At 62.8% G+C, this 54850-nt stretch carries 57 protein-coding genes and 2 tRNA genes (1 of these 59 only partly in view); 31 read left to right on the forward strand and 28 right to left on the reverse strand.

Annotation, left to right across the window (positions count from 1 at the left end):
- Positions 1–292, forward strand: partial view of a methyltransferase domain-containing protein gene (locus AAC029_RS11125; protein WP_339747589.1) — the 3' end only. 626 nt of this gene lie to the left of the window's left edge; only the last 292 of its 918 coding nucleotides appear in the window; the start codon falls outside the window, past its left edge; the stop codon is at positions 290–292.
- Here AAC029_RS11125 and AAC029_RS11130 read toward each other — a convergent pair.
- Genes AAC029_RS11130 through AAC029_RS11140 form a run of 3 tightly spaced genes read right to left on the reverse strand, consistent with a single transcriptional unit; the run spans position 289 to position 1903 of the window.
- On the reverse strand, positions 289–447 hold the full coding sequence (locus AAC029_RS11130; RefSeq protein ID WP_339747592.1) for a Flp family type IVb pilin: 159 nt from the start codon (positions 445–447) through the stop codon (positions 289–291). The two genes, AAC029_RS11125 and AAC029_RS11130, sit on opposite strands and share 4 nt — an antisense overlap.
- Positions 447–863: an 8-oxo-dGTP diphosphatase MutT gene (gene mutT, locus AAC029_RS11135; RefSeq protein WP_339747594.1), complete on the reverse strand. Its 417-nt coding sequence runs from the start codon at positions 861–863 to the stop codon at positions 447–449. The genes AAC029_RS11130 and mutT overlap by 1 nt, the downstream gene beginning before the upstream one ends.
- Before the next feature lie 50 nt (positions 864–913).
- Positions 914–1903 carry a peptidylprolyl isomerase gene (locus tag AAC029_RS11140; RefSeq protein WP_339747597.1) on the reverse strand — a complete coding sequence of 330 codons (990 nt, stop codon included), beginning with the start codon at positions 1901–1903 and terminating at the stop codon, positions 914–916.
- Between the two features lie 184 nt (positions 1904–2087).
- Between AAC029_RS11140 and secA the strand changes: the two genes are divergently transcribed.
- The 4 genes from secA to AAC029_RS11160 all read left to right on the forward strand — a co-directional run bounded on the left by secA (position 2088) and on the right by AAC029_RS11160 (position 8920).
- The gene (secA, locus tag AAC029_RS11145; RefSeq protein WP_339747599.1) at positions 2088–4958 is read left to right on the forward strand and encodes a preprotein translocase subunit SecA; all 2871 of its coding nucleotides are present in this window, start codon (positions 2088–2090) and stop codon (positions 4956–4958) included.
- Entirely contained in the window at positions 4924–5415 is a 492-nt protein-coding gene (locus AAC029_RS11150; protein ID WP_339747601.1) for a GNAT family N-acetyltransferase, read from the forward strand. Before secA ends, AAC029_RS11150 begins: the two co-directional genes overlap by 35 nt.
- Positions 5416–5654: 239 nt before the next feature.
- Entirely contained in the window at positions 5655–7796 is a 2142-nt protein-coding gene (locus AAC029_RS11155; RefSeq protein ID WP_339747603.1) for a TonB-dependent receptor, read from the forward strand.
- A gap of 32 nt (positions 7797–7828) precedes the next feature.
- Positions 7829–8920, forward strand: a complete 1092-nt coding sequence (locus tag AAC029_RS11160; RefSeq protein WP_339747605.1) for a PepSY-associated TM helix domain-containing protein — start codon at positions 7829–7831, stop codon at positions 8918–8920.
- Positions 8921–8954: 34 nt separating this feature from the next.
- Here AAC029_RS11160 and AAC029_RS11165 read toward each other — a convergent pair whose 3' ends face one another.
- The 5 genes from AAC029_RS11165 to AAC029_RS11185 form a co-directional block, all read right to left on the reverse strand.
- Entirely contained in the window at positions 8955–9938 is a 984-nt protein-coding gene (locus tag AAC029_RS11165; RefSeq protein WP_339747607.1) for an acetyl-CoA carboxylase carboxyltransferase subunit alpha, read from the reverse strand.
- A 117-nt stretch (positions 9939–10055) separates the two neighbouring features.
- Positions 10056–11648: a serine hydrolase domain-containing protein gene (locus AAC029_RS11170; RefSeq protein ID WP_339747609.1), complete on the reverse strand. Its 1593-nt coding sequence runs from the start codon at positions 11646–11648 to the stop codon at positions 10056–10058.
- A gap of 102 nt (positions 11649–11750) precedes the next feature.
- Positions 11751–12683: a site-specific tyrosine recombinase XerD gene (locus AAC029_RS11175; RefSeq protein WP_339747611.1), complete on the reverse strand. Its 933-nt coding sequence runs from the start codon at positions 12681–12683 to the stop codon at positions 11751–11753.
- Positions 12680–14299 carry a hypothetical protein gene (locus tag AAC029_RS11180; RefSeq protein WP_339747613.1) on the reverse strand — a complete coding sequence of 540 codons (1620 nt, stop codon included), beginning with the start codon at positions 14297–14299 and terminating at the stop codon, positions 12680–12682. Before AAC029_RS11180 ends, AAC029_RS11175 begins: the two co-directional genes overlap by 4 nt.
- Positions 14268–14408 (reverse strand): hypothetical protein, encoded by a 141-nt coding sequence (locus tag AAC029_RS11185; protein WP_339747615.1) that lies wholly within the window; start codon positions 14406–14408, stop codon positions 14268–14270. Before AAC029_RS11185 ends, AAC029_RS11180 begins: the two co-directional genes overlap by 32 nt.
- A gap of 26 nt (positions 14409–14434) precedes the next feature.
- Between AAC029_RS11185 and AAC029_RS11190 the strand changes: the two genes are divergently transcribed.
- Genes AAC029_RS11190 through AAC029_RS11200 form a run of 3 tightly spaced genes read left to right on the forward strand, consistent with a single transcriptional unit; the run spans position 14435 to position 17423 of the window.
- Entirely contained in the window at positions 14435–15055 is a 621-nt protein-coding gene (locus AAC029_RS11190) for a shikimate kinase (RefSeq protein ID WP_339747618.1), read from the forward strand.
- Positions 15052–16155 (forward strand): 3-dehydroquinate synthase, encoded by a 1104-nt coding sequence (gene aroB, locus AAC029_RS11195; protein ID WP_339747620.1) that lies wholly within the window; start codon positions 15052–15054, stop codon positions 16153–16155. The genes AAC029_RS11190 and aroB overlap by 4 nt, the downstream gene beginning before the upstream one ends.
- Complete coding sequence (locus AAC029_RS11200) at positions 16152–17423, forward strand: HlyC/CorC family transporter (RefSeq protein WP_339747622.1); 1272 nt, start codon at positions 16152–16154, stop codon at positions 17421–17423. Before aroB ends, AAC029_RS11200 begins: the two co-directional genes overlap by 4 nt.
- Before the next feature lie 10 nt (positions 17424–17433).
- On the opposite strand, the gene AAC029_RS11205 is transcribed toward AAC029_RS11200, so the two are convergent.
- Complete coding sequence (locus AAC029_RS11205; protein WP_339747625.1) at positions 17434–17703, reverse strand: BolA family protein; 270 nt, start codon at positions 17701–17703, stop codon at positions 17434–17436.
- A gap of 66 nt (positions 17704–17769) precedes the next feature.
- Here AAC029_RS11205 and AAC029_RS11210 point away from each other — a divergent pair, with 66 nt between their 5' ends.
- The 7 genes from AAC029_RS11210 (at position 17770) to AAC029_RS11240 (ending at position 23708) form a co-directional block, all read left to right on the forward strand.
- Positions 17770–18384 (forward strand): J domain-containing protein, encoded by a 615-nt coding sequence (locus AAC029_RS11210; RefSeq protein ID WP_339747628.1) that lies wholly within the window; start codon positions 17770–17772, stop codon positions 18382–18384.
- Positions 18385–18390: 6 nt separating this feature from the next.
- Entirely contained in the window at positions 18391–18885 is a 495-nt protein-coding gene (locus tag AAC029_RS11215) for a GNAT family N-acetyltransferase (protein WP_339747631.1), read from the forward strand.
- A gap of 181 nt (positions 18886–19066) precedes the next feature.
- Positions 19067–20056, forward strand: coding sequence for a cobaltochelatase subunit CobS (gene cobS / locus AAC029_RS11220; RefSeq protein ID WP_339747634.1), 990 nt, complete (start codon positions 19067–19069; stop codon positions 20054–20056).
- Between the two features lie 218 nt (positions 20057–20274).
- Entirely contained in the window at positions 20275–20661 is a 387-nt protein-coding gene (locus AAC029_RS11225) for a mercuric transporter MerT family protein (protein WP_339747637.1), read from the forward strand.
- 28 nt (positions 20662–20689) lie between these two features.
- A complete protein-coding gene (locus AAC029_RS11230) occupies positions 20690–21043 on the forward strand; it encodes a cation transporter (RefSeq protein WP_339747640.1) in 354 nt (117 codons plus the stop codon).
- A gap of 72 nt (positions 21044–21115) precedes the next feature.
- Complete coding sequence (gene merA / locus AAC029_RS11235; protein ID WP_339747643.1) at positions 21116–22546, forward strand: mercury(II) reductase; 1431 nt, start codon at positions 21116–21118, stop codon at positions 22544–22546.
- A 142-nt stretch (positions 22547–22688) separates the two neighbouring features.
- Positions 22689–23708: a hypothetical protein gene (locus AAC029_RS11240; protein ID WP_339747646.1), complete on the forward strand. Its 1020-nt coding sequence runs from the start codon at positions 22689–22691 to the stop codon at positions 23706–23708.
- On the opposite strand, the gene AAC029_RS11245 is transcribed toward AAC029_RS11240, so the two are convergent.
- The 3 genes from AAC029_RS11245 to AAC029_RS11255 all read right to left on the reverse strand — a co-directional run bounded on the left by AAC029_RS11245 (position 23705) and on the right by AAC029_RS11255 (position 24881).
- Positions 23705–24202 (reverse strand): GNAT family N-acetyltransferase, encoded by a 498-nt coding sequence (locus tag AAC029_RS11245; RefSeq protein WP_339747649.1) that lies wholly within the window; start codon positions 24200–24202, stop codon positions 23705–23707. The two genes, AAC029_RS11240 and AAC029_RS11245, sit on opposite strands and share 4 nt — an antisense overlap.
- Positions 24199–24483 carry a DUF1778 domain-containing protein gene (locus tag AAC029_RS11250; RefSeq protein WP_339747652.1) on the reverse strand — a complete coding sequence of 95 codons (285 nt, stop codon included), beginning with the start codon at positions 24481–24483 and terminating at the stop codon, positions 24199–24201. The genes AAC029_RS11245 and AAC029_RS11250 overlap by 4 nt, the downstream gene beginning before the upstream one ends.
- 152 nt (positions 24484–24635) lie before the next feature.
- The gene (locus tag AAC029_RS11255) at positions 24636–24881 is read right to left on the reverse strand and encodes a hypothetical protein (RefSeq protein ID WP_339747655.1); all 246 of its coding nucleotides are present in this window, start codon (positions 24879–24881) and stop codon (positions 24636–24638) included.
- 171 nt (positions 24882–25052) lie between these two features.
- Here AAC029_RS11255 and cobT point away from each other — a divergent pair, with 171 nt between their 5' ends.
- Both cobT and AAC029_RS11265 read left to right on the forward strand, forming a co-directional pair.
- On the forward strand, positions 25053–26966 hold the full coding sequence (cobT, locus tag AAC029_RS11260) for a cobaltochelatase subunit CobT (protein ID WP_339747658.1): 1914 nt from the start codon (positions 25053–25055) through the stop codon (positions 26964–26966).
- Positions 26967–26979: 13 nt separating this feature from the next.
- Positions 26980–27966 carry an esterase-like activity of phytase family protein gene (locus AAC029_RS11265; protein ID WP_339747661.1) on the forward strand — a complete coding sequence of 329 codons (987 nt, stop codon included), beginning with the start codon at positions 26980–26982 and terminating at the stop codon, positions 27964–27966.
- On the opposite strand, the gene AAC029_RS11270 is transcribed toward AAC029_RS11265, so the two are convergent.
- The gene (locus AAC029_RS11270) at positions 27963–29726 is read right to left on the reverse strand and encodes an amidohydrolase (RefSeq protein ID WP_339747664.1); all 1764 of its coding nucleotides are present in this window, start codon (positions 29724–29726) and stop codon (positions 27963–27965) included. The two genes, AAC029_RS11265 and AAC029_RS11270, sit on opposite strands and share 4 nt — an antisense overlap.
- Before the next feature lie 103 nt (positions 29727–29829).
- Entirely contained in the window at positions 29830–30135 is a 306-nt protein-coding gene (rpmB, locus tag AAC029_RS11275; RefSeq protein WP_339747667.1) for a 50S ribosomal protein L28, read from the reverse strand.
- Between the two features lie 185 nt (positions 30136–30320).
- On the opposite strand from rpmB, the gene AAC029_RS11280 reads away from it, so the two are divergent.
- The 6 genes from AAC029_RS11280 (at position 30321) to AAC029_RS11305 (ending at position 35757) form a co-directional block, all read left to right on the forward strand.
- Positions 30321–31142, forward strand: a complete 822-nt coding sequence (locus tag AAC029_RS11280) for a DUF3108 domain-containing protein (protein WP_339747670.1) — start codon at positions 30321–30323, stop codon at positions 31140–31142.
- A 68-nt stretch (positions 31143–31210) separates the two neighbouring features.
- Positions 31211–33826: a DEAD/DEAH box helicase gene (locus tag AAC029_RS11285; RefSeq protein ID WP_339747673.1), complete on the forward strand. Its 2616-nt coding sequence runs from the start codon at positions 31211–31213 to the stop codon at positions 33824–33826.
- Complete coding sequence (locus AAC029_RS11290) at positions 33823–34152, forward strand: RNA-binding S4 domain-containing protein (protein ID WP_339747676.1); 330 nt, start codon at positions 33823–33825, stop codon at positions 34150–34152. The genes AAC029_RS11285 and AAC029_RS11290 overlap by 4 nt, the downstream gene beginning before the upstream one ends.
- Positions 34153–34166: 14 nt before the next feature.
- Positions 34167–34616 carry a TerB family tellurite resistance protein gene (locus AAC029_RS11295; RefSeq protein WP_339747679.1) on the forward strand — a complete coding sequence of 150 codons (450 nt, stop codon included), beginning with the start codon at positions 34167–34169 and terminating at the stop codon, positions 34614–34616.
- 62 nt (positions 34617–34678) lie between these two features.
- Complete coding sequence (fdxA, locus tag AAC029_RS11300) at positions 34679–35020, forward strand: ferredoxin FdxA (RefSeq protein ID WP_339747682.1); 342 nt, start codon at positions 34679–34681, stop codon at positions 35018–35020.
- A 218-nt stretch (positions 35021–35238) separates the two neighbouring features.
- A complete protein-coding gene (locus AAC029_RS11305; protein WP_091766538.1) occupies positions 35239–35757 on the forward strand; it encodes a CarD family transcriptional regulator in 519 nt (172 codons plus the stop codon).
- Positions 35758–35936: 179 nt separating this feature from the next.
- Here AAC029_RS11305 and AAC029_RS11310 read toward each other — a convergent pair whose 3' ends face one another.
- A complete protein-coding gene (locus tag AAC029_RS11310; protein ID WP_339747684.1) occupies positions 35937–36812 on the reverse strand; it encodes a thermonuclease family protein in 876 nt (291 codons plus the stop codon).
- 189 nt (positions 36813–37001) lie between these two features.
- On the opposite strand from AAC029_RS11310, the gene AAC029_RS11315 reads away from it, so the two are divergent.
- From AAC029_RS11315 to AAC029_RS11330, 4 genes are all read left to right on the forward strand, one after another.
- Positions 37002–37559, forward strand: coding sequence for a methyl-accepting chemotaxis protein (locus AAC029_RS11315; protein WP_339747687.1), 558 nt, complete (start codon positions 37002–37004; stop codon positions 37557–37559).
- 135 nt (positions 37560–37694) lie between these two features.
- Positions 37695–37771, forward strand: a tRNA-Arg gene (locus AAC029_RS11320).
- 685 nt (positions 37772–38456) lie between these two features.
- Positions 38457–39506, forward strand: coding sequence for a glycosyltransferase family 2 protein (locus tag AAC029_RS11325; protein ID WP_339747690.1), 1050 nt, complete (start codon positions 38457–38459; stop codon positions 39504–39506).
- 11 nt (positions 39507–39517) lie between these two features.
- Positions 39518–41023, forward strand: a complete 1506-nt coding sequence (locus tag AAC029_RS11330; RefSeq protein ID WP_339747693.1) for a glycosyltransferase family 39 protein — start codon at positions 39518–39520, stop codon at positions 41021–41023.
- Positions 41024–41050: 27 nt separating this feature from the next.
- On the opposite strand, the gene AAC029_RS11335 is transcribed toward AAC029_RS11330, so the two are convergent.
- Positions 41051–41653, reverse strand: coding sequence for a helix-turn-helix transcriptional regulator (locus tag AAC029_RS11335; RefSeq protein WP_339747696.1), 603 nt, complete (start codon positions 41651–41653; stop codon positions 41051–41053).
- Positions 41654–41869: 216 nt separating this feature from the next.
- Between AAC029_RS11335 and AAC029_RS11340 the strand changes: the two genes are divergently transcribed.
- Positions 41870–42721, forward strand: coding sequence for a DUF3108 domain-containing protein (locus tag AAC029_RS11340; protein WP_339747699.1), 852 nt, complete (start codon positions 41870–41872; stop codon positions 42719–42721).
- 232 nt (positions 42722–42953) lie between these two features.
- On the opposite strand, the gene AAC029_RS11345 is transcribed toward AAC029_RS11340, so the two are convergent.
- From AAC029_RS11345 to AAC029_RS11400, 12 genes are all read right to left on the reverse strand, one after another.
- Positions 42954–43205, reverse strand: coding sequence for a helix-turn-helix domain-containing protein (locus AAC029_RS11345; protein ID WP_339747702.1), 252 nt, complete (start codon positions 43203–43205; stop codon positions 42954–42956).
- A 180-nt stretch (positions 43206–43385) separates the two neighbouring features.
- The gene (locus tag AAC029_RS11350; protein ID WP_339747705.1) at positions 43386–44432 is read right to left on the reverse strand and encodes an NAD(P)-dependent alcohol dehydrogenase; all 1047 of its coding nucleotides are present in this window, start codon (positions 44430–44432) and stop codon (positions 43386–43388) included.
- A 75-nt stretch (positions 44433–44507) separates the two neighbouring features.
- Positions 44508–45290, reverse strand: coding sequence for a peptidoglycan editing factor PgeF (gene pgeF, locus AAC029_RS11355; protein WP_339747708.1), 783 nt, complete (start codon positions 45288–45290; stop codon positions 44508–44510).
- On the reverse strand, positions 45287–46723 hold the full coding sequence (locus AAC029_RS11360) for a YdiU family protein (RefSeq protein WP_339747711.1): 1437 nt from the start codon (positions 46721–46723) through the stop codon (positions 45287–45289). The genes pgeF and AAC029_RS11360 overlap by 4 nt, the downstream gene beginning before the upstream one ends.
- Before the next feature lie 55 nt (positions 46724–46778).
- Positions 46779–47702, reverse strand: a complete 924-nt coding sequence (locus tag AAC029_RS11365) for an alpha/beta hydrolase (protein WP_339747714.1) — start codon at positions 47700–47702, stop codon at positions 46779–46781.
- Between the two features lie 50 nt (positions 47703–47752).
- Positions 47753–48259, reverse strand: coding sequence for an SRPBCC domain-containing protein (locus AAC029_RS11370; RefSeq protein ID WP_339747717.1), 507 nt, complete (start codon positions 48257–48259; stop codon positions 47753–47755).
- The gene (locus tag AAC029_RS11375; RefSeq protein ID WP_339747720.1) at positions 48252–48623 is read right to left on the reverse strand and encodes a metalloregulator ArsR/SmtB family transcription factor; all 372 of its coding nucleotides are present in this window, start codon (positions 48621–48623) and stop codon (positions 48252–48254) included. The genes AAC029_RS11370 and AAC029_RS11375 overlap by 8 nt, the downstream gene beginning before the upstream one ends.
- A gap of 120 nt (positions 48624–48743) precedes the next feature.
- Positions 48744–48968 carry a hypothetical protein gene (locus AAC029_RS11380; RefSeq protein ID WP_339747723.1) on the reverse strand — a complete coding sequence of 75 codons (225 nt, stop codon included), beginning with the start codon at positions 48966–48968 and terminating at the stop codon, positions 48744–48746.
- A gap of 134 nt (positions 48969–49102) precedes the next feature.
- Positions 49103–49696 (reverse strand): DUF924 family protein, encoded by a 594-nt coding sequence (locus AAC029_RS11385; protein WP_339747726.1) that lies wholly within the window; start codon positions 49694–49696, stop codon positions 49103–49105.
- Positions 49693–51486 (reverse strand): long-chain-acyl-CoA synthetase, encoded by a 1794-nt coding sequence (locus AAC029_RS11390; protein WP_339747729.1) that lies wholly within the window; start codon positions 51484–51486, stop codon positions 49693–49695. The genes AAC029_RS11385 and AAC029_RS11390 overlap by 4 nt, the downstream gene beginning before the upstream one ends.
- Positions 51487–51619: 133 nt before the next feature.
- Positions 51620–52501: a DUF417 family protein gene (locus AAC029_RS11395; protein WP_339747732.1), complete on the reverse strand. Its 882-nt coding sequence runs from the start codon at positions 52499–52501 to the stop codon at positions 51620–51622.
- A 252-nt stretch (positions 52502–52753) separates the two neighbouring features.
- Positions 52754–52838: transfer RNA gene (locus AAC029_RS11400), tRNA-Leu, on the reverse strand.
- A gap of 126 nt (positions 52839–52964) precedes the next feature.
- Here AAC029_RS11400 and AAC029_RS11405 point away from each other — a divergent pair.
- From AAC029_RS11405 to AAC029_RS11415, 3 genes are read left to right on the forward strand one after another with little or no spacing between them, the layout of a single operon-like run.
- On the forward strand, positions 52965–53582 hold the full coding sequence (locus tag AAC029_RS11405) for an exopolysaccharide biosynthesis protein (RefSeq protein ID WP_339747735.1): 618 nt from the start codon (positions 52965–52967) through the stop codon (positions 53580–53582).
- A 60-nt stretch (positions 53583–53642) separates the two neighbouring features.
- Entirely contained in the window at positions 53643–54170 is a 528-nt protein-coding gene (locus AAC029_RS11410; protein WP_339747738.1) for a disulfide bond formation protein B, read from the forward strand.
- Positions 54170–54772, forward strand: coding sequence for a demethoxyubiquinone hydroxylase family protein (locus AAC029_RS11415; protein WP_339747741.1), 603 nt, complete (start codon positions 54170–54172; stop codon positions 54770–54772). The genes AAC029_RS11410 and AAC029_RS11415 overlap by 1 nt, the downstream gene beginning before the upstream one ends.
- Positions 54773–54850 lie beyond the last annotated feature (78 nt).

Genomic DNA, 54850 nt, shown 5'->3' on the forward strand with positions numbered 1-54850 from the left:
TGCCTTCGCCCTGATGGCCGATCTGCGCGGCATGGGCGAGACCAGCATTCTCGCCGACCGTCCGCGCACTCCGGCGACACGGGCGCTGTTCGTGCGGATGGCGGAGATTTATGCGGCGCGTTTTTCCGATCCGGACGGGCGCATCCGCGCCAGCTTCGAGATCGTCCACGCCGCCGGCTGGGCCCCGCATCCCGATCAGCCGGTCGCGAAACGGCCCGGTTCGGCAACCGTCAGACTGGCCGATGCGCTGGGTGTGACGGAAAAATCTGCGGGTGAGAAAGCCGGGCGCTAGAGCGCGCCGGTGACATCCTGGTACAGCCGGGTCATGGCGGGGCCGAACGTCGCCCACAGGCCAAGAATGACCGTCGCCATCGCCGCGGCAATCATACCGTACTCGATGGCGGTGGCACCGCTTTGGTCACGAACGAAATGGTTCAGCATCGACATCACAGGCGATCCCTCAACTCGGAGGCCAGCGAAATATCCGCGGCCGGCATGCGATAATCGCGCAGCTTTTCCTTGCGCACCCAAGCGAGCTGCTGACCTTCATTGGGCTGGGGAAATCCGTCCCAGGTGCGGCACAGAAAAAGCGGCATCACGAGGTGGAAGTCCGGATAGGGGTGCGAGACGAAGGCAAAAGGGTCCAGACACCGTTCGCACGGTTCGACACTCAGCTCTTCACGCAATTCGCGAACCACAGCCTGCTCCGGTGTCTCGCCCGGCTCGATCTTGCCACCGGGGAATTCCCAAAGACCCGCCATCGGCTTTCCCTCGGGTCGCTTGGCGATCAGGATGCGGCCATCCGAATCAAGCAAGGCACAAGCAGCGACATAAAGGACCGGTTTGGGGCCAGATTCAGCCATTATGAACAAACTCCGTTAAGGGCAGGTGCAGGAAAGCGATTAAACAGGCCTTAGCCCGGATCGGCGGCTGGCGCCGCTGGCGGATCGGCCGGCGGCTCTCCCGTTTGCGCGGCTGGACCATCAGGATCGCCAGCAGCGCCGGTCACGTCACCACTTGCAGGTGCCAATGTGAGAGCAGCATCGGGCAACGGTATCCGCTCTATCACAGCCTGCTGACGCAGCCCGTCAATCAGGCTCTCCAGCTGGTCGAAAGTATAAAAGCGCACGATATTGGGCCGTAGCGTCTCAAGCGAAGGTGGCGGTTCGCGCCGGCGATCAACCACCTGCAGGATATGCCAGCCAAACTCGGTCTGGAATGGCTCAGACGTTTCCCCTTCGCCGGTGTTGAACGCCACAGCGCCAAACGCCGGCAGCACGCCCTCACGGGAAAAATAGCCCAAATCGCCGCCCTGCAGCCGCGTGGCCGGGTCCAGGCTCATGCGGACCGCGAGCGCCGAAAAATCGCCGCCAGCATCGACCAAAGCCTTGATCGCCTCAGCCTCCTCACGGGTATCGACCAGAATATGGCGGGCGCGAACTTCCTCGCCGAGCGGGATTAATTGCACCTGCTCCTGATAAATCCGCTCGATCGTTTCCTCATTGACCGCATCGGCGAGGGCCGTCTCGACCAGCACATTGCCCAGAATGCGCTCCTGGGCGAGGGCGAGGCGCCGCTGGGCTTCCTCAGACTGGTCGAGGCCGCGCCGACGCGCTTCCATCGCCAGCAGCCGCTGATCGATCAAATCATTGAGCACCGCCGCGAATGCGTCTGTGCCCGGCGCGGCGGGCGCGGTTTCGCTGCCTTCGACCTGGCTCGCAGCCTCGCGCTCAACATCGGAGCGCCGGATCACGGTGCCATCGACCCGCGCCATCACGGGATCGCGCGCGTCCAATGTCAGCGTCGCTCCGGAGGCGGCAATATCGGCGGCTGTCCGCCGCGGTTCAGGGCCGCATCCGGCAAGCATGGCTAGCACCAAGCCGACTGCAAATAGACGTTTCATCGACACTATCTTCACCTTGCCGGGCCGTGCGGACGCAGAGCCTGCCGCGCGGCTTGATTGACACTGAATGTCCCCATCCTTAAGTCAGCCAGACGTTTAAAAGCAATGCCAGCGCCTGCGCCGGTCCATTGATCTGGCCCTTGCGCACTTGCTAGCCCAACCGTTGTTCGCAAAGCCAGACACCATGCTCTCACTTGCCCGCAAGATATTCGGAACCGAAACCGGTCGCAAACTGCGCCGCATGAAGCCGATTGTCGATCAAATCAACGCACTTGAAGCCGAATACAAGGCGCTCTCTGATGAGGCCCTGAAAGGCAAAACCGCAGAGTTCCGGGCGCGCCTCGAACAGGGCGCCAAGCTCAATGATCTGCTGCCGGAAGCTTTTGCGGCGGTTCGCGAAGCGGCCGACCGGGCGATTGGTCTGCGCCCCTATGACGTCCAGCTGATGGGCGGCATCGTGCTCAATGACAGCGCCATCGCCGAGATGAAGACCGGTGAGGGCAAGACGCTCGTCGCCACCCTGCCCTGCTATCTCAACGCTCTGCCGGGCACCGGCGTGCATGTTGTGACCGTCAATGATTATCTCGCGACGCGGGATTCGGAATGGATGGGCCTGGTTTTCGCGCAATTGGGCATGACGACCGGCGTCATCTCCCACGGCAAGACCGACGCGGAGCGCCGCGCCGCCTATGCGTGCGACGTCACCTATGCGACCAATAACGAACTCGGCTTCGATTATTTGCGCGACAATATGAAATACACGATCGAGGAAATGGTCCAGCGCGGCCATGCCTATGCCCTCGTCGACGAAGTCGATTCAATCCTGATCGACGAAGCGCGTACGCCGCTGATCATCTCGGGCCGCACCGAAGACCGTACCGAATTCTACAAGACGATCGACGCGCTGATCCCGCAATTGGCCGAAGACTGTTATGAGATCGACGAGAAGGCCCGCTCCATCCTGTTGACCGAAGAGGGCAATGAAGAGATCGAGCGCCTGCTGCGTGAGAACGACTTGCTGAAGGAAGGCGATCTGTACGACATCGAGAATGTCTCGATCGTGCATCACGTCAACCAGGCCCTGAAGGCCCACAAGATCTTCCACATCGACAAGGACTACATCGTCAAGGACGCCGAGGTTCTGCTGATCGATGAATTCACCGGCCGCATGATGCAGGGTCGCCGCCTGTCGGACGGGCTGCACCAGGCCATCGAGGCCAAGGAAGGCGCGCATATCCAGCCGGAGAACCAGACTCTGGCCTCCGTCACCTTCCAGAATTATTTCCGCCTCTACAAAAAGCTTGCCGGCATGACCGGTACTGCCGCGACCGAAGCCGACGAATTCTATTCGATTTATGAGTTGGCGGTGGTCGAGATCCCGACCAATCGCCCAATCGCCCGGGCCGATAATGAAGACGAAGTCTTCCGCACGCTGATCGACAAGTATGCGGCGATTGTCGACGATCTGGTTGATTGCCAGGAACGCGGTCAGCCGGTTCTGGTCGGCACCGTGTCGATCGAAAAATCCGAGCAATTGTCAAAAATGCTCAGCGACAAAAAGACCTTCCGCGACACGCTTGGCCATCTCTATCCCAAGGATGATGCCGAGATCGAGGCGTTCAAGAAGTCCGGCCGCCCCGAGGCCCGTCCGCTCAAGGAAATGCTGAAACTGATCCCGCTCAAGCACCATGTGCTCAACGCGCGCTATCACGAACAGGAAGCCCTGATCGTCGCCGAGGCCGGTGTGCCAGGCGCGATCACCATCGCCACCAACATGGCCGGCCGCGGGACTGACATCCAGCTCGGCGGCAATGCCGATATGCGCATGATGCAATGGATGGCCGAACAGGCTGAAAAGGGCGTCGAGCCGGACGAAGCGGCCATCGCGGCCCAGAAAACCGTCATCGCCGCCGACATTGCCGCCAAGCGTGAAATCGCGCTCAAGGCCGGCGGTCTGTATGTGCTCGGCACGGAACGCCATGAAAGCCGCCGCATCGACAATCAGCTGCGCGGACGTACCGGTCGCCAGGGCGATCCGGGCCGGTCGAAATTCTACATTTCCGTACAGGACGATCTGCTGCGCATCTTCGCACCTGAACGCCTCGACGGGATCATGAAAACCCTCGGGCTGAAAGAGGGCGAGGCGATCATGCACCCCTGGATGTCCAAGGCGCTGGAAACCTCGCAGAAAAAGGTCGAGCAGCGCAATTTCGACATCCGCAAGAACGTCCTCAAATATGATGACGTGATGAATGATCAGCGCAAGGCCGTGTTCGAGCAGCGCATCGATTTCATGACCGCAACCGATGTCGCCGACGTCGTCAAGGATATGCGCCACCAGACCGCCGAAGACCTCGTCACCACGCATATCCCGCCGAAAGTCTATGCTGACCAGTGGGATGTTGAGGGCTTGGCCACGGAAGTGCGCGAAGTCTTTGGCCTCGAGCTGCCTGTCGCCGATTGGGCCCAGGAAGAGGGCATCGCCGACGAGGAAATCCTCGAGCGTGTTGTCGACGCCGCAGACCGAGCCTTCGCCGAAAAGGCCGCCAATGGCGGCTCCGAACTGATGCGCCGGATCGAGAAATCCTTCCTGCTGCAGGCGATCGACCAGAATTGGCGCGAGCATCTGCAAAATCTCGACGCGATGCGCTCGATGATCGGTCTGCGCAGTTACGCCCAGCGCGATCCACTCAACGAGTTCAAGACCGAGGCTTTCGCCCTGTTCGAGAAGATGATGGACAGCCTGCGCGTCGAAGTGACCAAGCAGTTGATGCTGATCCGTTTCGAGCGTGCGCCGGCACCGCCGCAAGTGCCGCAGGACGTCACCGCCAGCCATATTGACCCGCGCACCGGCCGCAATGAGATGGGCGAGCCCGACGCGCCCCCCGTCGCATCACGGACGTCGCCGACCCAGCGCCGCACTTCCGAGCCGGTTGATCCCAATCGGCCGGAAACCTGGGGGCGGGTTGCGCGCAACAGCGCCTGCCCTTGTGGGTCGGGCAAGAAATACAAGCAATGCCATGGCGCCATTGCCCCGCGCGACACCCAGGTCTGAGATCCGCCTGCGCCCTGCCCGTTTGGGCGAGGCGCAGGCGCTGTCCGCTCTGTGCCTGCGCTCAAAGGCCCATTGGGGCTATGACGCCGCCTTCATGGCCGCGGTCGGGCCCTATCTTCGCGTGACAGATGACGCGATCCGCGCGGGCCATGCGACCGTAGCCGAAACACCCGATGGCGCGGTGCTGGGGGTCTGTCAAATCGACCCGTCCGGACATGGCGGCTCGCTCGATTTGCTGTTCATTGAGCCAGACGTGATCGGCACCGGAGCCGGGCGAAAGCTGTTTGAGCACGCCAAGTCGCAATTGAAGGCGCTGGGCTTGCCGGTGATGACGATCCTGTCGGACCCTGACGCCGAGCCCGCCTATCTGCACATGGGCGCCCGGCGGGTCGAGATGCGGGCCTCGAAGGTATTTCCGGGGCGGGAGCTGCCTTGGCTTGAGGTCGCGTTGTCATAATTTTCGCAGAATCTGGATTTGCCCTTCTACTACTATGACGACTATTTCACCCTCTGCTTTCCGGCCTGACTGATCTGTGATTTTACCACGACCCGGCATGAACGGGGACAAGCACGGCTCCATGAAATTTGGGTTCAACCGCCCGACTGCAAGTTTATGCGAATAAGTCGCATTGTCGATTGACACCCGCGCCCCGACCATTATGAGAATGCTTCTCATTCATGAAGTAGGGGGATCCGATGATCACGACATTCAGACAGGCCCTGGCCTGTAGCGCCGCGCTTGTCCTCGCGCCGGCCGCAATTTACGCGCAAGACACAACCGAAACGCCTTCCGACCCCATCGACCTGATTGTCGTCACCGGGCATCAGACGCCGTATATCAGACTGTCGGAGACAGCGACCAAGACCGGCCAAGACCTGTTCGACACGCCGCTCAGCGTCTCCATCCTCAACCAGGCTTTCCTCGAGGATTTGCGCTCGGAAACCCTCTCCGACGCCTACCCCTACACACTCGGCCTGAGCCAGTCGGGCACCAATGCCAACAGCTTCTCCTTGCGTGGCCTGCCTTCGGATCTGCAGAATGTGCAGGTTGATGGCCTGCCCGGTCTGGCCTCGCGCTTCGGTTCACCGACCACGGCCAATATCGAGCGCGTCGAGGTGCTCAAAGGCCCCGCCTCGGTACTCTATGGCCTGATGGAGCCGGGCGGTCTGATCAATATCGTGACGCGCCGGCCACAAGCAGAGCGCGCCGACACGCTTAACCTGACCCTGCAGAGCTATGCCTCGGACTCATCATCCTTCGGTACCAATAACGGCGCCACAGCCACTTGGGATTCGACAGGCCCGCTGACCACCGATGAGCGCTGGCTCTATCGTCTGATCGTCAGCGCCGAGCATATCGACTCCTTCCGCGACGGCGTCGGCTACGACAATCTCTACATCTTCCCCTCCCTGTCCTGGCAGATGACGCCCGATGCGCTCGTCACGGTCGGGCTGGAATATGCCAATGAAGAGGGCGACGCCGATGACGGGCTGGTGGCCGTCAATAACGACATCACGCTGACCGCGCCGATCAATGTGCGCTATCAGGAAGACGGTGATTTCGACAATGATGAAGGCCTCGTCGCCTTCGCCCGACTCGATTACGACCTCTCGGCGGATCTGCGGATTCGCGTCAATTACCGCAGCGTCTTCCACGAGGACGAACGCAAGATCTTCGAAAACAATCGCGTCAATGACGCGCCAGATCCGCTCGACGCGACGCTGCGGCGGCGCGACCGGCACCAGCTCAATGGCCGCCAATATCATTTCGTCGACGCCAATCTGGCGTGGAACTTCGACACGGGCCCGGTCGGACACAGCCTGCTGGTCGGTCTCAATGGCGGCTTCGAACAATCCGATTTCGAACGGATCCGCTTCGGCTCGGCGATCACGCCGGATATTTCGGTGTTCGCCCCCCAACATGGCATCGGCACCCCCTCCGCGATCACCGCTGGCAGCGATCGCGTCACCGATTTGTGGAATTACGGCGTCTATCTTCAGGACATGATCGAGATCAGCGAGCCGGTCTCGGTCATGATCGGCGCGCGTTATGACCGCCAGGATGTCGACTTTACCGAACAGGTCAGCGGCTTCTCCGATACCCAGAGCAGCGAAAGCTTCCTGCCCCAGGGCGGGATCGTCTACCGGGCGACGGACCGGCTGTCGCTGTATGCGAGCTATTCCCAATCCTTCAATCCCAACTCCATCGAACGTCGCGCCGCCGACGGCTCCACCTTCGAATCCGAACGCGGCACCCAGCGCGAAATCGGCGTGAAGGCCTCGTTGTGGGACGAACGGGTCAATTTCACCTTCGCCGGGTTTGAGATCGAGAAAACCAATATTCTCGAGCGCGATCTCAATGGCGACTGGGCCCTGATCGGTGCCTTGGAAAGCCGCGGCGTCGAGGCCGAACTCCAGGCCCTGCCGGTGCGCAACTGGCAGTTCCGGCTCGGCTATGCCTATGTCGACTCGATCGTCTCGGAGAGCCCGAGAACGGCGCTCATCGGCGCCCGCAATGCATTCGCGCCGGTGCATGACGCCTTCGCGTGGACCCGCTATAATTACCCGCAATCGGTGATGGGCGGGACCGTCGGGGTCTCGCTCGGCGTCAATTACGAATCCGAACGCGTCACCAATGCGAGCGCGTCGAGCCAGGTCGCCCTGCCCGCCTACACGCGCTTCGACACGGCGGTCTATTTCGAGACCGACCGGTATCGGCTTGCCCTCAATATCGAAAATCTGACCGACGAGACCTACTTCACCGGCGGCACCAATGACACGCGCCTCTACCCGGGCGACCCGCGGCTGATGACGCTCTCGTTGAGGACCGAGTTCTGAGACCGCTACGCCTCATTGCGACACTGAGGACGGTGCATGCCTGGGCCGGCGCCGTCCTCAGCCTCCTGCTCGCCATTCTCGGTCTCAGCGGGGCCTTGCTGGTGTTCGAGGATGACTATCTGCGCGCCAGCTTCCCACCAGCCCGCATCGAAGTGCCCGCCGATCCCGCAACGCTCGGCCAGATCGCCGAACGCGCAGAAGCGACATTCGGAGCCGGGGCGATCCTCTCTATCCGCTTTGCCGATACCGGCTTTGGCCTGACAGAGGTGAGACTGAAATCGGGCGGCGGCGCCTATCTCGATGGCGCCGGTGAACTTGTCGTGCCCTGGGCCGGCAATGGCCGGCCAGAAGTCTGGCTGTTCGACCTGCACCATCACCTGCTGGTCGGCGAAACCGGTGAGATCGTGACCGGCATTGCCGGCCTGGCCGCAGTGTTGTTGACCATCACCGGACTGATCGCCCTTTGGCCCGCACGCCGGATGCAAGGCTTGCGCATCTGGCCACGCACGCCCCAGCGCCGTGAACTCCTCGCCAGCCACCGCAATCTTGGCCTGATGGCGGCCGTGCCGCTGTTGTGGTTCGCCATCTCCGGGGCCGGCATGGTGTTTTCGGAGCAGACGCGCGCTGTCCTGTCGGTTTTGAACGGACCACAAACGAGCGCGGCCACTACCGCCCCCGCCACCCTGGCCGCCGGGCCGGGTGATCTGGACTGGACGACGGCTCTGACGCAGGCGCAGGCGCAATTTCCGCAAGCCCGGATCCGGTTCGCCGTCTGGCCCCGCGGCTCAAGGAGCGAAGCCAGCGTCCGGCTGCGCCAACCAGGCGAATGGCATCCCAATGGACGCAGCTCTGTCAGCTTCGATCCGGCCAGCCAAAGGCTTCTCGCCGTCAGCGATGCCCGCACCGCTCCGCGTAGTGATCAGGTCTATAACGGCTTTTACCCACTCCACGCGGCCCGCATCGGCACCGGCCTCGCCGCGCGGCTTTACGACATGCTCACCGCACTGACAGGCCTGGCGCTCTTCGCTCTGGGCGCGCTGGGTTGCTACGCGTTTTTGGTCAAACGGGTAGGGGCTTTCCGGCGTTTGCGGACCGCTTCGGCGCGAGAGTGGCGCACCCGATAGCCGATTGCCGCTGAAATCGAAACCGTGTGCGAAGCTAGAACGCGCCGCCCGTGGTGCGGCCGATGGCGAGGAAGCGCTCGCGGCGTTTTTGGCGCAATTCCTTGGACGACAGACCGTCCAGCTTGGCCATATTGGCTTCGATGGCATTGCCAACCGCGGCCATGGTTTCCTCAGGATGGCGATGGGCGCCGCCGATTGGCTCGGGGATGATTTCGTCGATAATCTTGAAGGCCAACAGGTCTGGCGCGGTGATTTTCATCGCCACGGCGGCATCCTTGGCCTTGGCCTGATCCTTCCACAGGATCGAGGCGCAGCCTTCCGGCGAGATCACCGAATAGACGGAATGCTCGAGCATCATCACGACATTGGCGCTCGCCAGCGCGACTGCGCCGCCGGAGCCGCCTTCACCGGTAATCACCGAGATCAGCGGCGTGCCGAGCGTCAGGCAGCGTTCGGTCGAGCGGGCAATCGCCTCGGCTTGGCCGCGCTCTTCAGCGCCAAGACCGGGATAAGCGCCGGCCGTATCAACAAAAGTGAGGACGGGGAGTTTGAATTTCTCGGCCAGATCCATGAGGCGGATCGCCTTGCGATAGCCCTCGGGCCGGGCCATGCCGAAATTATGGTGCAGGCGGCTTTCGGTATCATGGCCCTTCTCATGGCCGATCACGACCACGGAGCGGCCACGGAAACGGCCGAGACCACCGACAATCGCCGCGTCTTCAGAGAATCGCCGATCGCCGCACAACTCTTCGAAATCCTCGATCAGCGCCTTACGGTAATCGCGAAAATGCGGCCGTTCGGGATGGCGCGCAACCTGGGTCTTGCGCCACGGATCGAGCTTGCCATACAGGGTAGCCAGCTGTTCGGAGGCCTTCAGGCGCAGTTTCGCTGTCTCTTCGGCCATATCTGGCGCATCGCCGCCGCCCGTGCCGGAGAGCGTTTCGAGCTCTTCGATCTTGGCTTCCAGCTCGGCCAGCGGCCGTTCGAAATCGAGATAGGTACGCGTAGGATCGGACATGCCCGTTGAACGCCTGTGGACGTTTATGAAGGCCGTGAACCTAACCAGCCGCGCCGGGCGTCACAAGTCCGCAATACTGTCAGCAGGCAGCGGCAGGCGCGCGCTCATGGCACACCATCAGTCCCCGGCACGCATCAGGGTGATTGCCCGGATTCCGCTCCGGGTCAGGACGAGCCGCGCGTCGGCGTCGAGCCAGAGATAGGTCGAACTGGCGCGGTCCAGCCAGACGCCTGGGACCACGGGCTCCAGGCGCACGGGCGCTGCAGCGCCGCCGGACAGTTGCAGCCCGTCCTCCGCCGGCTCGATCAGCCAGTCCCGGCCCGGCAGGCTGGGCGATCGCCAACGGCCGGTGAATCCTTCCACCGCACCAGCTCGCGGTTCGATGCGATAGAGTTGCTCAAACGGGCGGCCGAGATAGAAGAAGTTGAGATCGCCCGACAGGCCAACCCTCACCTCAAGATCGGGCAGGTCCGATCTGTAATGCGCGCCGGATTCGACCGGCAGGTATTGACGGGGTTCGCCGCCGGGAACGCCGATCAGAAGCCGGTCGGCGTCAGCAATGACTTGCAACAGAATTGCATCGCCATTGAACGCGCCGGCATAGAGGCCTGCGACGTCCGCCAGCGGCGGTGATGGGGCCGGCAGGGATGCGAAATTCACCTGCTGGGCCGTGACCGCCGCCAGGATATCGAAGCCGATCTGCTCGGCATTCAGGCTGTCGCTATTGGCCAGCACCACGATGCTGACGTCGCCGCCAGGCAGATAACCTATCCAGCTTGAGGCGCCGCGATTGCCGCCGCCATGATGGACCAGAACATCGCCATCGACGGGTGAGACGTGCAGGCCCAGCCCGTAATGCGTATCGGCGCCATTGGGCAGATGGCCGCTTTCGGTTCGCTCGGCTGTGAACTGGCCTAGGCTCTGATCGCGCAATTCGGCCAGCCAGAGCAGCAATTCGGGTGCCGAGGCATAGAGCCCGCCATCGCCGAGAATGTCGGAAAAGACGTAATCGACGGCCTCCGGCGCGTCGGCTGGACCGGAATAGCCGATGGCGCGGCTGTGAAAGCCGTCAGGGTCCGCGACCGGGAACCCGGCCCCGGTCATGCCGAGCGGCGCGAACACATCCTCACCCAGCATTTGCGGCAGGGAGCGACCGTCAATCCGCTGCAGCACATCGGTCAGGAGGACGTAATTGGCATTTGTGTAGGCGAAATTGCTGCCGGGCTCGAAATTAGAGCTGTCCTGTGCCGTGATCAGGGCCGTGACCTCTGCCAGCGTCTCGGTCGGAACATCCACCAGCCTGGACTGAGCCCAATGCTCATAGAAGCCGCTCATATGATGCAGCATCTGCCGGATTGTCGGAACATCGGTGCGGGCAATCGGACCGGTATAGACGTCGACCGGCGCATCGAGATCCAGCACGCCGCGGTCCCGCAGGATCAGGGCCTCAAGCGCGACGAATTGCTTGGTGAGCGATGCGAGATGGAACACCGTGCCGGCCTCAATCGCACGCCCGGAAGCGATATCGGCGAGGCCGCATTGCAGCAGAACCGGCGGTTCCCCGGCCCGCTGCACGGCGAGGCTGAGCCCGGCGCTGGTCGCGGGGTTGGTGACATAGGTGTCGCAAACGGCCTGCAAGCTCCCGGCCAGGTCCGCGCCCGCATCGATCGATTGCGCGTGCACGGGCCCGGAGAGGAGCACCAGGGCCATCAGGCCCGCCAGTGGTTGTCTCGAATGTCGCATATTGCCCCCGATTGTGTGTCGGGGTTCAGCCATAGGCAGGAGCCAGGCCGGGCGCGAGTTAAATTCCGCTCATTTACTTCCCGGACGCGCGAGCGGATGCGCGGTCTCGACCAGGGATTTCAGGCGCTCATCGAGCACATGGGTATAGATCTGCGTCGTCGAGACATCGGCATGGCCAAGCAAGAGCTGGACCGAGCGCAGATCGGCGCCGCGCGCCAGCAAGTGCGTCGCGAACGCATGGCGCAGCACGTGCGGCGACACCCGGGCCGGGTCGAGGCCTGCGGCCAGCGCGACTTCCTGCAGGATCTGGGCGAAGCGTTCGCGGGTCAGATGACCCGATTTCGCCGTGCGTGAGGGAAACAGATAGCGCTGGGCCTTGTGCTGGCCCGATTTGGCAGGCGGCAGATGCGCGGCGCGCACCTCGCGATAGGCCGCCATCGCCTCGAGGGCCGAGGCGGTCAGCGGCACCAGGCGCTCGCGCCCGCCCTTGCCGGTAACGAAAATGCAGCGTTCGGTCTGGATGAAGGCGCTGAGCGGCAGGCTCACCAGTTCTGTGACCCGCAAGCCGCCGGCATAGAGGATTTCCAGCAACGCCCGTGTGCGCAGGCCCGACGGCCCTGGCAAATCGGCGACGGCGCCGAACAGGGCGTCGACATCGGCTTCGCTGAGGATTTTCGGCAGGCTGCGCCCCTGTTTCGGCCCGCGCAGCGGCGTGCAGGGATCATCACTGCGCCGGCCTTCCGAGAGCAGGAAGCGGTAGAAGCGTTTCATCGCGGAGAGCCGCCGCGCCGCTGTCGCTGCCGACAGCCCATCGGATTCAATCCCGGCCAGCACCTGTTCCAGATCGGTGGTCGCGGCCAGGGTCAGCGGGACACCGCGCGCGGCGAGGCGCTGCGAGACATCGGTCAGATCGCGGGCATAGGCGTCGAGTGTGTTGCGGGCGGCGCCGCGCTCGGCGGCCATCATGTCGAGGAAGAGGTCGATCTCCGGACCTGTGTTCACACCGCCCTCGCGACCAGCCGCTCCAGCAACAGATTGAGCGCGGCCCGGCGCAGACCAAGCTGATCGAGCACTGCAGCCGCACGGCTGAGCGTCTCGGCATTGGGCTGGGTGGCGGCCAGAGCCGAAATCGCCAATATCGCTGCTTCAGCCCGGGCATTGGCCCGCGCGGCGGCTTCCATCGCCAGCACTTCGGGCCCGACAGGGATCGCGGATCGCTGCAGCAGGGCCAGGCGCAAGCCCGCCGCTTCACCGGCGCCAAGCCGGTTGAGTGCCAGCATGTCAGGCAAAGCCACGGCGCCATAGGCCTCGAGATGCGCTCCCAGCAGGGCCGAGGTCTGGTCAGTCGCGAGCCGGTCGCGGGCGATGGCAATCGCCAGGTCGAGATTGACCATGCGGCGCGGTGCCGGTGGCACCCAGGCGGAAGGCGCTTCGGTCACGGGATTGTCGAGGAAGGGATCGAGCGGCTTGCCGGTCTCGTCAAACGCCGGGGCTGGCGGCTGTGGCGGACCGTCCATCAGCGCGCCACGCCATTGCGAGGCGGTGCGGACATCGCCGCTCAACAGGGCTGCGAGGGCAAAGCGATAGCCGTCGCTCAGCGTTGTGCGGGTCACTGGCAGGGTGTGAACTTCGCCGCCATAAGCGCGTGCCGCTGCGGCAAAAGCGTGCGCACTCACCGCATCGTCCAGCAGACCGGAAAGCGCGGCCGCAGCCAGTTCGCGATCAACGCCCTGGACCAGCACGGCTTCCAGCGCCGCAGTACGCTCCAGGCCCGGCAGGACCAGCGCAGCAGCCAGAGCCGTCGCGGGATCACTGGCCGGAACCGGGGCCGGCGCGGCACGGCCGTGTACGAAGCGTTGCAGCCAGCCCGGTGCACCGGTCACATCGAGATCATCGACGCCGGCATCGCTGCCGAGCCGATGCGCCATGGCGAGTTTCAGACCCGAATCGATGACGGGCATGGTGGCCGGGCTCTCGCCGTGGAGCGTGATCGCGAACAGCATCGTGTCATAGCCGGCATCGTCGCTGGCATTGCGTGCCAGCTCCGCCGTCAATTCAGCCGCGCTGTCCTGACCATCTAGCGCCAGGCAGAAGGCCCGCGAGCGCAGCCAGTAGGCCTGCTCGCGGCCACGCAGCAGCGCATTCGCCGTATGACAGGCATTGCGCGTATTGCCGCTCGCGAAGGCCAGTTCCGCATGCAGGCGTGAAAGCGGTTCATTCTGGTTCAGATTGGGTGTGCGTTCGAGCAAGTCATAGGCTTCAAACACGCCGCCGGCGGCGAGCAGACGGTCAGCGCGCAGGACAGGCAGCGCCTGATCACCGCGTCCGCCCGCAGGCGGATAGCCGCCGGAGCTGAGCACGGATCGCGCCAACTCTGCCACGGCCGGCGAGGCATAGCCCGCCCCGTCGGCGGTCGGCAGCCGGGTGAGCACCTGGCTGGCCATGTCCAGATCGCTGCCATCCCACAGCGCGATACCCATCGCTGCGTCAGGCAGACCAACCTCAAGCGGATCAAGCGCATCGAGACTTTGAACTTCGATGGGCGCCTGCGCGAGGGCGGAACCGCCCAACAGCAAAGCCAGACCGCTAGCGCGGAAAATTATCGTCCAGTTGGACACGAACTTCCTCCTGCGACGGCTGCATGCCGTTCGCGATAACCATCAACGTGCCGAAGCCCGCTGCAAGAATGCCGGCGACAACCACCAGACCGACCAGAAAACCCCGCATGAATTCACCTTCCTCATGTGCAATTGGTGCGCCACCAGCATGGCAAACATCAGCGAGCCAAGGGTAACCCGGATTGCGGCGATTTCCAGACGCTTTATACCGATGTGATGACCCGCACTGCTTTAGATGATCGCTGCGTCGTACTGATCGGCCTGATGGGCGCCGGCAAGACCACGGTCGGGCGCCGTCTGGCTGCGATCATGGACCGGCCTTTCAACGATGCCGACCATGAGATTGAACGCGCCGCCGGCCGCAGTGTCAGCGAGATTTTCAACGATTTCGGCGAAGCCGCCTTCCGCGAGGGCGAACGCAAAGTCATCGCGCGCCTGCTTGATGAGGCGCCGATGGTGCTGGCACTGGGCGGCGGCTCCTTTGTCGACCCGCAGACCCGCGCCTTGGTGAAGGAGCGCGCGGTCTCGGTCTGGCTGCAGGCCGATATCGAGACCCTGGCCACGCGTGTCGCCCGGCGCGATACGCGGCCGCTTCTGCGCGATGGCGATCCGCTGGAAATTCTCGGAAACCTGCTTGAAACGCGTGAGCCCGCCTATGCCGAAGCCGATATCCGGATCGATGCATCGGCGGGCAATCACCAGGCAACAGCACAGATCATTCTCGCCGCACTGAAGGATTGGGAGGCCGTCCAGTGAGCCCGGTTCTCACAGTGCCGGTTGGCCTCGGGGCTCGCAGCTATGACGTGCTGGTCGGCGAAGGCGCACTCGACACCGCCGCCGAACGCCTGCCCGCCCTGTTTCCGCGCCGGCGCGCCATCCTCGTCACCGACAGCCATGTCGCGCCGCTACACCTGGACCGCGTCACGGCCCTGCTGGCGCGCGCCGGCATTGCCTGCGATCCGATCGTGATGGAGCCGGGCGAGCGCGCCAAGAGTTTTGCCGGACTGGAACAGCTCGTCGATGCCCTGCTGGACCGCAATATCGAACGCTCCGAAGCCATCATCGCTCTGGGCGGCGGCGTGATCGGTGATCTGACCGGCTTTGCCGCGGCGGTCACCAAGCGCGGCGTCGATTTCGTGCAAATCCCGACCACATTGCTGGCCCAGGTCGACAGTTCGGTCGGGGGCAAGACCGGCATCAATACCCGCCAGGGCAAGAATTTCGCCGGCGCCTTCCACCAGCCGCGCCTGGTGATCGCCGACACCAGCCTGCTCGCCACCCTGCCCGAACGCGAACGCCGGGCCGGTTATGCCGAGATCGTCAAGGCCGCGCTGATCGGCGATGCGGCGATGTTCGAACGTCTCGATGCGGCTGGCACCGGCGTGCTGCAGGGCGCACCGCTGGCACAAGCGATTGCCGACGCCGTAGGCTTTAAAGCGCGCATCGTCGCCGAGGACGAGCTGGAGCATGGCCACCGCGCTTTGCTCAATCTCGGCCACACCTTCGCCCATGCCTTCGAAGCGGAAGCGCCCAAGGACGCGATCCGCCATGGCGAGGCTGTCGCGGCGGGGATTGCCCTGGCCTTTCGCTATTCGGTGGCGCGCGGCGAATGCCCAAAGGCCGACGCCGACCGCGTCGAGGCGCATTTGCGCACCGTCGGTCTGCCCTGGAGTGGCGCAAGCCTTGCCCATACCGGCTGGGATGCGAGCCGGCTGGTCGAGCGGATGCGCGATGACAAGAAAAACCAGGCCGGGGAAATCACCTTGATTCTCGCCCGTGGTATTGGCAAAGCATGGATAGACCCTCGGATTGACGCGACACATCTGGTCGCATTTTTGGAGACTTCGCTCTCATGAGCCTCGACTGGAGCCTGATTGGCCCCGCCCTGCTGATTATTGGCCTGCTGATGCTGTCGGCCTTTTTCTCCGGTTCGGAAACCTCACTGACCGCAACCTCGCGTGCGCGCATCCTGCAGCTCGAGCGCGACAAAAACCCGGCCGCCGCGCGGGTCAACCGGCTGATCAGCGATGGCGAAGGCCTGCTCGGCTCACTGCTGCTCGGCAATAATCTGGTCAATATCGCCGCCTCCATGCTCACCGGACAATTATTCGCTCGCATGCTCGGCGGCGAGCACAGCGTCTGGATCGCCACGGCGGTGATGACGGTCGTGGTGCTGGTGTTCGCTGAAGTGATGCCGAAAACCTATGCCCTGTCGAACCCGGAGCGTTTCGCGCTCGCGGTGTCGCGGCCGGTGCTGGTGATCGTTCAGATTTTCGCGCCGATTGTCGGTGCGGTCCAAACGATTGTGCGCGGCGTGTTGCGCCTGCTCGGCGCCCGGGTCGAAGGCCCGGTCCTGTCAGCCCATGACGAATTGCGCGGCGCAATCGCGCTGCATCACGAGGATGGCGGTGTGGTCAAGAATGACCGTGACATGCTCGGCGGCGTGCTCGACCTGCGCGAACTGACCGTCGACGACATCATGGTCCACCGCAAATCCATCCACATGATCGATATCGACCTGCCGGCCTCGGAAATCGCTCAGGACGCGCTGCACAGTCCGCATACGCGCCTGCCGCTCTATCAGGGTGATCCGGACAATATCGTCGGCGTGCTACATGCGCGCGATCTGGCGCGTGCGATGCACGACAATAATGGCGACCCGTCGACGATCAATATTCAGGCGATCCTGCGCGAGCCCTGGTTTGTGCCGGAGACCACCGAAGTGCTCGACCAGCTCAACGCGTTCCGCGAAAAGCGCGAGCATTTCGCCCTCGTCGTCGACGAATATGGCGCGCTGATGGGTCTGGTGACGCTGGAAGATATTCTCGAAGAGATCGTCGGCGCGATCGAGGACGAGCACGACATCACCGTCGAAGGCATCAAGCCGGAGGCCGAAGGCACTTGGCTGGTCGATGGCGTGATCCCGATCCGCGATCTCAATCGGGCCCTCGACTGGCATTTGCCCGACGAGGAGGCCGTCACCCTGGCCGGCCTGGTGATCCACGAGGCCCAGACGATTCCGGAACGCGGCCAGGTGTTTCATTTCCACGGCGTGCGGTTTGAAGTCGCCGAACGGCGCCGCAACCAGATCACCCAATTGCGCGTCAGCGCCAGCCCGGACTGAGGCGGAGCACCTACTCGCCCGGAGCCCGCGCCTTGATCGCCAGCGCATGGATCGGGCCCTTGAGCGGCTCGGCCAGCGCTTCATTGACCAAGCGGTGGCGGGCGACCCGTCCGAGCCCCTCAAACCGGCTGGAGACAATCTCAACGCTGAAATGGCTCTCCCCGCCGGGGCGCGCACCTGCATGACCCGCGTGCAAATGGCTGTCATCGCTGACATTCAGGGTCACCGGTGCCAGCGCCTCGCGCAGGCGGGTTTCGATCTGATCTCTCATCGTCATCATTAATGTCACCTTTTTTGACACCCGTTTCATTGCCGCTTTACCTGCGCATGACCATAATTGGACGCTATGACCGACGCCTTCGAATATACACCGCGGTTCAAAGACATCCGCATCAAGCCGCCCAAGGACAAGCCTTCGGCCGAGGAACGTGTGTGTGAATGGCCCGGTTGCCGCAGCCATGGCAATAGCCGGGCGCCGAAATCGAACGATCAACTCAGCGATTTCTACTGGTTCTGCCAGAGCCACGCCTCGGAATACAACAAGTCGTGGAATTTCTTCGAAGGCATGAGCGAGAGCGCGGCGCAGGCCTATCGCGAATCCTCATCCTATGGTCACCGTCCGACCTGGGGCTGGCGCAATTCGACCAGCTCGCGTCACAAGGCCCAGCGCGCCAGCCGCGATTTCGCCGACGGTTTCAACGACACGATGGGGAATTTCGGCGACAAATCCAGGGCCCATGAAGACGGCCCGCGCGAAAAAACCATGGGCCGGCTGCAATCCAAGGCGCTGGAGACAATGGGCCTCAAGCCCGATGTTGATCCGTCAACGGTTCGCCGCCGCTATGCCGAACTGGTCAAACGCTTCCACCCCGACGCCAATGGCGGCGACCGCTCAAGCGAAGAACAGCTCGGGCGCGTGATTGCGTCCTATCAAATTCTCAAGGGCGTTGGGATGGCGTGATCGCTGATGGATTGTGACCTCACAATTCCCGATCTGCCCCCAGCGACCCGCTTTTCCCGCCTTGGCGATTCTCAAGCCGATTTCGACTTCTCGTTCGAGGTAAAACGGCAGGCCATCGGCCCCTATATCACCGCGAAATGGGGTTGGGACGAGAGCTGGCAGCGGGATTTTCACCGCCAGCGCTTTGCCGCTTTGCCCTTGTTCAAGATCGCCGAAAATAATGCCCCGATCGGTACGATCGCGTTTTATCGCGAGCAAAGCTGGATCCGGATCGGCGAATTCTATCTCGCACCCGATGTCCAGAAACAGGGCCGCGGAACCGCCATCCTGCGCCACTGCCTGGCCATCGCGAAGCTTGAGGCCCGCCCGGTGCGGTTGGAATATCTCAAATGGAACCCGGTCGGCTCGCTTTACCGCCGCGAGGGCTTCGCCGAGATTGGCGAAAACGAGACGCACTTCTTTCTGGAGTGGCGCAACCCTAAAGGGGACAGGTATAATTAACGCGCAGCCTGTCCGGCCTGCCAGCAAAGGCGGCATCGTGCGAGCGCGTTAATTATACCTGTCCCCTTTAGCCCCCCATCTCACACCCTCCCTTGCCGCGCGCGGCGGGCTGGGATAGTCCGGGGGCACGATCCCGTGCGCCTTTGCAGTCCAGACGTCCCCAAACGAAAAGACCGGTTCCATGAGCGATGAATTCCCCGTGCCTGCCCCTGATGCCATTGCCGATAGCAAGGCCCTGTTCGGCTTCGATGCCGGCTTTGACGTGCCGATGTTTTCGCAGCCCGACGCGCATACGCCGAAGATTGATCCGGACTATGTGTTCGATCCGGCGACGACGCGGGCGATCCTGGCAGGCTTTGCCTTCAACCGGCGGGTGATGATCCAGGGCTATCACGGCACCGGCAAGTCGACCCATATCGAACAGGTCGCCGCGCGGCTCAACTGGCCGATGGTGCGGGTCAATCTCGACAGCCATATCTCGCGCATCGACATGGTCGGCAAGGACGCCATCGTGTTGAAGGACGGCAAGCAGGTCACCGAATTCCAGGAGGGCATCCTGCCCTGGGCGCTGCAGCGTCCGATCGCGCTATTGTTCGACGAATATGATGCCGGCCGTCCCGACGTGATGTTCGTGATCCAGCGCGTGCTCGAAGCCTCCGGTTCGCTCACCCTGCTCGACCAGACCAAGGTGATCCGGCCCAACCCGTCCTTCCGCCTGTTCTCGACCACCAATACGATCGGGCTCGGCGATACCACCGGCCTCTATCACGGCACCCAGCAGATCAATCAGGGCCAGATGGACCGCTGGTCTATCGTCTCGACGCTGAACTATCTGCCGACCGCAACCGAGAACGCCATCGTGCTCGCCAAGATGAAGAATCTCGCCAAGACCGAGGCCGGCCGCAAACAGGTCGCCGACATGGTCAAGCTGGCCGATCTGACGCGCGAAGCTTTCGTCAATGGCGACATCTCAACCGTGATGAGCCCGCGCACCGTGCTGACCTGGGCGGAGAACGACGCGATTTTCCACGATCTCGGCCACTCCTTCCGCCTGACCTTCCTCAATAAATGCGACGAGCTGGAACGCCCGACGATTGCGGAAATGTATCAGCGCGTGTTCGGGACGGATCTGGCCGAAGCGCCGGTGAAGGCTGCGAGCGCAGTGGCCTAAGGGCACCTGCCCGGCGCTTCCCGCTCTGACGGGGTGATGTCTTCACTTCGTCTGCGGTGACGCGCCGTTTGAGCCCCAGCGACGCGCCGGCTTCGCGCGCGCAGAATCAGCCATTTTCCAACCTCACAACAGCGTGATGATTCAGGTTCCGATTTGTCTTGCTCCTGTAGTTACTACAGGGCGTAGGTTTAAAAAAACGGAGATGGACCTGAAAGCTGATGGCTGAAATTGATCAAGACACATTGACGAAACCGGGCGACCGGCAATCCGGACGCCTGCTGGCAACCGGTGGTATTCTCGGCGCCGTCCTGGCGTCGTCCTGCTGCATTCTGCCCCTTATCCTGGTGCTCACAGGTGTGAGCGGTGCCTGGATCGGATCGCTCACAGCGCTTGAACCCTACAAGCCCTATTTCATCCTGGTCACCCTCGCGATGATCGGGGTCGGGTTCTGGCATGTTTACTTCAAACCCCAACCAGCCTGTGAACCGGGTTCGGCTTGCGCCCGGCCGGAATCCCGGCTGGTCACAAAAACCGCCCTATGGGCCGGACTGGCGATTGTCCTGCTAGCCGCGACCATCGATCTCTGGGCTCCGCTTTTTTACTAACAACCGAGTTTTCATCAGGAGAAAGACCATGAATAACATCACGAAATCGATATTGGCAGCCAGCCTCGTCGCCGTCGCTGGATTCGGTCTTGCTGCGTATAATTCCGCGCCGGTCGAAGCCAATAGCGTGGCCGCCGCCGAGCAGACCCAAACCGCCACCTTCGCGATCGACGGCATGACCTGCGCGATGTGTCCGATCACGGTGCGCACCGCGATGAGCCGTGTGGACGGTGTCGAGTCGGTCGATATCGACTTTGAGGCCAAGACCGCCACGGTGAATTTCAACCCGGCCGTCACGACGACCGACGCGATTGGTCAAGCCTCCAACGATGCCGGGTATCCGGCCCACGTTTCGGACACGCCAGGTGCCGATCACCCATAAGGGCCAGAAGACCCCTGAAGGCCAGAACACCAGGGCCTGCCCCAATTTGCCTGATAAACGGAGACAATCCCGATGAAAGACAGCACCCGAAACGGCGCCAATGACGCATTTGATATCCTGGTCTTAGGTGCCGGATCGGCCGGGTTTTCGGCCGCGATTACAGCGGCCGAAGGCGGTGCCCGCGTGGCGCTGATCGGACATGGTCTCATCGGTGGAACCTGCGTCAATATTGGCTGTGTCCCGTCGAAAGCCCTGATCCGGGCGATGGAGGCCGTTCATAGCGGGCCCGCCGCCCGGCGTTTTTCCGGCATTTCCGTGACATCCCGTATCGATGACTGGACGGCCGTGCAGGCGCAGAAGGCACAGTTGGTGTCTGGCCTTCGAAACAAGAAATACGAAGCCCTGCTGCCCGAATATGATGGCCTGACCTATATCGAGGCTGCGGGCCCGGCCAAGCTTGTCGAGGGTGGGGTCGCATTTGATGGCCGCACCATCCGTGCCCCGAAAACCATCATCACCACGGGTTCGTCTGCCGCCATGCCGCCCATCCCGGGCATCGAGTCGATCGAGAAACTCGACTCGACCAGCGCACTGGAACTGCAGGACCTGCCTGAATCGCTGCTGGTCATCGGCGGCGGCGTCATTGGATGCGAGCTGGGGCAGATGTTTGCTCGTGCCGGGGTCAAGGTCACGATTTGCTGTCGTACCCAATTGCTGCCCGACGCCGGACCTGAAATCAGCGACGCGCTGAAAGCGTCCTTCGAAGCCGAAGGTCTGACGATCTGCTCCGGGATCAGCTATCAGAGCATTGAGCAGACCGCAGCCGGCATTCAACTGCACTGCCAATCCGAAACAGAACGCCGCCTCATCACCGCCGAGCGTGTGCTCGTGGCAACCGGGCGCAGCCCCAATACCGCCGATCTCGATGCCGGTGCCGTCGGCGTCAAACTCGACGCACGCGGCGGCATAATCGTCGACGGACAGATGCGCACCAGCAATCCGTCCATCTATGCGGCGGGCGATGTCACCGGACGCGACCAGTTTGTCTATATGGCCGCCTACGGTGCCAAGCTGGCGGCCAATCATGCAGCCGGCCGGCCGGTCGACGCCTATGATAATAGCGCCATGCCCTGGGTGGTCTTCTCCGACCCGCAAGTTGCCGGGGTCGGACTGACGGCCGCAGCGGCCCGTGATGCCGGATATGACGTCATGGAATCGATCGCACCACTCAATCAACTGCCCCGCGCCCTGGCGGCGGCCGATACCCGCGGCCTGATCAAACTGATCGCCGACCGAAAGACCGACAAACTGCTCGGCGCACAACTGATGGCGCCCGAAGGTGCCGACACGATCCAGACCATGGTGATGGCGCTCAAATTCGGCATGACCACCAAGCAGCTTGGAGCGATGATCTTCCCCTATCTCACCACGGTGGAAGGTCTCAAACTCGCCGCGCAAGGCTTCAACAAGGATATCGCGAAACTCTCCTGTTGCGCTGGCTAACCCGGCGTGCAGCGGCGGGACGGACCTGGCGGAAGCGCCGCTGAAGCAAGCGAGCGCGGTGGCCCAGGCAGGAGCCACTCCGACCGCTTGACCCCCACGGCGCCAGCCCGGACTATGTCCGGGAAAATCTGGGGGAACGGGCATGATCAAGACAATGGCATTATGTGCGCTGGCAACGACGAGCCTCGCGGCACCGGCACTGGCCTGCCAGCCACCACCACCGCGCGGTTTCGAACAAAACCTCGCCGCCTCGGCCGCGCCGCGCCTCTATGATTACCTGACCCGGTCAGCCTATGTGGAACTGGTCCGGCCCGTGGCATCGCGGCCGACCGAGCGATCGGGCATAGCCATGACGACCTACACAATGCAGGTCGATCAACGCCTGAAGGGCATGGGCGAGGACAGTTACGAGATCGGGGGTGCTGCGGGCGCGATCGCGGTCGAGCCGATCGAAGCGGACGGGACCGATTACGCCGCCGCCCACTCGCAAACCCTGTTCTGGGACGAATTCCCTGTCGGCACGCCAAGCACCGGTTTTCTCGGCCTGCCGACCTGCGCCAATTCCATGGCGCTGATCCTGGAGCAGACCTATCTGGTTTTCCGCACGGCCGAGGGCGGCGTCATCGCCATTGAACCTGTCGGGACCGAGGATCAATTGGTGCAGGGCGTACGCAATCTGATCGCCGAACCCGAAGCCAGGCGCCCGTGGGAAACCGGTTTGCGGGATTATCTCGTGCGTCACCGGCATCTGGACCGCGTCGAGATCACGCAATGCGGTGAGCGCTGGGACGAGATCGAAATCCGCAAGACCGGTGAGTATCAGCCCGGGCGCGGGCTGGTTGGCGAGCCGTCGGCCTGGGTCGAGGACGCTGGCGCGCGGCGCGGACTTACTTATGCGCGGGGCAGTGAGGAGCGCGGTGATTGCGAGGCCGGTCAGACCTTCCTCGTCACCCATGACCGCTACATCGCCAGCTATGGCGCCGGACGCATCCTCAGCTGGAATCTCGAGAGCTCATTTTTTGGTGCCTACCCAATTACCGAGGGGCAGGCCGATTTCACCACGACCTATTCGCAGATCGGCGTCACGGATGGCCGCGCTGTGGGTCTTGGCGAGCTTGAAAGCTGGTTCGCTGACGCACCCGCCATCCGCCCGGTCGATTAGCCGGGAGGCGGGGCCGCGATGCCGCTCAGCCCCAGCATCAGCACCGCCGCATCCATCGGCGAAGGCACAAAACCATGCCGCCGGTAAAACCCGGCCGCCTCATCATCGACGGCATGGACCAAGAGCGCCCTGATGCCCGCGATTTGAGACGCGCGCTGCGTGCGCAGCACCGCATCTTTCAGCAGGCCGCGACCGATGCCCTGTCCTTGCCAGCTTCGGTCCACAGCGAGCCGTGCCAGCAGCATCACCGGGATGGGTGTGGGCATATTGCGATGTAGTGGGCCCGGTGCGGCCAGGTGAGTCACCGCGCCAGTGGCGAGGCTATAATACCCAACCACTTGGCTGCCCTCGCAGACGACATAGGTGCGCGATGCGCCAGTGCTCTCGTTTTTCAGGGCGCGCTGCCGGAGCCAGGCATCCAGCGCCAGCTGGCCGCTATCGAACGCTTCAACGCGATCCCCCGGCTTGAGCGGCTGCGGCGGGCGCAGGCTCATTTTTCCCAAGGGGATTTCGAAGCCAGCAAGGCGTCGGCACCCTGCCCGACCGGTGCGTCAAGCTGGTGCTCGAAAGCTGCAAACTCACTTTCGCTGAGCTGAAACAGCCGCCGGTCGAGCAGGACGTCAGTCGCGGCCTTGCGGGCGCTGTCGAGCATGAATTCGGTGCGCGACTGGCCTTGAGCTGCGGCGGCCCGGTCGATCAACGCTTTCTGGTCAGCCGGTATGCGCAGATTGATGACATCGCGGCCGGGCGGATTGGAGCGGGCGGTGCCGGACATGGGTTTCACTTCTTCATAACGGGGCTTGGCAGCAGGGCCACGACACTACCCCTCCACGACCACAATGTATATACAGATATCAGGAATGGCGATGGACTGGTGTCTCGCATCCCCGAGCTCGCTGTACGAGACGATCTGGTTGCCCCGCTCCGCTAGCCATCGCTCCCCCCGGTGAGCGTCTCAAGCGCCAGCGCAACGCGACGCTCCAGCAGGGGCTTGTCTCCCTGCATGCCTTCACCCTCGGCATCGGCGATTTCAGTCGCGTCGAACGACCAACGACGCAGGATTTCGATCCTCTGCGCATCACTCAGTCCGGCCTGGGCGAGCACGTCTTCAGGGGTTTCGAAGGCCAGGGCCGGGTTGTCCAAGGCCTTGTTGTAATTGAATGGATCGCTCATTTCAGGCTCCTTCGCCATAAGGCGGGTTACGAGGCGGGCACGTGCGTGCCGACCCAAGCCCGGTCCATCATGAGACCACGCACCAGCCCGAACAGCAAACCGGGCGCAAAATGCCGCTCGCTGCCGCCAACAACACTCGCAATTTTCGTAAGACGAATTAGGTTGGGCACCATGAGTCAGCCGCCTCCCGATCCCGACGCCTTCCGGCGTGCGCTTGCCATCACGACGCGGGCGATTGCCGGCGACAAGGAGCTTGATGTCCGCTTCGGCGGCGAGATCGCCGGGCTCAATGGCGGGCGCATGGTATTGCCCAATCCGGGACCGCAGCCGACCACCAAGGCCGCCGCTGCCGTGCGCGGCCGCGCCGATGCGCTGGCGCTGCGGATCGCCCATCATAATGAGGCGGCGCACGCGAAAGCCTTGCCGCCGGGAGCAACGGCCCGGGCGATTTTTCATGCGGCCGAACAGGCGCGCGTCGAGGGGCTGGGTGCGCGTGAGATGCGCGGCATGGCCGCCAATCTCGATGCGGCCCTGATTGACCGTTGCCGTCAGAAGGGCTGGCAAAACGTCACCGAACGCGAAATGGCGCCGATGGAAGAGGCGCTGGCGATGCTGGTGCGCGAACGCATTGGCGGTCATCCCGCCCCCGCCGAGGCCGCCGGCCTGATGACGCTGTGGCGTGACCAATTGGAAGACAAGGCCGGCCGCTCGCTCGACGCGCTCGCGGTCAATGCCCGCGACCAGGCCGCCTTTGCCGACATGCTGCGCTCGGTGATCCGGGATCTCGACCTGTCCGACGAGCTCGGCGGCGATGCCGAAGACAGCGACAATCCCGACGACGAGGATGAAGGCGTCGACCGCGAACAAAAAACCGGTGAAGACCAAGACGAAGACGGACAGTCCGACGACAATCAGGACACACCCGATGCGGCCGGTTCCGCTGGCGATGACGACGAGAATAATGCCGACAGCGACGACGCCGATACGCGCGTCGATTCGATGGATGACGAGGGCGCATCCCAAAAGGCGATGCGGCCCAACTGGCGCCCCGGCGATGATGGCGACGCCAAGACCTACAAGGTGTTCACGCGCGAATTCGATGAGGTCATCCACGCCGTCGACCTGTGCGACGCCGACGAATTGAACCGCTTGCGCAAATATCTCGATGGCACGCTGAAAGGTCTCGACCAAGTCGTCGGCCGCCTCGCCAACCGGCTGCAGCGCCGCTTGATGGCCAAACAGGAACGGGCCTGGAAATTCGATCTCGAGGAAGGCGTTCTCGACGGCGCGCGGCTGGCCCGCGTGATCGCGGATCCCACCTTGCCCCTGTCCTACAAGGCCGAAAGCGAGACGCAATTCCGCGATACCATCGTCACCCTGCTGATCGACAATTCCGGATCAATGCGCGGTCGGCCGATCATGGTCGCGGCCGCTTGCGCCGATATTCTCGCGCGCACGCTGGAGCGGTGCGGCGTCAAAACCGAAGTGCTCGGCTTTACGACCAAGGCCTGGAAGGGCGGAAAGTCAAAGGAGAAATGGCTCGCCGAGGGCAAGCTGCCACAGCCGGGCCGGCTCAATGATCTGCGCCATATCATCTACAAGGCCGCCGACACGCCCTGGCGGCGTGCCCGGGTCAATCTGGGCTTGATGATGCGCGAAGGCCTGCTCAAGGAAAACATCGATGGCGAGGCCCTGCTCTGGGCCTGGAAACGCCTCGCTGCCCGCAGCGAGCAACGCCGCATTCTGATGGTGATCAGCGATGGCGCACCGGTTGATGACGGCACTCAGTCCGCCAATTCAGCCGGTTACCTCGAGCGACATCTGCGCGAGACGATTGCCCTGATCGAAGATCGCTCGGACGTACAATTGCTCGCCATCGGCATTGGCCATGACGTCACGCGCTGGTATCGTCAGGCCGTAACGATCAATGATGTCGACCAGCTCGGCGGCGCGATGACCGATCAACTCGCTGCTCTGTTCGACGAAGACGGGCCGACCAAGTCCAGTTATACCAACGGTCGTGCGGCCTCGCCGACATCGACCATGAAACGCGCTGACACTGCCGATATGGGTGCAAGGCGCTAACGGGGATACCGCCATGACACGCTACGCCTTGCTGCTCGCGACTCTTTTGGCCACCGCCTGTTCCCCGTCCGCAGCACCGCCGCCAGCGGTGCCCGGGAGCCTCGCGACGGTTGAAGCCGTCTCGCTCTTTCCCGATTCGCCGCAGAGGCACCGGCTGGGCCAGCTCGACTGGCGTGGCGGCATCGAGATTACGTCAGCGGATGAACGCCTTGGCGGCCTGTCCGCGCTGGAAGTCTCCGCTGATGGCGAGCGGTTGTTGGCGGTCTCCGATAGCGCTTGGTGGGTCACGACGCATTTGCGCTGGTCCGCGCGCGGCGAACTGGTCGAGGTCGGCAATCTTGTTATCGCGCCCCTGCTCGACGCGGCCGGCAATCATCTCGAGGGCGAGGCCGCTGATAGCGAAGGTCTCGCCGATCTCGGCGATGGGCGTTACGCCGTCAGCTTCGAGCGCGAACACCGGATCGATTGCTATATGATCGGTGAGGACTGGAGCGGAATCGGTCAGTCCCGTCCCACCCCGATGGATATGCCACCAACCTCCGCACCGATCCCGCACAATGGTGGCATGGAAGCCATCACCCTGCTCGATGACGGCACCCTGCTGGTCGGCATTGAGTGGCCGTTTTCCACTGACACGCTCTATGATCTCTGGCACCAAACAGCAGGCGCCTGGCGGCTCTCGACCATGAGCGCCCCGGCCGACCATGGGCTGACCAGCATGACTGTGATCGACGGTCAGATCTATGCGCTGGAGCGCTTTTGGACGCCCGATGCCGGTAACCGCGTGCGCGTCATCCGCTTTGCGGAAACTGCCCTGGACACCGGTCAAACCATCGAGCCGGAATTGCTCGCCGAGTTTGACGCGACCACGACGATCGACAATTTCGAGGGCATCACCGCCTTCCATCGCGACGGCGAAACCATCCTGCTGATCGTCTCGGACGATAATTACAGCGAGACGCAGCGCACGCTGCTCATGGCGTTCTCGGTTACCGGCTAGCCTTCATCGCTTTGATGAAAGGCGTCGGGGGCTTCAAACGCCACTTCGCCGTCGACCACGGTCATCCAGGGCTCGACGGTGAGGATGTCCGCTTCGGGAATTGTCATGATGTCGGCCGAGAAAATGGTCAGATCAGCGATTCGGCCCTCCTGGATCGTGCCGAGCTCATCCTCGCGGAAAGAGGCATAGGCCGGCCAAGCGGTGAAGAGCTTGAGCGCATCCTCGCGCGACAGCGCTTCCTCCGGATGCCAGTCATCGCCCTGAAAGCCATCAAGCGCAGCGCGTGCGGTGGCGGCATAGAATTCGATCCGCGGATCGCCCTGCTCGACCGGAGCATCGGTGCCGCCGGTGATGTGGGCGCCGGCATCGAGCAGGCTCTGCCAGGCATAGGCACCCTCCAGACGCACTTCACCCAGCCGGGCCGGTGCGAAATAAAGATCACCAATCGCGTGCGAGGGCTGCATCGAAGCGATAACACCGAGCTCGGCAAAGCGCGGGATATCGTCCGGATTGATGATCTGGCTGTGCTCATCGCGCCAGCGATGCTCGGGCAGGGCCCGTTCTTCCGGCGGCACGGCGGCGAGCGCTTCCTCGACCCAGTCGAGCAGGACCCGGTTTCCACGATCACCGATCGCATGCACATTGATCTGGACCCCGGAACGCAGGGCTTCGGTCATGACACCCAGCATCTCATCGCCCTCGGGGAAGAGCAGGCCGGAGCTTTCGGGGCGGTCGGAATAAGGTTCCAGCAGCGCCGCGCCACGCGAGCCCAGCGCGCCATCCATATACATTTTGACCGCACGCGTGATGACGCGGCCATTGGCGGCGATACGCGGCGTCTGGGTGGCAAGCCAGGCATAACCATCCGGATTGATCGAGATGTAGTCGCGGATCGGTAATCGACCGGCTTCGGCGAGCCCCTCGATCATTTCGACATCCTGATAGGGCACCGACATGTCGTGTGCCCCGGTCCAGCCACGGCTGGCCATCACTTGCGCACCCTGGGCATAGATATCCGCGCGCACATCGCCCGTTGGCTGTTCGACCAGCGCCCTGACGGCACCTTGGGCCGCGTCAATCAGCATGCCATCGGGCTCGCCATCGGCTTCGCGCAGGATCTCGCCGCCATCGGGCGCGACACTGTCGAGGCCAATGCCCGCCTGTTGCAGTGCCAGCGTGTTGGCGACCGAGGCATGGCCATCGGCGCGGGTCAGGATCACGACATGGTCCGGTGCCACGACGTCGAGATCATGGCGATTGGGGAAGCGGCCTTCGGGCCAATGGGTTTCGATCCAGCCACGGCCAAAGAGCACGCTGCCCGGATCAAGCTCTGCGGCTGCGGCAGCGATTCGCGCCTGCAGATCGGCAATCGAGGTCACATCGTCCAGATTGAGCGTGCGCTCGCGGGCACCGACGCCGAGTACATGCACATGGCTGTCGGTGAAGCCGGGATACATCGCGCCGCCATTGAGGTCGATCGTCCGGGTTTGCGGCCCGATCCAGATCCTGGCACCAGCTTGCGGCCCGGCGAAAACAATGCGGCCGCCCTGCACTGCAACGGCCTGGACGGTCGGTTGGTTGTCATTGGCGGTGTGGATGCTGCCGCCCCAGAAGACGAGATCGGCGGCCGGCATGGCGCCATCGTCTGCGAAATCGAGCGTGGCCTCGTCGTTCGCTGGCGCAGCGGCCTCGTCAGACGGTACGCCGCAAGCGGCCAGCGCCCACAGACAAAATGGAAGAATGAATTTCATCGCGCGCATGACCGCCTCCCCGCTTCAAGACGGGCAAACTATCCTCGCGACGCGCATACGACAACGCCCGCTGCAGACAGCGGGCGTTGGCAGAATAACGATCAGAGCCGAATCAGGCTGCGGCAACCGCCTCGGGTGCAGCAGAGGCCTTTTTCAGTGCGCGTTTGATCTTCAGGGCACGATCTGACAATTTCTCGTCACGAGCCTTGAGCAGGAAGGCATCGAGCCCACCGATATGATCAACGCTGCGCAGCGCCTTGGCGGCAATGCGGAGCTTGAAACTGCGGCCCAGCTTCTCGGAAGCCAGGGTCACATCGCACAAATTCGGCAGAAAGCGACGGCGGGACCTGTTCATGGCGTGGGAAACATTATTCCCGGACATGACACCCGTACCAGTCAGTTCGCAGCGACGCGCCATAGTCGCACCTTTCCAAAATAAAAACTTTCGCTCGGGCCTTGCGACCAGAGTGGGAGCGGGCGAGATAGAGGAGGCGGCTCGCCTCGTCAAGCTTGCGGCGTTCATCTTGCAGTGGGTTTGGGTATATTATTGCAGTATGAGGCCGTCAATCTGGACCCGACGGTCCGGCAAAGGGAGTACAGGGCGTGAAACAAGTGTGGTTAGCGGGCGCAGCAGCGCTGGGTCTGGTTCTGTCCGGCAGCGCCGGCAATGCAGAGGACGCAGTTGGCGCAGCGGCGACGGCCCACGCCCCCGGCACGCATGGCGTGACCGTGCAGTATTCCGGTTCGGTGCTGATCTTCCAGGTCGCCGATATCAGCATCAGCACTGAATATGCCGCCGACACCTATCAGGCTGCAGCCCGTTTCACCGCCGCCGGCCTGGCGGCGCTATTCACCGATGCCGACATCGAAGCCGGTGTCAGCGGTTATCGCGATGGCGCGCAATTGCAGCCTTATCGCTATAGCCATCTCAATCATGCCAGTTCGAAGAATCGCATTGTCGGAATCGACTTCCCCGACGGCGTCGCCATGCCCGACGTCAATCCGCCCTTCGGCAATATGGGCGAACCCGCCGCGAGTGACGCCGACCGCGCTGGCGCCCGCGACCCGATCTCGACCCTGCTGGCGATGGGGCTCGGCGCAGTCTCGTCCGGAAGTTCACGCTGTGATGGCCGCCTGCCGGTGTTCGACGGTCGTGCCCGCTATAATCTTCGCTTCGAGGATGGGGGCCACAAACAGGTCCGCACCCGCGCCTGGAGCGGCGAGGCCCTGATCTGCCGCGCCTATTACGAGCCGATCTCGGGCTATGAGGCCGACGAATTCCCGACCGCCGACGATATCGCCGACCCGATTGATTTCTGGCTCGCGCCAATCAATGGCGGCGAATTCTATGTGCCGGTAAAAATCCGCACCAATGCGGGCTTCGGCGGCGTCACCGTCTCGGCCCGCTCAATCGAAACCTTCTGACCGCACGCCCCCCTCGCCCCCTCTCGCCGGGTGTCCTAGACTTTGGCGACTCGTAACGGGAGAGCGGCGTGACGGCGCATCGCGATACCGACGGCCAGATAACTGCGGCCCTCGGACCGACCAATACCGGCAAGACGCATCTGGCGGTCGAGCGCATGCTGGGCCGGTCGTCGGGCATGATCGGCCTGCCTTTGCGCCTGCTGGCGCGCGAGGTCTATGACCGCGTCGTCCGCGCCAAGGGGGCTGCCGCCGTCGCGCTGGTGACGGGCGAAGAGAAGATCGTGCCGAAATCGGCGCGCTATTTCATCTGCACCGCCGAAGCGATGCCGCTCAATCTCGATGTCGCCTTCGTGGCGATAGACGAGGTCCAACTCGCCGCCGATCCGGAACGCGGCCATGTCTTCACCGACCGCATGCTGTATTGCCGCGGCAGCCAGGAGACGATGCTGCTCGGCGCAGCGACGATGGGGCCGCTGATCCGCGAACTGATCCCCTCGGCGCATATCGCAACGCGCGAACGCTTCTCCCAACTCAGCCATACCGGCCCGGCCAAGCTGACGCGCCTGCCGCGGCGCTCGGCGATCGTCGCCTTCTCGGCCGAGTCCGTTTACGCCATTGCCGAGCTGATGCGGCGGCGGCGCGGCGGTGCGGCGGTGGTGATGGGCGGTCTGTCGCCGCGCACGCGCAATGCCCAGGTTGAACTCTACCAGTCGGGCGAAGTGGACTTCCTCGTCGCCACCGACGCCATCGGCATGGGGCTCAACATGGATGTCGACCATGTTGCCTTCGCCGAGAGCCGCAAGTTTGACGGCCGCAAGCGCCGCCGCCTCAGCGCGGCCGAACTGGCCCAGATCGCCGGCCGCGCCGGACGTTTTCGCAATGATGGCACATTCGGTGAGACCGCCGATTGCGGCCCCTTCGATCCTGATCTGGTGCGGCGGATCGAGAATCATCAATTCGCGCCGGTCACCAAGCTGCAGTGGCGCAATCCCGATCTCGATGAGCGCTCGCTCGACGCCCTGCTCGATTCGCTCGCCGAGGCGCCCGACCATCCGGCGCTGGAGCGGGCGCGTGAAGCGATTGACGAGCGCACCCTGGCCCTCCTCGCTGCCGACCCGCAAATCCGCGACCGCACCGCCTCCATGGCCGGTGTGCGGCGGTTGTGGGATGCCTGCCGCCTGCCCGATTTTCGCAAGGCGACGATTGACGCCCATGCCAACCTGGTGCGGACCGTCTTCCTGCATCTGACCGGCCCCACCGGCCATTTGCCCGATGACTGGCTCAACGGCCATTTGCAACGCCTCGACCGCACCGATGGCGAGGTCGACGTGCTCGCCGCCCGCCTGACCCAGGTCAGAACCTGGGCCTATGCCGCCCACCGTCCGGACTGGACGGCTGATCCGGAGCATTGGCAGGAACGCACCCGAGAAATCGAGGACGCCCTGTCCGACGCCCTGCACGAAAAGCTGATGCAGCGCTTTGTCGACCGCCGCACCGGCGCGTTGATGAAGGGGCTGCGCGATGAGCGTGAATTATTGGCTGGCGTCTCGCCGGAGGGCGAGATCACCGTCGAGGGCCATTATGTCGGCCGTCTGGCCGGTCTGACCTTCAAGCCCGACGCCCAGGGCCGCGAACTGGCAGCACGGGCGCTGCGCTCGGCGGCGATCGAGGCGCTGCGGCCCGAGGTCAATCGTCGGCTCGGCGCACTGGCCCGCGTCGCGATTGCAGACATTACGCTGGGCGAAGACGGCAGTATTACCTGGCTCGGCGAGCCGATTGCCCGGCTCACTGCCGGTCCCACCGCACTGCGGCCTGCCGTGACCCTGATCGGGGCCGAGATTGGGGCGCCGGAAGCGCGCGCCCGCGCCCGCTCCCATCTGGAAAGCCTGGTCAGCCAGCTGGCGCAGACCCGGCTGGCACCGCTGCTCAAACTGCGCGACGGCGCCAATGGCGACAGTCTGGCGGGTCTGGCCAGCGGGATTGCCTGGCGCCTGTTCGAAGCCGGCGGCGCCCTGCCCCGTACCGAGGCCGGCGAGGAGATCCAGGCGCTGTCCCCGGCGGAGCGCCGCACCTTGCGCGCGTTGGGCGTGCAGATCGGCGAGCACATGATCTATGTCCCGGCGCTGATCAAACCGGCGGCCGCCCGGCTCAACGCCCTGCTGCGCGCCATCCACGCCGGCGATACTCGTCCCGCGTGGCGGCCAGCACCGGGGCTGACCTCGCTGCCGCGCGATACCGGCCGCTCAGCCAGCGATCATATCGCCATCGGATACCAGCCCTGCGGCCCGCGCGCCGTGCGCTTCGATATCCTCGAACGCTTGGCTGATATCATTCGCGACGCCCGTACCGCCCAAGGCAAGGGACAGTTCACGCTGAGCCCGGCGATGACGGCCCTGCTTGGCTGCAATCTCGAAGATTTGCGCAGTATTCTCGGAGCGCTCGACTATCGACGTTTGCAGAAGGGCAAGGCGCCGGATCCGGCAGCTGAGGAAGTCTGGGTACGGCGTCGCCGCAAGCCGAGCCGGCCTATGCCGGTCGCGGTTCCGGCTGTGGCTGATGCCGGGCATCCCTTCTCGGCTCTGGCCGAACTGAAGTTTGCACCGACGCCAGCGAAGCGCCCGGTCGCGCAAACCACAAACCGGCGCAAGCGGCGGCGGCCGCCACGACAAAAGGCTGGCACATGACGGCTGAGACGGACGAGCAACGGATCGATCTGTGGCTGTGGCATGCCCGCATCTACAAGACGCGCAGCCTGGCGACGGCGATGGTCGCCAAGGGACGGATCCGGGTGACCGCCAATGGCTTGACCCGCCGGGTTTCGAAGCCGGCAACACGGGTGCGCGCAGGCGATACATTGACCCTGCTGCGAAACGGATCAATTGTCTGCCTGACCGTTCTGGCACTGGCGCCGCGCCGCGGCACGGCGTCGCAGGCCCAGGCGCTCTACCAAATACCGGACGAAGATCTGCCGGAAGCGAAAAATGCCGATGACCGCGTCAGCGCCCGATAGCCCGGAGCCCGCCCATGTTTGACAAGCTGAAACAGATGTTCGCGGGCAGCGCCGCTCCGTCGCGGCCGGAACTCGACGCGCACACCGCCGCCACGACGCTGCTGGTCGAGGCCGCGCTGGCTGACGGGATTTATGCGGATTGCGAACAGGACCAGATCAGGGAAATCCTCGCCGCAGCCTTCCTGCTTGAGCCTGATGCTGCGGAACGGATGCTCGATCAGGCCGAGGACTTGGCCGAGGCGGCGATCGACCATCACCGCTTCACCAAAGTGGTCAAGACCGGTTTGAGCGAACAGGCCCGGATCGCCTTGATCGAACAGATCTGGCTGGTCGCTCTGGCCGACGGCGAGAAATCTCCGTTCGAAGACGCCTTCGTGCGGCGGATTGCGCCGCTGCTCGGAATCGACGACCGCGAACGGGCGTTTGCCCGGGCCCGGGCGGAAGAGACGATCAGCAAGCGTTGACAAAACCGGGGCGGCAGCCCATGTCCGCCAAGCCCCGCCAATCCTCTGCATGACCGGTTACCATGACTTATATTGTCACTGACGCTTGCGTACGCTGCAAATACACAGATTGCGTCGAGGTTTGCCCCGTCGATTGCTTCTACGAGGGCGAGAATTTTCTCGTCATCCATCCCGACGAGTGCATCGATTGCGGCGTCTGCGAACCGGAATGCCCGGTCGAGGCGATCAAGCCCGACACCGAGGACGATCCGGACGGCAAATGGCTGGCGATCAATTCCAAGTTCGCCGAGAGCTGGCCCAATATCGCGGTGCGCAAGGATCCGCCCGCCGATGCCGACGCCATGGCGGAAGAATCCGGAAAGTACGAAAAATATTTTTCGGAAAAACCCGGCTCTGGCGACTGAATTCGTCCGTACACCGCGCTCTAGCGTTTGGATTTTGCACTATTTTGTGATATGTAAGTCACATTGATGGGCGGCGCGTCTGGCGCTGCCCGCTTTTCTGGATGGTGGATCACACACAATTTCGACGATCTCGGAGCCGGGCGGATGCCGGAACCACTTTGAGGCCGTTGGCGCATTCCTGTGTGTTACCCCTTGAAAAGCTTAGCGAGAGTGTATCAATGACGAAGAAAACCGCCAACGACAACAGATCTTTCAAACAAGGCGATTTCATTGTGTATCCGGCCCACGGTGTTGGCCAGGTATCCGGCGTTGAGAAGGATTCGGTCGCAGGTTTCGAAATCGAAGTTTACGTCGTGACCTTCGAACAGGACAAAATGACCTTGCGGGTACCGACCGCAAAAGCCGATGTTTCCGGCATGCGTCCGCTTTCCAGCGACCGTATCGTCAAGGATGCGCTGAAAACGCTCAAGGGCAAGGCCCGGGTCAAGCGCACCATGTGGAGCCGTCGTGCCCAGGAATACGAAGCCAAGATCAATTCCGGCGATCTGATCATGATTGCCGAAGTTGTTCGCGATCTGCACCGCGCCGAAGACCAGCCGGAACAGTCCTATTCGGAACGTCAGCTGTATGAATCCGCTGTCGACCGCATGGTTCGTGAACTGGCTGCCGTCGAGAATATCGAGCACGAAAAAGCACGCGATCTGCTCTCCGCCTCGCTGATCAAGAAAGCCGCCTAGGTTTTCAGCAAAAGTGGGAACCGGTTTTGCGGTTTGAAAATGCCGGCCACCAAGGACTCAGCATTTTCAGTACCGGCAGTTAGCGACCAAGCCTGATCATGAAGACGCCCGGCCCTGTGCCGGGCGTTTTTGTTGTGGCGCACGCGTTACGATGCCTGGCCTGACTGGTGCCCAGCGGCCTACCCATCCAGCATTTCGATCCGCTCGGGATGATCAATCCGGATCATCGGTCCATTCTCGGCCTCGATCCAGCCACGCACCCGGACGCGGTGGCCTGTCAGATCGGCCAGCGGCCGGCCGGCCGCCTCGAATGCCGCTTCGTCAGCCGCTTCGACCACGACCGTGAAGTCGGTGCGGTAATCCGCTCCGAAATTGATATAGGTCCGCCCCGAGCGTAGCCGGGTGACCTCGATCACCCGCCCCTCAACCAGCTGGACCGAACCGATATCCTGCGCCAACCTGTCCGGATCAGTGTCGCGGACATGATTGGCGGGGTTAGACCACAGACCGAGACCCGCCTCGCGCGCACCGGCCTCCAGCTCGAGCAAGGCGGGCGCGGCCAAGTGATTATCCTTATGGCTGAGCACCCGCGCCTTCCCGGACGCGACAAGCGCCGCCTGGAGCCAGGCGCCGTCCTGAGCGCGATAGGCTTGCGCAACGGCACGGTCATAGCGGTCACGGTGCAGGCCATCATAGGCGAGCCTGACCGCCCGCCCCTGCAGCCCCTGCAACCCGGCCTGCAGGCCTTGGCCTGGCCCTGTTTCAGCGGATCCGGCGTCACGGGTTGCGGCCACCGGCAAATCAAGTTCCGCCAACCGGACTTCAAGCGGGCCCGCTTCCGTCTCCAGCATCAGGCTCAACGGGCCAACGATCTCGCTCACGGTCCCGGTTTCGCCAGCCTCGAACCCGGCTTCAACTTCGGCCACGGCGCCAGCCGCTGCGCCAGCCGCTGCCCCAGCCGCTGCCCCAGCCGCTGCCCCGGTCTCGCCACCCGCGCCAGATTCCGTGCACGCCACGAGGGCCAGTATCGCCAACAGTTTCAGAAAATCCGGCATCTCTCCCTCCGGCAATTTAACTGTAACTTAGTTTAATACACTTATTGGTTGCTTTTTCAACTCACAACTGGTGCGGGCAATGTGATTTGTGCCAACTGCGCTTCACTGCCCCCAAAAGCCCCGGCGTTTACCAATCATTTTATCCTGCGGCGTTAACTAAGCGGGACATTCTGATCAGGGATCTGCGCCATGACCGCCTACGCCTATACCGACGACACCAAGCCCTACGACGACGGCGCCGGCGCCGCCGCCGCAGCACAAGTCATCGCCGACGCAATCGGTGAGACCGCCGCGCGCGCTTCCCAGGGCGCTGATGCGGCCGAAATTGCCCGCGATACGATGAACCAGATCGAGGAATCGAGTCAGGTTCTCGAACGCCGCGTCGAAGCCCTGACCGATGCGTCCAAGCGCATCAATGCCATTCTGACGACGATCGAAGCGATTGCGAGCCAAACCAATCTGCTCGCCCTCAACGCCACCATCGAAGCGGCTCGCGCCGGTGAAGCCGGTCGCGGTTTTGCCGTCGTTGCCGGTGAAGTCAAAGCCCTGGCCGGCCAGACCGCCAAGGCAACCGAAGACATCGCCGCCCGCATCTCGGCGCTGGACAATGAAGTGAAGGAAATCCTCGACGGCGTCCGCGGCTCCGGCGTCTCGGTCGCCCGCGGCAAGGAAGCCGTCGACCAGATGACCAAGGCAACCCAGGAAGTTTCGCAGCAACTCAACCGCCTGCGCGACAAGGTGCGTTGAGCCGACCGCACAATAATTGACGAACCAGGGCGGCAGGCTGAACAGCCTCGCCGCCCTTTTTCATGCGCGCGATTCGGTACAGACGCAGGACAGACTTCAACCGCACCGCAAAACCGTCTAAGAGCGAACCCGGTCGACCCCGTAGCTCAGCAGGATAGAGCAACAGATTCCTAATCTGTAGGTCGCGCGTTCGAATCGCGCCGGGGCCACCATTGTTTGCGACAAAGCCGCGAAGAATGCCCCGCCGAAGCCCGCAGGGCGAAGGCGGGCGGGCGGGGATGCGCAACGAGGACTGGGCGCCAAAAGTTGGGCTATCAAAGGTCTGAGCGCCACAGCGTGACCAGGTTCTAAATTCACTCGGTTTTGTCGATGCTTCGTTGCCAATAATGGGTGCCTGTCACCATTTATCGGCATCGTTGCGTCGTTGCTTTGGGGCCTGTATCGGGACACCATTTCCCCGATGATTTGGCGTCCACCAACCCGTCCGGCAAGCAGGTTGCCGGCCCTGCGTCCAGAGCGACCGCCCGGCTGTTGTGACAGCCTGGCCACGAAACCGATCGCCCAGAGTCGGGCAATTTAGTCGGAAGAAATGCCCGCCAGCGCGCCGCGCACTCGCCGTAGGGGGTGATCCGTCGGCCGGCTGCGCGGATGGACTCGTCACCCCCAGCCGCTGACGTTCCACCGAGTTCAGCACGCCAAATGTAAGATGGAATTGCGAGGGCATTAGACCATCCGGCGGATGGATCTCAGGGACAGATCGCGCCTCTTGTTAGTGGAGTTGGCAGAGGCGACCACATGATTGAACAATACTTGTCCGGACCCCATAGGCGCGCCTTGAGTGTTCGTGATGATGAGCATTCTCCGGGGAACCGACATCCGAACGGTTATGTCCTGACGGTGATCGTGCCGACCTTCAACGAAATCGGAAATATCGAGGCGTTGTTGGACAAATTATCTGCGTCAATGGGCGAAATTCCGTGGAATATCATCTTCGTCGACGATGACTCTCCAGATGGGACCGCCGTCAAGGTCAAACAAATCGCGCTCGCGCAACCCAATGTGACGTGCATTCGCCGGTTGAACCGGCGTGGCCTAGCCGGTGCCGTCATTGAGGGCGTAATGGCAAGTTCAGCCCCCTTCATCGCGGTCATGGATGGGGATTTGCAACATGACGAGAAGCTCCTCCCCGTCATGTTGGATGTGCTGACGTCAGGCGGCGCGGACCTCGTTGTGGCGAGCCGCTTCCTCAGCAGTAACGACCCCATTGGCCTGTCACCGATGCGCCGGGGCGGCAGCAAGCTGGCCAACGCCCTGACCAACCGGGCCCTGGGCACAAAACTCAGCGATCCGCTGAGCGGGTTTTTCATGACCCGGCGCGATTTGTTCGATTGCGTTGCCGACCGATTGTCGGTGAACGGGTTCAAGATTTTGCTTGATTTTGTCGGCGCGTCGAAATCCTCCTTGCGGATCGCCGAACTGCCATTCGAGTTCGCCTTCAGGCAATCTGGGGACAGCAAACTCGACTTGAAGGTCGCTATTGATTTTTGTGGATTGCTCCTCTCACGGCTGACACGGAATGTGGTGCCGACCCGATTTTTTCTGTTCGCCCTGGTCGGGGTTTCAGGCCTGCTGATCCATTTGACTGTGTTGAGGGTTCTGCTCGCATCCGGTTTCGCGATGGCAAATTTGGTGGCCGGCTTCAGTGCGATGACCTCAAACTACGCGATCAACAATGCACTCACCTATCGCGACCGGCGCAAAAAGGGGGTCGCCTGGTTGTGGGGATATCTTCGTTTTGGCGGCGTCTGTGCGACCGGTCTTGTCGTCAACATGGCCGTCGGGATGATTGCATACAGATGGGGCCTGCCTTGGTGGTTGGCCGGGGCGTCCGGCGCGCTCATGGGGGGGGTGTGGAATTACGCCATGGCCTCCAGGGTCGTTTGGTGAGAATCGCGGCCATGCGCATCGGTTGGGTGGAACGCCACCCGCTTTCGACCCTAGTCCTGCTCGTGTTGGTCGTGCGGTTGGGCCTGGCGATGATCGCGCCGCTCACTGAGGACGAAATCTATTACCGACAATGGGCTGCACACTTTCAGTTCGGATATTACGATCACCCCCCAATGATCGCCTGGTGGATTGATCTGGGCGTCAAGCTCGTCGGGGATAATCGCCTGGGCATCAGACTCCTGCCGGTCCTGTCGACGTCTGTGATCAGCGCGATTCTGGCCCAGCTTGTCTCTGAACTCGGGGCTTCGCGGGCGCTGGCGCTACGGGCTGCAATCTGGTTTCAAGCCATGTTCCTGGTCGCACTCGGCGGCATGCTGGCAACCCCAGACGCACCATTGACCCTGTTCTGGAGCCTTACATTGCTCGCGACGGTCCGGGCGAGCAAACGCTCGGAGACCGGGCCGTGGCTGCTGGTTGGCGTCCTGATGGGGCTCGCATTGCTTTCGAAATATTCGGCCCTATTCTTGGCGTTCGGACTTCTGCTTTGGGCGCTGTCCACCCCGGGGAGACGCGCGATGCTCAGCCGGTCTGGGCCGTGGCTCGCAGGCTTGATCGCGCTGGCGTTCTTCGCTTTCAATGTCGACTGGAACGCCCACCATCACTGGGTGACCTTCAGCAAGCAATTTGGCCGCGCGGTCCCGCATTCGCTTGATGTTTCCAAATTACTGGAACTTCTCGTGGGTCAATTCTTGCTGCTCAACCCGATTATCGTCATCCTTGCCGCGTGGTCGGTGTTGGCCCGCCGCCGGCTCGTTTCGAGCGACAATTCTCCTGATTTGTCATTGCTTGTCTTCACCGTTTTACCGTTCGTAGCCTACCTCGTCCTTCACGCCGTCCACAGTCGGGTGCAGGCGCACTGGCCGGTCCCGATATATCCGGCAATTGCGGCGCTGGCAGCGATCTGCGTTGGTGATGCACGCTTGACGGGATGGCCTGCCCGTCTATCGCGGAGCGTTGTGCCCGCCGCTGCCGGCATCGCGTTGCTACTCGGGGGTGCAACGGCCTTTCCCGGGGCGGTCCCGGGCCTCGACCCCGCCCGGGGGTTGCGCGGTTGGCCAGAGTTCGCAGCTCGGATCGACAATCTGGCGCAACAGGAGAGCGCGAGCTGGGTGGGGTCAATCAGCTACGGGACGGCAGCGAGCCTTGCGCGCGCGCACCCGGCAGATACCCCTGTCCTACAATTATACCAACGAGATCGGTACACGACTGCCGATCCATCATGGACAATCGACGCCGCCCAGCCCGGCCTGGTGGTGGATCTGGTGCGCCGCGTCCACATCAGTGACCTGGAACTATGTTTTGCCGAGATCGAACAATTGCCCGACCTTGAAAGAGTTGGTCCGGACGGCCATAGCACCCTGTATACGGTCGTTTTGGTGAGCGGCCCGTTGCGCCCCTTCGTCCAGGCGGGGTGCTGGGATCGAATCCTCCCATCGAGCGAGCCCGCCGCTGACTGAAGTGATCCTGGATCGGCCGATGCTATGTCAGCTGTGTTCGGTCAAGCGCTCGTCCGCGGGCATATCCGGGCTGAGGATCGCGTCGAGAAAATAGGCCGAGAGTTCAGCGCGGTTATTCAGGGCCGACTTGCGGTAGATCGATTGTGCCTGTTGCCGGACTGTCGATTCATTCGAATGGCGCACGGCAGCGATTTGTTTGTGAGAGCAACCCTTTAGCATCAAGCTGGCGATGTCTCGTTCGGCGACGCTCAATTCCCAGTCGTTGAACTGGGACAGAACGGCTGCTCGAAAGCCATTGATCTGGTCGCGCTGGCTTTCCCGCCATTTTTGATTTTCCGCCCGACTTCCAGAGAGATCCTCCATCAGAACATCGTGCCGGCCCCGGATCTCGCGCATTTCCAACATCAGCCAGCTCATCGACGCAATTGTTCCAGCGAAGACCAGAAGTTCGAACAGGTCACCGGCTAACGCGACGGGGTCAGAATCCTTCTCGCCGCCGAAATATTCCAACGCGGTGGGGAGGGAGAGCAGGACGACAGCTACCGTCCCGATAATCACGGTCCGGCGGATACGCGGATCCCGGAGCGCCAGCCAAAATCCAGTGGGTTTCCCAGATGAGTTTAGAGGCATTGGCATTGTTTCCCATCTGTATGGCCCGCGCCGCGCCCGGACATCCTGGACCACCGCTGGTCCCGGATCTCAACACCTATGGCGAACGTGGTGGATCAATCATCTACCTCAAACGGATAGTCAGAAAATCCCCAGACTGCGCCATATGTGCGATTGAGCGGATCGGCATCCTGCTGTGATCTTAGCGGTGTCGGACACAGGAGAATAGCCTGAATCATGATGCTCTTGAAACCCTTGGCGGCATGTGCCTTGGCTATGGTCGCGATCAGCAACCCTGCCTATCTCGCCTCGCCCTCGAGTTTGAACCTTGATGAGTTACGATCCGCGCCGGAAATTGGCGTGGAGTCGGATCATGTCCAGATCACAGCGCGATATTCCAGCACGGTGCTTTTCTTCAAGGTGGGCGACATCTCGGTAACCGCGGATTTGACGCCGACCAGTTACCGGGCCGAGACGACCATTCGCGCTGCCGGCTTGGCGGCACTGTTCGCCGATATTGATATTCAGGCTGATGTCTCAGGGCTGCTCGGACCCGGAGGGGCTGCGCCGGAGCGCTACGGACTGGTGAACACGACGCCATCGAAATCACGTTCTGTCGAGATGCGTTTTCCCGAGGGTGTCGCCGTCGCCACCGCTACCCCGCCATTCGGCTCGCTGGGGGACCCCCCCGCAAGTGAGATCGACCGGACCCAGGTCCTCGATCCGATGACCGCATTTTTTATTCTCTCCGGTCTCGTGCCGGGTATTGCAGAGGCCAATTGTTCGGGCTCATTGCCCGTCTTTGACGGCAAGCAACGCTATGAAATTCGGCTAAGGGCGGCGGGAACCCAGCGCATCCGGACGGAGGCATGGTCCGGGGAGGCGAGGATTTGTGAAGCCTGGTATTTTCCTGTGTCCGGATACGACCCGGAAGATTATCCGACCGAGCGCGAAATGAGATACCCGCTCCTCATCTGGCTGGCGACATTTGCTGATAATCAAATCCAAATCCCGGTCCGCATCTTCACCAGAGCGGGGCTGGGCGGCGTAACAATCGAAGCGCGGTCTATCGAGCTGACTGAGGGCTAATCGCATAAGCAAACGAGTTGCCAAGCTTGTTGGATGGACGCGGTAACGGAGAGTGGGCATCCGTCGCGCCTATCATCCAGAAGATAATTTGGGCGTTCAGGAAGGCGAGGCGATCCGCTTCTGGATGGTCACTGCCATTGAGCAGTGAAAGGCACTCAACGAGCCCCGACCCTCCATTGGAATTATACTTGATCATCGGCGGGACGGCGAGCACCTTTCTTCTTGCGCGCCACTAGAACATGTCCTCGATTTCGGCGTGAAGGCCCGTCGTGCGGGGTTGGATGACGAGTTCAAGATCCAGCGCCCGGAGCAAATCCATGATGGTGGATAGTCTGACGCCTTCAAGCCCGCCTTCAACGTCCGAAATCGTGCCCTGGCGCAGCCCCGCCTTGTTCGCCAGTGCGGCTTGAGTGTATTTGCGCAGACGACGAAAGCGCCTCACGGCGACGCCAAGCTGTTTTGGGGATCTGACTGGCGCGTTCATGGCCGCTCCTGTTTCCAGGAATATACGCAACAGCGGATAAGCCGGCTTTATACGTTAACGCGGATATATATCGATAATACGTATAAAATCACGACAATCTCATCACCGCAAACCAACGGAGGCGGTCGATAGAAAATATCGCCAGCCCTTTAGTCGAAGCGGAGAATGACCCTCGCGCGACTACCCCAGCGTCGCCATATCCACCACAAACCGATATTTCACATCACCCTTGAGCATCCGCTCATAGGCTTCATTGATGCCGTCCATCGGGATGATCTCGATGTCGGAGACGAGGCCGTGTGTGGCGCAGAAATCGAGCATCACCTGGGTTTCGGCGATGCCGCCGATCAGGGAGCCGGCGATGGCGCGGCGGCGGCCGATCAGCTTGCCGACCGAGGGTGATGGATGCGCCACTTCGGGCACGCCGACCATCACCATGGTGCCATCGCGTTTGAGGCAATCGAGGAAAGGGTCGAGATTATGGGCGGCGGCGACGGTGTTGAGGATAAAGTCGAGCTGGCCGCGCATCGCCTTCATCTGGTCGCGATCCTTGGAGATCACGACTTCGCTGGCACCGAGCCGCCTGGCGTCTTCGGCCTTGCCCGGTGAGGTGGTGAAGAGCACGACTTCGGCACCCATCGCGGCAGCGATCTTGACGCCCATATGGCCGAGCCCGCCAAGACCGACGACACCGACGCGCTGGCCGGGGCCTACTTTCCAGTGGCTGAGCGGCGAATAGGTGGTGATGCCGGCGCACAGGAGCGGCGCGGCACCGGCCGGATCCATGCCCTCGGGCAGGCGAAGAACGAAGTCCTCCTTCACCGTCATGCGCTGGGAATATCCGCCAAAGGTGTGGCCGCCGTCGGGCAGGCGGCCATTATAGGTGCCGGTCATGCCGGTATCGCAATATTGCTCCAGCCCTTCATGACAACTCGGGCAAGTGCCGCAACTATCGACCATGCAGCCAACGCCGACCTTGTCACCCGCCTTGAACTTGGAGACGCCCTCACCACAGGCCGTCACCGTGCCGATGATCTCGTGTCCGGGAACGCAGGGGTAAAGCGTATTGCCCCACTCGCCGCGCGCCTGGTGCAGATCGGAATGGCAAACGCCGCAATACTCGATCTCGATCAACACCTCGCCAGCGCCGGGCTCACGGCGATCAAAACGGATCGGCGCCAGGGCGGCGTCGGGGGCAGAGGCGGCATAACCGAGTGAAGCGGGCATGGGGGTATCCTTGTGGGTGGAGCGGAGCCCCCAATCTAGGCCGTCGACACCGCTGGCGAAAGGGCAAGGGCGAGCTTAGCGCAGCCCGATAATCCCGGCCTGGCCACCAAACACGCCGCTTTGCCCGCAATGGTGCGAGCGGCGGGCGGAGAAGAGGCGGGTCTTTTCGGCATAGGTGCACAGGGGTGAGCGTTCGATCTGCGCGCCGGGGATGCCGGCGGCGAGCAGTTGGCGGCGGCAGGCCTCGCCGACATCAAGCTGAGCCCCGCCCTCGGCGTCAAGCGGCGAGACAATGCCGGCGGTGTCGGCAAAGACCGCTTCGAACTCGGCGACGACCTCCGGACCGACACGGTAATTGGCGGCCGAGATGGCCGGGCCGATGGCGGCGATCAGATTTGCGGGGTCGGTGCCGTATTCGTGGACCATCGCCGCGACGGTTTCGGTGACAATATCCAGCACCGTGCTGCGCCAGCCGGAATGGATCGCCGCGACGGCGCGGCGCTCGGGATCGAACAGCAGGATGGGCGTGCAATCGGCGGTCTGACAAACCAGGCCGATACCGGGCTTGTCGGTGATCATCGCATCGGCCTCACCAGCGGCTTGATCGCCCTTCGGCGCCTGGTCGACGCGCACCACCGCCCTGCCATGCACCTGGATCGCGAAGACGAGATAGTCCAGCCCCAGCGCTTGGCGCACACGTTCGCGATTGGTCGCGACATGTTCGGCGCTATCGCCGCGCGAGCGCGTCATATTGAGCGAGGCATAAGCGCCTTCGCTGACACCGCCGGCGCGGGTGGTGAAGGCGTGAACGATTTCGTCGCGGCCCAGCAGGGGCGAGGTCAGAGGATCGAGGCTCATGGCAAAAATCCGATCCGGTCCGCACCCAGATCAAAACCTTGCCGCGTCAGGGCGATATCGGCCAGCGCCGTCTCGAGCGCCGACCAGTCATCCTCCTCGGCGATCCGGGCCCAGATAGCCTCGACCACATCAATCGTCATGGCGACCGGCTCGCTGCGCTGGAACAGGGCGTGATCCAGCCGCTCAGCGCGAACCGGCGCATGCTGCATCAACAACTCCTGCCAAGCGTCGAAGGCTTCGCCGGCATAGACCGAACCGCGCGGGCCGCGCAGCGCCCGTTCCGCCGAGGCCGAGCCACAGAACCAGTCGAACATCACCGCTTCCCAGGGCAATTGCGACGCGAGCATGAAGGCGAGGAAGGCGCGCAGCATGGCTTCGTCATTGTCGTCGCCGCGCGAGGCGACGCCGAAGCGGGCCAGAAAGGCGTCGAGGAGGGCCTGGCGATAAAGCGGCGGGAAGGTGTTGAGCGCCGCTTCCAGCGGGGCGCGCTCACCGACCAGTGACAGGGCACCAGCCAATTGCTGCAGCCCCCAGAACACTGCTTCGGGTTGGCGCGCATAGGCATAGAGCCCGCTCTCGTCGAAATAGGCGGCGGTGAAACCGGGATCATAATGCGGCAGGAAACGCCAAGGGCCGTAGTCGAAGCTCTCGCCGGTCAGGTTGAGATTATCGGTATTGAGCACGCCATGCACGAATCCCGCGGCCATCCAGCTCGCCGCGAGACGGGCATTGGCGGCAACGACTGCGCCCAGCAGGGCGGCGGGCCGATCCTCGGCGGTCTCAAGGGCGGGGTAGTATTGCGCGATGGCGTGATCGACCAGTGCGGTCATGCGTTCTGGGCTTTGCTCAAAGGCCTGGCGCTGGAATGTGCCGAAACGCATGTGCGAATGGCCCAGCCTTGTCATCACGGCCGAGCGTGTTGGCGAGGGCTCGTCATGGCGTTGCAATGGCTCGCCGGTCTCGAACACCGCAAAGATCTTGGACGTATAGACACCGAGCGCTTCGAGCATCTGGGCCGCGAGAATTTCGCGCACAGCGCCCTTCAGCGTCAGCCGGCCATCGGCTGTGCGTGACCAGGGCGTCTGGCCCGAGCCCTTGGTCGCCAGATCGAGCAGACGCCCCTGCCCGTCGCGCAATTGCGCAAACAGGAAGCCGCGACCATCGCCGATCTGCGGGTTATAGCTGCGAAATTGGTGCCCGTGATAACGCATCGCCAGCGGCTCAGGCTGATTGTCGGGCAAGGCTTCGAAGCGTTGGAAATGCGCGATCCGTGCCGCCTCATCCAGCGTATCGAGCCCGACGGCCGCAGCCCAGCGCCCGTTCCAGAAACGTTCGATCGCCTTGGGAAAGGCGGCGGGCGCGACCGGATCGGCGAAATCGGGGCCCAGGGCCATGAAGCGCGGATCGGGCGTGTAGGGCGGGTTCTGGGACATGGTCACGAGCTAAGCACTCGCCGGCAAAAAGGCAAATGGCCAAAGGCCGAAACGCTCACTTGCGCAGGGAATCACCGAGCGCCAGCGCTGCCCGGTCGATCAGCGCCTTGGTGCCGGGCAGAATGGCTGTGAGGTTGAAATAGCCGTGCGGCAAGGTCTTGCCGAGCTTGTATTCGACCGCGACGCCGGAGGCGATCAGGCGGTCACGATAGGCCTGACCTTCATCACGCAGGGGATCGAGCTCGGCTGCCGCGATATAGGCGGGCGGCAATCCGGTCAGATCGTCTTCGAGCAAAGGTGAGGCGCGCCGGTCGATGACTTGGCTTTCCTCGCCGAGATAATAGCGCACGATCTGATCGAGTGCGACGACGGAAAAGATGTGTCCCTCAATCGCTTTCAGTTTCGATTTACGTCGCTCTGCCAATTGCAGCAGCGGGTAGATCAGCAGCTGGTAGCGCAATTGCGTCCGCCTGAGCTGGGCCAGCACGGCAGCCAGCCCACCGCCCGCCGAATCGCCCGCGACGGCGAGCCGCTGCGGGTCGGCACCGACCTCGTCAGCGCCCTCACCGGCCAGCCAGTCAAAGGCGGCGAGGACATCATCGACCGCAGCAGGAAAAGCATGTTCGGGCGCCAAGCGATAATCAACCGCCAAAACCCGCACGCCGCTGACGGCAGCAAGCCGCCGGCAAAGCGCATCATGGGTCTCCAGATCGCCGATGACATAGCCACCGCCATGGCAGAACAGGACGCAGGGCGCCGGTTCAACCGAGCCGTTGGGAATATAGAGGCGGGCCGGAATATCGCCTGCGGGCCCGGGAATCGCCAGTTCGCGCACCGCCGCCACTGCAGGCGGCGTCACATCGAGATGCGGCGCCGCATCGCGCAACGCTTTGCGCATGTGCGGCGTGGTGCGGCCCGGCTCGAACGGATCGTCGAGGCCGAAACTGTTAAGTGTGCGTGTCCAAGGAGATGTCGTCATCACATTGGATTAGCACAGGCCGGTATAGCCGCAAACCACGCCGGTTCCTCTCATGACCGGACTGCCTTGAGTTCAGCCAGCAGCTCATCCATGATTGCGTAACCGCTCTCCCAGCCCTTGCCCATATGATTGACGGCACCGGCAAAACAGGCCCGTTCGGCCTCGCTCGCCTCGAACGGGACCCAAGTCAATCTCACCCTGGTGCGAGAGCCGTCGACCTCGAACTTCACTTCGGTCAACAGGATACGGGGCCAGTCAGGCATTTTCGGATTGGCGATCGAGTTCCAGTCGGAATCGGTCAGCGAGTGATGGTGCCAGACAAGGCGCCGGGGCGGTGTCACCTCCTTGAAGACGACTTTGCTGAGCATGGAATTTTCGCCCCATTTCATTTCATTCAGCCACAGACCGCCCGGTTTCAGGTCGAATTTGTGAATGATGGTTTCGACACCTGGGCCATACCAGCGCGCCAGAAGCTCGGGATCGGTCCAGGCCTGCCAGACCATCTCCCGCGGCGCGTCGAATACCCGGTCCAAAATGTATTTCGGTTGATCAGTCATGATCCGTTCTCCCGTCTTTGGATTGTTTCATAGTGAGCAGGACGTCATCGAGCTGATCGAAACTCGCGCCCCAATAAGCTTTGAAATCATTGAGCCATTCAACTGCAGCGGCCAGATTGGCGGCGTTCAGCTTTGCCGGGCGCCGCTGCTCATCGACGCCGCGTTCGATCAGACCTGCGCGTTCCAGCACTTTGAGGTGGCGTGATACGGCCGGCTGGCTGATCCGGAACGGTGCGGCGATCTCGTTCACCGAGGCCTCACCACCGGCCAGCCGCGACAGGATCGCTCGGCGAGTCGGGTCAGCCAGCGCCGAGAAGACGGCGTCGAGATCAGGTGAAGCTTTTATATAACCAGATAATTCCATAACATAGTGGTTATATACAAATCGCACGAAGTCAACAGACTTCAGACCGTTCAGACTGGAACAGGCAATTCGGCTTTAGAGCAGCCAGGGCGCAGATTGGCGGTGTTCGATGGTCCGGGACTAATGGATCGCCAGCGAGCCGGTGCGGCTCAGGCGGCCGGCGAGTGCGTCTTCCATCACCGAGCGCAGGGCGCGCCAGGCATCGGCGCCCTCGACCTTGCCCTGACCGTCAAGATCGGTGACCGCCTCATCGGCATAACCGATCGCCTGCGGCCCGTGCAGATCGACCAAGGTCCAAGCGATCTGGCGAATGTCTTCGACGGTGATGTGGACGTGCGGCGTCATGATCGGGCTCTCCGGAGCGTTGGTGTCTTGCCGAAATATCAGCAAGCCCGGGGCCACGCGGCGCGTTCTGTTTTGTGCGTGTTTTCAGCAGCTTAGATTTTGGCGGCAAAATCCGGTCGCGGTCAGGTCTGCCCTCAGGTCGTTTTTGCCGAGTCGATCCGGCCCGGTGCATAACCGCCATGCTCGAGATAATCGGCTTCTTCCGCCGTCGTCTCGCGCTGCAGGGCTTCATTGCGATATGGGAAACGGCCGAAGCGGCGGATGACTTCGCGATGCTTGACGGCATGGTCATGGGTGCCCTGCGACTTCAGCCTGTCGGCCGCCATTTCGACGCAATAATCCTGATCGCTCAGGGCTTCCGAATGCATAAAGGGCATGTAGACGAAGGCACGTTGCTCCTCGGCGATGGCATAGTCAAAGCCGCGCTCGATCATGCCGCGCGCGACCTGTCGGGCGAGCGGATCGAAGGCGAAAGCCTTGCCGGAACCACGCCAGATATTGCGCGGAAATTGGTCAAACAACAGGATCAGCGCCAGCGCATCCTCGGCATCATCCAGCCAGGCATGCTCGCCTGCGCGCAGGATAACCGCCTCGTGCTCGATACAGGCCGCGAAACGCCGCCGCACCCGCGCATCAAAGTCCGGCGAAACGCGATACCAAGCCGCCGGCCCGGCTTCTTCGAACCAGAATTTGCGGATATCCGCCGCCGTGACCGTTGGCGCCGTCATACCCTCAGCCTCCCATCGACAATCTGCTCATAGAGCTCGCGCGTCAGCCGGACATATTTGCCGATCACCGGGTGGTCAACATAGAGCGGATCCTCGATCTGATCGGGATCGAAACCTTCCTTGACCAGCTCGACCTTGCGCAGTTTGAAGGTGCCAGTGGTGTCTGTCTGTTGCTGCAGGCGCAAGAAGAGCGGGCGCGCAAACGCGGGCAAGGCGCGGTGGATGTGCTCGTGCAAGGCTTCCAGGTCGACGACATGATGGCCGGCGACCAGCGCCGCCATCCCGGCGCGGCCGGCATGGCCCTGAACCTCGACGCCATAGACATTGGCCTGTTCAATGCCGTCGAAATTGAGCGCCTCGGCGACTTCGCCGGTTGAGACATTCTCCGACTTCCAGCGATAGGTATCGCCGACCCGGTCGACGAAATAATAATAGCCCAGCGCATCGCGCGTCATCAGGTCGCCGGTGCGGAACCAGGCATCGCCGGGCTTGAAGACGTTACGCAATATCTTCTTCTCGGTGTCTTCCTCGCTGCCATAGCCGTCGAAGCGGAAGCGGGCATCATCGGGGTCGATTCGGCCGATGGCCTCGCCAACCTCGTCGGGCGCACACGTCACGCAATAGCCGTTGGCGCCGCGCAAGGGCATTTCGCTCTCAAGGTCGAATTTGACCAGATCAATATTGAACCGGCTGCGCAGATAGGACGGCACACGTCCGATCGCCCCGGCTTGGTTGGTGGCATTGACGAGACCGACATTGCCCTCGGTTGAGCCGTAGAATTCGACGATTTGCGGCAGCTTGAACCGCTCCTGGAATTGCTCCCAGACATCGCGGCGCATGCCATTACCGATCGCACAGCGCAGCGAGTGGGCGTGTTCCTCGGGCACTTCGGGAGAATTGACCAGGAAGCGGCAGAGCTCGCCGACATACATGAAGAGCGTCGCCCCGAAGCGAACCGTGTCGGGCCAGAAGGCGGAGGCGGAGAATTTCGGCCGGATCACCAGCGCGCCGCCATAGGAGAGCGCACAGCCGACGCCGCACAGCCCGCCGGTGGCGTGATAAAGTGGCAGCACCATCATCATCCGGTCCTGCTCGGTGCATTTGGCGGCGATGGCGAAGATGTTGAGATAGTACAGCGCCCGCACATGCGTCATCAGCGCCGCCTTGGGCAGGCCGGTCGTGCCACTGGTGAACATTTTCAGCACCGGCTCGGAAGACTTGACCGTCGCGCGTACCGACACATCGGGCCGCGCCATGCTTTGAGTTTGGAGCGCTGAATTGAAATCGCGTGAACCGGCGAATTCGCCATCGACACTCCAAGCCTGCGCCTCGATGCCGCCGGCCGCTTCGGCCGAGAGATACGCGTCGGCCAGCGAGGCCTCGACAATGGCGTGGCTGGTCTGACCGATCGTCAGGCAATGGGCGAGCGATTGGCCCTGCAGCTGATTATTGATCAGCGAGGTCACCAGCCCGACCTTCGAAAGGCCAAACCAGATCGCGATATATTCCCAGCGATTGGTCATGAAGAGCGCAACCGTCTCGCCAGGCTTCATGCCCTTTTCCAGCGCCCAATGGGCGACCTGGTTGGCGTAGGCGTCGAACTGCGCATAGCTGACCGAGCCGTCCTCGGTGATCGCCATCGGGCGATCCGCAAAGCGGTCGACTGTCTTTTCGATATGATCGGGCACGCGCAGGCCGGACGCGGGGCCGACCTTCTTGATTTGACCGAGCACGCGCAACATTGCCGACAGATAATCGACCTCGCGCGTAATGGCGGTGAACACTCCCATAGGCCAATTCTCCCGATTGGTTTTGATCAGAGTATGGGCGCGCCGGTTGCGGTCAAGCAAAGGCGGTCTTTGCGCCGGGAGTTGTGAACCAAGTTTCACAAGGTTACGCACAGATTCTGCGGCAAGCCGCGGCCTAGCGGTAGCGCCGCACCCGCGTCTCGGCGAGAAGAGCGAAACAGGCGGCGAGCAGGGCCAGGTCCTTGAGCAGGAAATGGCCGCTGCGCGACAGGGCCGGGAAGCCGCCGAGATCGGCCTGCCAGGCGCCCGGATAGCTGAACAGGAAGGACAGTGTCAGGACAAAAGTGATCGCCGCCAGCGCCAGGCCGAGCCGGAACAGGCGCGGATTGAACCAATAGCCCAACAGAGCCAGCGCGGTCAGGATCTCGATCACGCCAATCAGGGCCGACATGGCCTGTTCCGGGATGAAGGCCTGCATCCAGGCGAAAATCGGGCTGGTGGCGATCAGGGGCGCAATCCCCGCTGCTTCGCTGGCGGTGAATTTCATCAAGCCGATCCAGCCAAGCACGATCACCAGACCGGCCCACATCAGGGGCAGGCTCAAGGCACGGCTCTGGCTGGTCCGGTTGGAGAATATGCGCGAATTGTCGAAACTGCCGCCCCAGATCGCCAGACCAAAAATGGCGAGATATTTCAGCACGCCTTGGCCGGAACCGATCGCCGGAAATCCGCCCTCGGCCTCGAGCCAGACCGGATTGGTCGCCAGTGCCGTCAGCGCGCAGGCCGAGAATATCCCCAGCATCACGAAGCCGATGCGGCGAAAACTGCCCAGCGGCAGCGGCGCCCCGATCAGACCGGCCATCACGATCTGGTAAATCCCCAGCGCCTTTGCGGCCGAGCTGGCCTGCGGTTCAAGCGCGGAGAGGAAAGCATGGCCGGCGATCCAGTCGCCAACAATCGCTTCGCCAACCGGCGTGAAATTCATCGCGCCAAACCACAGGAAAATGATGGCGAGACTCGCGCGCGTAAACAGCAAAGCATTGGTTGTCGGTGGCACGAACCGGTCTCCTGATGGGGCCCGCAAAAGGCTAGCACTGGTGTTCGCCGGTGGCGAGCGCACAGGCAGATGTGGAACAGGACCGGGCTGTGGATATCTGTGCGGCTGGCCAGGCACGGGTTCGAGCGCAGCGGAAGCAATGTTGAGTGGTGGACCGCTGGTGTCCGCCTTCGCCTTCGGCTACGGCGTGACATCCTTCGCTCGGAAGAGCGTTGGGCCTGCCTAGCCGAAGCTCGCGCAGCGAGTGAAGGATGGTGCCCCTGGCCAGACTCGAACTGGCACTCCGTGAGGAAACGGATTTTGAATCCGTCGCGTCTACCAGTTCCGCCACAGGGGCTAACCGTGGGAAATGCAGGAGGCGCAAGCTGACGATCCGCGCGCCTGCTGTCAACGGCCCAATGCGCTCGACCGGCAGCGCTTGCGCAGCTAGGTTTGCGCACGATTTTCAAGACCGGGGTGCATGATGACTGAAACGACTGCTTCGCGCGGGCTGATTGGCGCCCTCGAACAGATTGCCGACAAGGCCGGCGAAGACGGGATGAGCCTTGGTGAATTTGTCGATGCGCTCGGCGAACGCGCCTTCGGGATCATCCTGTTCGCAATGGCGCTGCCGGTCTCCATCCCTTTCCTGTATGGCGTGCCGCAAGTGATGGCGCTGCCGATGATGGCACTGTCGGCGCAGATGCTGCTCGGCCGCGGCGAGCCCTGGCTGCCGGCGCGTTTCAAGGCCAGCCGCCTCGACAAGCGCGGGCTGACGCGGATGGCGCAAGGCGGGCGCAAATGGTTTGGCTGGCTCGAAGCATTGGCGCGGCCGCGGCTGACGGCGCTGTCCGGGCCGATGGCGGAACGGGTAATCGGCGGGATTTTCGTCATCTTCTGCACCAGCATCCTGATCCCGCTGCCGGCGACCAATACGACACCGGGCATTGCACTCGCGATCGCAGCGCTCGGTCTGTTAACCCGCGACGGGCTGTTGGTGCTGGGTGGGCTGTTGCTGGGCCTGGTCTGGATCGCGCTTTTGCTGGTTTTCGGCCACGCAGCGATTGATGTCATCAAGGCCTTCCTGCAATCTGCCTTCTAATATCCCTTCGCCCCGTGTGCGCATTGGTCACGGTGCGAGCGCAATCAAGGTTCAGTAATTATGCCTGAAATGAAACCCGTCCTGTCCCAATTCCCCTTGACCCGCTGGCCGTTGCTGTTGGCTGCCGGGTCGCTTTTGATGATGTTCGGGGCTTGGGGTTTTCAGTATATCGGCCATTACGACCCCTGTGCACTGTGCTTTGACCAACGCCACATCCACATGGTGGTGATCGGCTTCGGCTTCGCGGTCGGACTGGCGCTGATGTTCCAGCCCGAGCTGGCCCGGTTCACGCCCTGGGCCCTTTTCCTGATGGGGACGGTGCTGCTGTATTCGGCCGGTTTCGCCTCTTGGCATGCCGGGATCGAGAATGGCTGGTGGGCGGGACCGGCGACCTGCACCGCAGCCGGTGGCGGCAGTATTTCAGCCAGCGACATCATGGCGGCGCTTAATGGCGAGCGCCCGGTCGTGCTGTGTGACCAGGCCGCTTGGCGCATGTTCGGCATTTCGATGGCCGGCTATAATGCAATCATTTCCGCCGGCATGGCAGCGGTTGCGGCCTGGGTCGGCTATCGGGGGCTCAAGACCTGATGATCGACACCCCCGCCACAGAGCCCGGAACGGACCTCATCCCTGAACCGCGCATTCCTCTGCCCGGCAAGCGCCGCGATCCGCGCCGGATCGAGCAGATGTTGCGCGTTGACCATGCCGGCGAATACGGCGCCGTGGCGATTTATGGCGGCCAGCGCGCGATTTACGGCACGCTGCCCCACAAGGCCCGCATCGCCCGTCAGCTCGAAGAGATGGAGGCCGACGAACAGGTCCATCTCGAGGCTTTCGACGCCCTTCTGGTCGAACACCGCGCCCGTCCCACCGCGCTCGGTCCGATCTGGAACATCGCCGGTCACGCCCTCGGCGCCGTCACCGCCCTGATGGGTGACAAGGCAGCGCATGCCTGTACCGAGGCCGTCGAGACGGTGATCGAACAACATTATGCCGGCCAGATCACCGAGCTGCGCGCGATGGGTGAAGACAAGCTCGCCGACCGCTTCGACCAGTTCCGCGACGAAGAATTGGCGCATCGCGACCTCGCCATCGAGGAAGGCGCCAAAGACGCACCGGGCTATCCGCTGCTGTCAGGTCTGATCCAGGCCGGTTGCCGCCTGGCCATCAAGGTCAGCGAAAAGATCTGAGCATTTCCAGCAAAAGTGGGATTCGGTTTTGCGGTTCGGAAATGCGACCACTAAAACCTGAGCATTTCCAGCAAAAGT

Origin of the sequence: uncultured Maricaulis sp. (genome assembly GCF_963975345.1) — a bacterium.
In the GTDB taxonomy this organism is placed as follows: Bacteria; Pseudomonadota; Alphaproteobacteria; order Caulobacterales; family Maricaulaceae; genus Maricaulis.

What these genes read in the sequence shown, in the direction of transcription:
- AAC029_RS11130 (WP_339747592.1), bottom strand. Translation starts at nt 447, where the DNA reads ATGTCGATGCTGAACCATTTCGTTCGTGACCAAAGCGGTGCCACCGCC.
- mutT (WP_339747594.1), bottom strand. Translation starts at nt 863, where the DNA reads ATGGCTGAATCTGGCCCCAAACCGGTCCTTTATGTCGCTGCTTGTGCC.
- AAC029_RS11140 (WP_339747597.1), bottom strand. Translation starts at nt 1,903, where the DNA reads ATGAAACGTCTATTTGCAGTCGGCTTGGTGCTAGCCATGCTTGCCGGA.
- secA (WP_339747599.1), top strand. Translation starts at nt 2,088, where the DNA reads ATGCTCTCACTTGCCCGCAAGATATTCGGAACCGAAACCGGTCGCAAA.
- AAC029_RS11150 (WP_339747601.1), top strand. Translation starts at nt 4,924, where the DNA reads ATGGCGCCATTGCCCCGCGCGACACCCAGGTCTGAGATCCGCCTGCGC.
- AAC029_RS11155 (WP_339747603.1), top strand. Translation starts at nt 5,655, where the DNA reads ATGATCACGACATTCAGACAGGCCCTGGCCTGTAGCGCCGCGCTTGTC.
- AAC029_RS11165 (WP_339747607.1), bottom strand. Translation starts at nt 9,938, where the DNA reads ATGTCCGATCCTACGCGTACCTATCTCGATTTCGAACGGCCGCTGGCC.
- AAC029_RS11170 (WP_339747609.1), bottom strand. Translation starts at nt 11,648, where the DNA reads ATGGCCCTGGTGCTCCTCTCCGGGCCCGTGCACGCGCAATCGATCGAT.
- AAC029_RS11185 (WP_339747615.1), bottom strand. Translation starts at nt 14,408, where the DNA reads ATGCGGGGTTTTCTGGTCGGTCTGGTGGTTGTCGCCGGCATTCTTGCA.
- AAC029_RS11200 (WP_339747622.1), top strand. Translation starts at nt 16,152, where the DNA reads ATGAGCCTCGACTGGAGCCTGATTGGCCCCGCCCTGCTGATTATTGGC.
- AAC029_RS11205 (WP_339747625.1), bottom strand. Translation starts at nt 17,703, where the DNA reads ATGATGACGATGAGAGATCAGATCGAAACCCGCCTGCGCGAGGCGCTG.
- AAC029_RS11210 (WP_339747628.1), top strand. Translation starts at nt 17,770, where the DNA reads ATGACCGACGCCTTCGAATATACACCGCGGTTCAAAGACATCCGCATC.
- AAC029_RS11215 (WP_339747631.1), top strand. Translation starts at nt 18,391, where the DNA reads ATGGATTGTGACCTCACAATTCCCGATCTGCCCCCAGCGACCCGCTTT.
- cobS (WP_339747634.1), top strand. Translation starts at nt 19,067, where the DNA reads ATGAGCGATGAATTCCCCGTGCCTGCCCCTGATGCCATTGCCGATAGC.
- AAC029_RS11225 (WP_339747637.1), top strand. Translation starts at nt 20,275, where the DNA reads ATGGCTGAAATTGATCAAGACACATTGACGAAACCGGGCGACCGGCAA.
- AAC029_RS11230 (WP_339747640.1), top strand. Translation starts at nt 20,690, where the DNA reads ATGAATAACATCACGAAATCGATATTGGCAGCCAGCCTCGTCGCCGTC.
- merA (WP_339747643.1), top strand. Translation starts at nt 21,116, where the DNA reads ATGAAAGACAGCACCCGAAACGGCGCCAATGACGCATTTGATATCCTG.
- AAC029_RS11240 (WP_339747646.1), top strand. Translation starts at nt 22,689, where the DNA reads ATGATCAAGACAATGGCATTATGTGCGCTGGCAACGACGAGCCTCGCG.
- AAC029_RS11245 (WP_339747649.1), bottom strand. Translation starts at nt 24,202, where the DNA reads ATGAGCCTGCGCCCGCCGCAGCCGCTCAAGCCGGGGGATCGCGTTGAA.
- AAC029_RS11250 (WP_339747652.1), bottom strand. Translation starts at nt 24,483, where the DNA reads ATGTCCGGCACCGCCCGCTCCAATCCGCCCGGCCGCGATGTCATCAAT.
- AAC029_RS11255 (WP_339747655.1), bottom strand. Translation starts at nt 24,881, where the DNA reads ATGAGCGATCCATTCAATTACAACAAGGCCTTGGACAACCCGGCCCTG.
- cobT (WP_339747658.1), top strand. Translation starts at nt 25,053, where the DNA reads ATGAGTCAGCCGCCTCCCGATCCCGACGCCTTCCGGCGTGCGCTTGCC.
- AAC029_RS11265 (WP_339747661.1), top strand. Translation starts at nt 26,980, where the DNA reads ATGACACGCTACGCCTTGCTGCTCGCGACTCTTTTGGCCACCGCCTGT.
- AAC029_RS11270 (WP_339747664.1), bottom strand. Translation starts at nt 29,726, where the DNA reads ATGCGCGCGATGAAATTCATTCTTCCATTTTGTCTGTGGGCGCTGGCC.
- rpmB (WP_339747667.1), bottom strand. Translation starts at nt 30,135, where the DNA reads ATGGCGCGTCGCTGCGAACTGACTGGTACGGGTGTCATGTCCGGGAAT.
- AAC029_RS11290 (WP_339747676.1), top strand. Translation starts at nt 33,823, where the DNA reads ATGACGGCTGAGACGGACGAGCAACGGATCGATCTGTGGCTGTGGCAT.
- AAC029_RS11295 (WP_339747679.1), top strand. Translation starts at nt 34,167, where the DNA reads ATGTTTGACAAGCTGAAACAGATGTTCGCGGGCAGCGCCGCTCCGTCG.
- fdxA (WP_339747682.1), top strand. Translation starts at nt 34,679, where the DNA reads ATGACTTATATTGTCACTGACGCTTGCGTACGCTGCAAATACACAGAT.
- AAC029_RS11305 (WP_091766538.1), top strand. Translation starts at nt 35,239, where the DNA reads ATGACGAAGAAAACCGCCAACGACAACAGATCTTTCAAACAAGGCGAT.
- AAC029_RS11310 (WP_339747684.1), bottom strand. Translation starts at nt 36,812, where the DNA reads ATGCCGGATTTTCTGAAACTGTTGGCGATACTGGCCCTCGTGGCGTGC.
- AAC029_RS11315 (WP_339747687.1), top strand. Translation starts at nt 37,002, where the DNA reads ATGACCGCCTACGCCTATACCGACGACACCAAGCCCTACGACGACGGC.
- AAC029_RS11330 (WP_339747693.1), top strand. Translation starts at nt 39,518, where the DNA reads ATGCGCATCGGTTGGGTGGAACGCCACCCGCTTTCGACCCTAGTCCTG.
- AAC029_RS11335 (WP_339747696.1), bottom strand. Translation starts at nt 41,653, where the DNA reads ATGCCTCTAAACTCATCTGGGAAACCCACTGGATTTTGGCTGGCGCTC.
- AAC029_RS11340 (WP_339747699.1), top strand. Translation starts at nt 41,870, where the DNA reads ATGATGCTCTTGAAACCCTTGGCGGCATGTGCCTTGGCTATGGTCGCG.
- AAC029_RS11345 (WP_339747702.1), bottom strand. Translation starts at nt 43,205, where the DNA reads ATGAACGCGCCAGTCAGATCCCCAAAACAGCTTGGCGTCGCCGTGAGG.
- AAC029_RS11350 (WP_339747705.1), bottom strand. Translation starts at nt 44,432, where the DNA reads ATGCCCGCTTCACTCGGTTATGCCGCCTCTGCCCCCGACGCCGCCCTG.
- pgeF (WP_339747708.1), bottom strand. Translation starts at nt 45,290, where the DNA reads ATGAGCCTCGATCCTCTGACCTCGCCCCTGCTGGGCCGCGACGAAATC.
- AAC029_RS11360 (WP_339747711.1), bottom strand. Translation starts at nt 46,723, where the DNA reads ATGTCCCAGAACCCGCCCTACACGCCCGATCCGCGCTTCATGGCCCTG.
- AAC029_RS11365 (WP_339747714.1), bottom strand. Translation starts at nt 47,702, where the DNA reads ATGACGACATCTCCTTGGACACGCACACTTAACAGTTTCGGCCTCGAC.
- AAC029_RS11370 (WP_339747717.1), bottom strand. Translation starts at nt 48,259, where the DNA reads ATGACTGATCAACCGAAATACATTTTGGACCGGGTATTCGACGCGCCG.
- AAC029_RS11375 (WP_339747720.1), bottom strand. Translation starts at nt 48,623, where the DNA reads ATGGAATTATCTGGTTATATAAAAGCTTCACCTGATCTCGACGCCGTC.
- AAC029_RS11380 (WP_339747723.1), bottom strand. Translation starts at nt 48,968, where the DNA reads ATGACGCCGCACGTCCACATCACCGTCGAAGACATTCGCCAGATCGCT.
- AAC029_RS11385 (WP_339747726.1), bottom strand. Translation starts at nt 49,696, where the DNA reads ATGACGGCGCCAACGGTCACGGCGGCGGATATCCGCAAATTCTGGTTC.
- AAC029_RS11390 (WP_339747729.1), bottom strand. Translation starts at nt 51,486, where the DNA reads ATGGGAGTGTTCACCGCCATTACGCGCGAGGTCGATTATCTGTCGGCA.
- AAC029_RS11405 (WP_339747735.1), top strand. Translation starts at nt 52,965, where the DNA reads ATGACTGAAACGACTGCTTCGCGCGGGCTGATTGGCGCCCTCGAACAG.
- AAC029_RS11410 (WP_339747738.1), top strand. Translation starts at nt 53,643, where the DNA reads ATGCCTGAAATGAAACCCGTCCTGTCCCAATTCCCCTTGACCCGCTGG.
- AAC029_RS11415 (WP_339747741.1), top strand. Translation starts at nt 54,170, where the DNA reads ATGATCGACACCCCCGCCACAGAGCCCGGAACGGACCTCATCCCTGAA.